54 protein-coding genes and 3 pseudogenes (1 of these 57 running past the window's edge) are annotated in these 54,677 nt (G+C 68.7%); 18 read left to right on the forward strand and 39 right to left on the reverse strand.

The window, feature by feature from the left end:
* From N5D62_RS04550 to N5D62_RS04575, 6 genes are all read right to left on the reverse strand, one after another.
* Window positions 1-1,179, reverse strand: a 1,179-nt coding sequence (locus N5D62_RS04550; protein WP_279756408.1) for a FimV/HubP family polar landmark protein, incomplete at its 3' end; no start/stop codon positions are given.
* Window positions 1,180-1,532: 353 nt separating this feature from the next.
* Window positions 1,533-2,663, reverse strand: coding sequence for an aspartate-semialdehyde dehydrogenase (gene asd, locus N5D62_RS04555; protein WP_279756409.1), 1,131 nt, complete (start codon window positions 2,661-2,663; stop codon window positions 1,533-1,535).
* A gap of 132 nt (window positions 2,664-2,795) precedes the next feature.
* On the reverse strand, window positions 2,796-3,914 hold the full coding sequence (leuB, locus tag N5D62_RS04560; protein WP_279756410.1) for a 3-isopropylmalate dehydrogenase: 1,119 nt from the start codon (window positions 3,912-3,914) through the stop codon (window positions 2,796-2,798).
* Window positions 3,915-3,922: 8 nt separating this feature from the next.
* The gene (gene leuD, locus N5D62_RS04565) at window positions 3,923-4,573 is read right to left on the reverse strand and encodes a 3-isopropylmalate dehydratase small subunit (RefSeq protein WP_279756411.1); all 651 of its coding nucleotides are present in this window, start codon (window positions 4,571-4,573) and stop codon (window positions 3,923-3,925) included.
* A gap of 17 nt (window positions 4,574-4,590) precedes the next feature.
* A complete protein-coding gene (gene leuC, locus N5D62_RS04570; RefSeq protein WP_279756412.1) occupies window positions 4,591-6,027 on the reverse strand; it encodes a 3-isopropylmalate dehydratase large subunit in 1,437 nt (478 codons plus the stop codon).
* 33 nt (window positions 6,028-6,060) lie between these two features.
* Entirely contained in the window at window positions 6,061-6,975 is a 915-nt protein-coding gene (locus tag N5D62_RS04575; protein ID WP_279756413.1) for a LysR family transcriptional regulator, read from the reverse strand.
* 257 nt (window positions 6,976-7,232) lie between these two features.
* Between N5D62_RS04575 and N5D62_RS04580 the strand changes: the two genes are divergently transcribed.
* Both N5D62_RS04580 and N5D62_RS04585 read left to right on the forward strand, forming a co-directional pair.
* On the forward strand, window positions 7,233-8,456 hold the full coding sequence (locus tag N5D62_RS04580) for a lytic polysaccharide monooxygenase (protein ID WP_279756415.1): 1,224 nt from the start codon (window positions 7,233-7,235) through the stop codon (window positions 8,454-8,456).
* A gap of 207 nt (window positions 8,457-8,663) precedes the next feature.
* Window positions 8,664-9,809: a lytic polysaccharide monooxygenase gene (locus N5D62_RS04585; RefSeq protein WP_279756416.1), complete on the forward strand. Its 1,146-nt coding sequence runs from the start codon at window positions 8,664-8,666 to the stop codon at window positions 9,807-9,809.
* A gap of 12 nt (window positions 9,810-9,821) precedes the next feature.
* Here N5D62_RS04585 and N5D62_RS04590 read toward each other — a convergent pair whose 3' ends face one another.
* The 4 genes from N5D62_RS04590 to N5D62_RS04605 form a co-directional block, all read right to left on the reverse strand.
* A complete protein-coding gene (locus N5D62_RS04590) occupies window positions 9,822-11,504 on the reverse strand; it encodes an NAD(P)/FAD-dependent oxidoreductase (RefSeq protein WP_279756417.1) in 1,683 nt (560 codons plus the stop codon).
* Window positions 11,505-11,638: 134 nt separating this feature from the next.
* A complete protein-coding gene (locus N5D62_RS04595; protein WP_279756418.1) occupies window positions 11,639-11,803 on the reverse strand; it encodes a hypothetical protein in 165 nt (54 codons plus the stop codon).
* Window positions 11,804-11,981: 178 nt separating this feature from the next.
* Entirely contained in the window at window positions 11,982-12,641 is a 660-nt protein-coding gene (locus N5D62_RS04600) for a hypothetical protein (protein ID WP_279756420.1), read from the reverse strand.
* Window positions 12,638-13,228, reverse strand: coding sequence for a sigma-70 family RNA polymerase sigma factor (locus tag N5D62_RS04605; RefSeq protein ID WP_279756421.1), 591 nt, complete (start codon window positions 13,226-13,228; stop codon window positions 12,638-12,640). Before N5D62_RS04605 ends, N5D62_RS04600 begins: the two co-directional genes overlap by 4 nt.
* A gap of 324 nt (window positions 13,229-13,552) precedes the next feature.
* Here N5D62_RS04605 and N5D62_RS04610 point away from each other — a divergent pair, with 324 nt between their 5' ends.
* Window positions 13,553-13,993: a hypothetical protein gene (locus N5D62_RS04610; protein ID WP_279756614.1), complete on the forward strand. Its 441-nt coding sequence runs from the start codon at window positions 13,553-13,555 to the stop codon at window positions 13,991-13,993.
* A 203-nt stretch (window positions 13,994-14,196) separates the two neighbouring features.
* Complete coding sequence (locus N5D62_RS04615) at window positions 14,197-14,355, forward strand: hypothetical protein (protein WP_279756422.1); 159 nt, start codon at window positions 14,197-14,199, stop codon at window positions 14,353-14,355.
* A gap of 28 nt (window positions 14,356-14,383) precedes the next feature.
* Here the strand turns inward: N5D62_RS04615 and N5D62_RS04620 are convergent, their stop codons facing one another.
* From N5D62_RS04620 to N5D62_RS04685, 14 genes are all read right to left on the reverse strand, one after another.
* Window positions 14,384-14,842: a GNAT family N-acetyltransferase gene (locus tag N5D62_RS04620; protein ID WP_279756423.1), complete on the reverse strand. Its 459-nt coding sequence runs from the start codon at window positions 14,840-14,842 to the stop codon at window positions 14,384-14,386.
* Window positions 14,843-14,858: 16 nt separating this feature from the next.
* The gene (locus tag N5D62_RS04625) at window positions 14,859-15,401 is read right to left on the reverse strand and encodes a GAF domain-containing protein (RefSeq protein ID WP_279756424.1); all 543 of its coding nucleotides are present in this window, start codon (window positions 15,399-15,401) and stop codon (window positions 14,859-14,861) included.
* Window positions 15,402-15,515: 114 nt separating this feature from the next.
* Window positions 15,516-15,923 (reverse strand): DNA-binding protein, encoded by a 408-nt coding sequence (locus N5D62_RS04630; RefSeq protein WP_279756425.1) that lies wholly within the window; start codon window positions 15,921-15,923, stop codon window positions 15,516-15,518.
* 50 nt (window positions 15,924-15,973) lie between these two features.
* Window positions 15,974-16,357 carry a DUF427 domain-containing protein gene (locus N5D62_RS04635; protein WP_279756426.1) on the reverse strand — a complete coding sequence of 128 codons (384 nt, stop codon included), beginning with the start codon at window positions 16,355-16,357 and terminating at the stop codon, window positions 15,974-15,976.
* Between the two features lie 80 nt (window positions 16,358-16,437).
* Window positions 16,438-16,743 carry a hypothetical protein gene (locus tag N5D62_RS04640; protein WP_279756428.1) on the reverse strand — a complete coding sequence of 102 codons (306 nt, stop codon included), beginning with the start codon at window positions 16,741-16,743 and terminating at the stop codon, window positions 16,438-16,440.
* 13 nt (window positions 16,744-16,756) lie between these two features.
* The gene (locus N5D62_RS04645) at window positions 16,757-17,245 is read right to left on the reverse strand and encodes a DUF6714 family protein (RefSeq protein ID WP_279756430.1); all 489 of its coding nucleotides are present in this window, start codon (window positions 17,243-17,245) and stop codon (window positions 16,757-16,759) included.
* Window positions 17,246-17,262: 17 nt separating this feature from the next.
* Window positions 17,263-17,655 carry a hypothetical protein gene (locus tag N5D62_RS04650; RefSeq protein ID WP_279756432.1) on the reverse strand — a complete coding sequence of 131 codons (393 nt, stop codon included), beginning with the start codon at window positions 17,653-17,655 and terminating at the stop codon, window positions 17,263-17,265.
* A 67-nt stretch (window positions 17,656-17,722) separates the two neighbouring features.
* On the reverse strand, window positions 17,723-18,193 hold the full coding sequence (locus N5D62_RS04655; RefSeq protein ID WP_279756434.1) for a hypothetical protein: 471 nt from the start codon (window positions 18,191-18,193) through the stop codon (window positions 17,723-17,725).
* Window positions 18,177-18,509 (reverse strand): hypothetical protein, encoded by a 333-nt coding sequence (locus N5D62_RS04660; protein ID WP_279756436.1) that lies wholly within the window; start codon window positions 18,507-18,509, stop codon window positions 18,177-18,179. The genes N5D62_RS04655 and N5D62_RS04660 overlap by 17 nt, the downstream gene beginning before the upstream one ends.
* A 1,874-nt stretch (window positions 18,510-20,383) precedes the next feature.
* Entirely contained in the window at window positions 20,384-20,824 is a 441-nt protein-coding gene (locus N5D62_RS04665; protein WP_279756438.1) for a DUF4279 domain-containing protein, read from the reverse strand.
* Entirely contained in the window at window positions 20,808-23,090 is a 2,283-nt protein-coding gene (locus N5D62_RS04670; RefSeq protein ID WP_279756440.1) for an RHS repeat-associated core domain-containing protein, read from the reverse strand. Before N5D62_RS04670 ends, N5D62_RS04665 begins: the two co-directional genes overlap by 17 nt.
* A 3-nt stretch (window positions 23,091-23,093) precedes the next feature.
* Window positions 23,094-25,760, reverse strand: coding sequence for a hypothetical protein (locus N5D62_RS04675; RefSeq protein WP_279756442.1), 2,667 nt, complete (start codon window positions 25,758-25,760; stop codon window positions 23,094-23,096).
* 206 nt (window positions 25,761-25,966) lie between these two features.
* The gene (locus tag N5D62_RS04680; protein WP_279756443.1) at window positions 25,967-26,407 is read right to left on the reverse strand and encodes a hypothetical protein; all 441 of its coding nucleotides are present in this window, start codon (window positions 26,405-26,407) and stop codon (window positions 25,967-25,969) included.
* Complete coding sequence (locus N5D62_RS04685) at window positions 26,407-26,949, reverse strand: hypothetical protein (protein WP_279756444.1); 543 nt, start codon at window positions 26,947-26,949, stop codon at window positions 26,407-26,409. The genes N5D62_RS04680 and N5D62_RS04685 overlap by 1 nt, the downstream gene beginning before the upstream one ends.
* A gap of 20 nt (window positions 26,950-26,969) precedes the next feature.
* Here N5D62_RS04685 and N5D62_RS04690 point away from each other — a divergent pair, with 20 nt between their 5' ends.
* Window positions 26,970-28,172, forward strand: coding sequence for an esterase-like activity of phytase family protein (locus N5D62_RS04690; protein ID WP_279756446.1), 1,203 nt, complete (start codon window positions 26,970-26,972; stop codon window positions 28,170-28,172).
* A 51-nt stretch (window positions 28,173-28,223) separates the two neighbouring features.
* Here N5D62_RS04690 and N5D62_RS04695 read toward each other — a convergent pair whose 3' ends face one another.
* The 3 genes from N5D62_RS04695 to N5D62_RS04705 all read right to left on the reverse strand — a co-directional run bounded on the left by N5D62_RS04695 (window position 28,224) and on the right by N5D62_RS04705 (window position 31,930).
* On the reverse strand, window positions 28,224-29,513 hold the full coding sequence (locus N5D62_RS04695; RefSeq protein WP_279756448.1) for a cyclopropane-fatty-acyl-phospholipid synthase: 1,290 nt from the start codon (window positions 29,511-29,513) through the stop codon (window positions 28,224-28,226).
* 99 nt (window positions 29,514-29,612) lie between these two features.
* Entirely contained in the window at window positions 29,613-30,527 is a 915-nt protein-coding gene (locus tag N5D62_RS04700; protein WP_279756449.1) for a DUF1365 domain-containing protein, read from the reverse strand.
* Entirely contained in the window at window positions 30,524-31,930 is a 1,407-nt protein-coding gene (locus tag N5D62_RS04705) for an FAD-dependent oxidoreductase (protein WP_279756450.1), read from the reverse strand. The genes N5D62_RS04700 and N5D62_RS04705 overlap by 4 nt, the downstream gene beginning before the upstream one ends.
* A 379-nt stretch (window positions 31,931-32,309) precedes the next feature.
* Between N5D62_RS04705 and N5D62_RS04710 the strand changes: the two genes are divergently transcribed.
* Both N5D62_RS04710 and N5D62_RS04715 read left to right on the forward strand, forming a co-directional pair.
* Complete coding sequence (locus tag N5D62_RS04710) at window positions 32,310-32,918, forward strand: sigma-70 family RNA polymerase sigma factor (RefSeq protein ID WP_279756451.1); 609 nt, start codon at window positions 32,310-32,312, stop codon at window positions 32,916-32,918.
* 14 nt (window positions 32,919-32,932) lie between these two features.
* Complete coding sequence (locus N5D62_RS04715) at window positions 32,933-33,640, forward strand: ChrR family anti-sigma-E factor (RefSeq protein WP_279756453.1); 708 nt, start codon at window positions 32,933-32,935, stop codon at window positions 33,638-33,640.
* Here the strand turns inward: N5D62_RS04715 and N5D62_RS04720 are convergent.
* Genes N5D62_RS04720 through N5D62_RS04735 form a run of 4 tightly spaced genes read right to left on the reverse strand, consistent with a single transcriptional unit; the run spans window position 33,603 to window position 36,790 of the window.
* On the reverse strand, window positions 33,603-34,094 hold the full coding sequence (locus N5D62_RS04720) for a DUF2177 family protein (RefSeq protein ID WP_279756454.1): 492 nt from the start codon (window positions 34,092-34,094) through the stop codon (window positions 33,603-33,605). The two genes, N5D62_RS04715 and N5D62_RS04720, sit on opposite strands and share 38 nt — an antisense overlap.
* Before the next feature lie 29 nt (window positions 34,095-34,123).
* Window positions 34,124-34,864 (reverse strand): DUF6134 family protein, encoded by a 741-nt coding sequence (locus N5D62_RS04725; RefSeq protein WP_279756455.1) that lies wholly within the window; start codon window positions 34,862-34,864, stop codon window positions 34,124-34,126.
* Window positions 34,861-35,718 (reverse strand): DUF1295 domain-containing protein, encoded by an 858-nt coding sequence (locus N5D62_RS04730; RefSeq protein ID WP_347881803.1) that lies wholly within the window; start codon window positions 35,716-35,718, stop codon window positions 34,861-34,863. The genes N5D62_RS04725 and N5D62_RS04730 overlap by 4 nt, the downstream gene beginning before the upstream one ends.
* Before the next feature lie 10 nt (window positions 35,719-35,728).
* Window positions 35,729-36,790, reverse strand: a complete 1,062-nt coding sequence (locus N5D62_RS04735) for a cyclopropane-fatty-acyl-phospholipid synthase (protein WP_279756456.1) — start codon at window positions 36,788-36,790, stop codon at window positions 35,729-35,731.
* 289 nt (window positions 36,791-37,079) lie between these two features.
* On the opposite strand from N5D62_RS04735, the gene N5D62_RS04740 reads away from it, so the two are divergent.
* The gene (locus N5D62_RS04740) at window positions 37,080-37,835 is read left to right on the forward strand and encodes an SDR family NAD(P)-dependent oxidoreductase (RefSeq protein ID WP_279756457.1); all 756 of its coding nucleotides are present in this window, start codon (window positions 37,080-37,082) and stop codon (window positions 37,833-37,835) included.
* A 78-nt stretch (window positions 37,836-37,913) separates the two neighbouring features.
* Here N5D62_RS04740 and N5D62_RS04745 read toward each other — a convergent pair whose 3' ends face one another.
* Entirely contained in the window at window positions 37,914-38,696 is a 783-nt protein-coding gene (locus tag N5D62_RS04745) for an NAD-dependent protein deacylase (protein ID WP_279756458.1), read from the reverse strand.
* Between the two features lie 84 nt (window positions 38,697-38,780).
* Here N5D62_RS04745 and N5D62_RS04750 point away from each other — a divergent pair, with 84 nt between their 5' ends.
* On the forward strand, window positions 38,781-39,515 hold the full coding sequence (locus N5D62_RS04750) for a DUF6348 family protein (RefSeq protein WP_279756459.1): 735 nt from the start codon (window positions 38,781-38,783) through the stop codon (window positions 39,513-39,515).
* Between the two features lie 53 nt (window positions 39,516-39,568).
* Here N5D62_RS04750 and N5D62_RS04755 read toward each other — a convergent pair whose 3' ends face one another.
* Window positions 39,569-40,048 carry a VOC family protein gene (locus tag N5D62_RS04755; RefSeq protein WP_279756460.1) on the reverse strand — a complete coding sequence of 160 codons (480 nt, stop codon included), beginning with the start codon at window positions 40,046-40,048 and terminating at the stop codon, window positions 39,569-39,571.
* Window positions 40,049-40,194: 146 nt separating this feature from the next.
* Here N5D62_RS04755 and N5D62_RS04760 point away from each other — a divergent pair, with 146 nt between their 5' ends.
* Window positions 40,195-41,388, forward strand: coding sequence for a GAF domain-containing protein (locus N5D62_RS04760; RefSeq protein ID WP_279756461.1), 1,194 nt, complete (start codon window positions 40,195-40,197; stop codon window positions 41,386-41,388).
* Here the strand turns inward: N5D62_RS04760 and N5D62_RS04765 are convergent.
* Window positions 41,375-41,704, reverse strand: coding sequence for a YdaS family helix-turn-helix protein (locus N5D62_RS04765; RefSeq protein WP_279756462.1), 330 nt, complete (start codon window positions 41,702-41,704; stop codon window positions 41,375-41,377). The two genes, N5D62_RS04760 and N5D62_RS04765, sit on opposite strands and share 14 nt — an antisense overlap.
* A 177-nt stretch (window positions 41,705-41,881) precedes the next feature.
* Window positions 41,882-42,448, reverse strand: coding sequence for a hypothetical protein (locus N5D62_RS04770; protein ID WP_279756464.1), 567 nt, complete (start codon window positions 42,446-42,448; stop codon window positions 41,882-41,884).
* Between the two features lie 112 nt (window positions 42,449-42,560).
* Between N5D62_RS04770 and N5D62_RS04775 the strand changes: the two genes are divergently transcribed.
* Window positions 42,561-43,226 carry a mechanosensitive ion channel family protein gene (locus tag N5D62_RS04775; protein ID WP_279756466.1) on the forward strand — a complete coding sequence of 222 codons (666 nt, stop codon included), beginning with the start codon at window positions 42,561-42,563 and terminating at the stop codon, window positions 43,224-43,226.
* A 15-nt stretch (window positions 43,227-43,241) separates the two neighbouring features.
* Here N5D62_RS04775 and N5D62_RS04780 read toward each other — a convergent pair whose 3' ends face one another.
* Entirely contained in the window at window positions 43,242-43,619 is a 378-nt protein-coding gene (locus N5D62_RS04780) for a VOC family protein (protein ID WP_279756468.1), read from the reverse strand.
* A gap of 168 nt (window positions 43,620-43,787) precedes the next feature.
* Between N5D62_RS04780 and N5D62_RS04785 the strand changes: the two genes are divergently transcribed.
* Window positions 43,788-44,711 (forward strand): M14 family metallocarboxypeptidase, encoded by a 924-nt coding sequence (locus N5D62_RS04785; RefSeq protein ID WP_279756470.1) that lies wholly within the window; start codon window positions 43,788-43,790, stop codon window positions 44,709-44,711.
* A gap of 97 nt (window positions 44,712-44,808) precedes the next feature.
* Entirely contained in the window at window positions 44,809-45,018 is a 210-nt protein-coding gene (locus N5D62_RS04790; protein WP_279756472.1) for a hypothetical protein, read from the forward strand.
* 9 nt (window positions 45,019-45,027) lie between these two features.
* On the opposite strand, the gene N5D62_RS04795 is transcribed toward N5D62_RS04790, so the two are convergent.
* A complete protein-coding gene (locus N5D62_RS04795) occupies window positions 45,028-45,960 on the reverse strand; it encodes a tripartite tricarboxylate transporter substrate binding protein (RefSeq protein ID WP_279756616.1) in 933 nt (310 codons plus the stop codon).
* Window positions 45,961-46,691: 731 nt separating this feature from the next.
* Window positions 46,692-48,074: pseudogene (locus tag N5D62_RS04800) on the reverse strand (acyclic terpene utilization AtuA family protein); the annotation flags it as partial.
* Window positions 48,075-48,144: 70 nt separating this feature from the next.
* Between N5D62_RS04800 and N5D62_RS04805 the strand changes: the two are divergent.
* A complete protein-coding gene (locus tag N5D62_RS04805; RefSeq protein WP_279756474.1) occupies window positions 48,145-49,074 on the forward strand; it encodes a LysR family transcriptional regulator in 930 nt (309 codons plus the stop codon).
* A gap of 46 nt (window positions 49,075-49,120) precedes the next feature.
* Here N5D62_RS04805 and N5D62_RS04810 read toward each other — a convergent pair whose 3' ends face one another.
* Window positions 49,121-50,626, reverse strand: coding sequence for a DASS family sodium-coupled anion symporter (locus N5D62_RS04810; RefSeq protein ID WP_279756476.1), 1,506 nt, complete (start codon window positions 50,624-50,626; stop codon window positions 49,121-49,123).
* Between the two features lie 527 nt (window positions 50,627-51,153).
* Here N5D62_RS04810 and N5D62_RS04815 point away from each other — a divergent pair.
* From N5D62_RS04815 to N5D62_RS04830, 4 genes and pseudogenes are all read left to right on the forward strand, one after another.
* Window positions 51,154-51,948: pseudogene (locus N5D62_RS04815) on the forward strand (glycine betaine/L-proline ABC transporter ATP-binding protein); the annotation flags it as partial.
* 139 nt (window positions 51,949-52,087) lie between these two features.
* Window positions 52,088-53,140 (forward strand): annotated as a pseudogene (gene proW, locus N5D62_RS04820) (glycine betaine/L-proline ABC transporter permease ProW); the annotation flags it as partial.
* 216 nt (window positions 53,141-53,356) lie between these two features.
* A complete protein-coding gene (gene proX / locus N5D62_RS04825) occupies window positions 53,357-54,313 on the forward strand; it encodes a glycine betaine/L-proline ABC transporter substrate-binding protein ProX (protein WP_279756617.1) in 957 nt (318 codons plus the stop codon).
* Window positions 54,314-54,421: 108 nt separating this feature from the next.
* On the forward strand, window positions 54,422-54,677 hold the 5' portion of the coding sequence (locus N5D62_RS04830; protein WP_279756478.1) for a hypothetical protein. The gene runs 155 nt beyond the window's last position; the window shows 256 of its 411 coding nt (coding positions 1-256); its start codon is at window positions 54,422-54,424; its stop codon lies beyond the right edge, outside the window.

Genomic DNA, 54,677 nt, shown 5'->3' on the forward strand with positions numbered 1-54,677 from the left:
CGGCGCGGGAGCCGGGGCCGGCGTCGGCGCGGCGGCGACCGGCGCGGACGGCTTCGCGGCGGCGGAGAGCTTCTTCAGCTCCTCGACGTTGCGGGTCAGCTCGGCGACGCGCGCGGCGGAGTCCTTCTTCTCGGTGTCCTTGGAGGCCTTGGCTTCGCCGCCGGTGGTGCTGGGCTTGCTCAGCGTCAGCTTGTCGGGGGTGTTCGACGTCGCCGGCTTGCGGTCCTCGACGGCGGCCTGCACCGAGCCCTTGGCCTGGCGCGCGTTCTCGTCGGGCTTGAGCGTCGGGGCGGCCTCGGCCAGGCGCTGGCGGTAGCCGCCGAAATCGCTGCTCTGCGCCTGGATGACGCGGCGCGCCTCCTGCGGCGTGATCGACTGGACCGCGTCGCTGCCCGGCACCGACAACACGGCGCCGGACTTGAGCCGGTTCATGTTGCTGTTGATGAAGGCGTCGGGATTGCTGCGGTACAGGCCCACCAGCATCTGGTCGAGCGACACGCCGCTCGGCTGCGTGCGCGAGGCGATGCGCGACAGCGTGTCGCCGGGCTTGACGGTGTATTCGGAACCGGGCGTCGACGGCACCGGGGCCTGGGCGACGGGCGCGGGAGCCGGCGCGGGACGCGACGGACGGGCCGTCACCGCCGGCGCGGGCGGTTGCGCGACCGGCGTGGCGGGGGCGGAGGCCACCGGCGGCTGCGTGCGCGCGACCGGCGCGGGTGCCGTGGTGGCGGGCGACGGCGTCGGCGCGGGCGTCGAGATCACCGGCGAGGTGGTCGGCTCGGCCGCGCGGGCCAGGTTGCCGTTGCTCGGCGGATCGAACAGCAGCGTGAATTCACGCGTGAGGCGGCCGCTGGACCAGTTCAGCTCGAGGATCACATCGACGAACGGTTCCTGGACGGCGCGGTCGCTGGTCAGGCGCAGGTAGGGACGGCCGTCGGCGCGGCGGGCCAGCTGCACTTGCGTGCTGGCCAGCACCGAGTTGTAGTCCAGCCCCGAGGCGCGGTAGGACTCGGGCGGCGCCACGCGCAGCTTGAGCGAGCTGGCTTCCTCGGGATTGAGGCTGCTGACGTCGATCTCGGCGCGCAGCGTTTCGCCGAGCGCCGACTGGACCGTCAGTTTTCCAAGCCCCAGACCCCAGGCGGAGCCCGCCGCCAGTCCCAACGCGGTGACCGCGGCCACCTGGCTCAGCGCAAATCGCGCATATGCGCTCGCATGTTTTTTCAAGGCGTCCCCCAAAGCAACAAAGCGGCCCACCCTGAGGACCGCCCGTCTGACGTATTGTTGTTGTGCGACTGATGTGCCCGGGCAGGCTCCCAGCCGTTCCCGCGGTAGAAAATCACAACGGTGGCAAGCATATACGCATCGTTGCTGAGGTAGCTCATGAATAACAACGATGAGCTAGCTTCGATTCACCGGTCGTTACAGGCTTGTCGCTAGAAGGCAACGACGCCCCCTCCCCTGGCAATCCCTAATCAGCAAGAAAAAAAGCGGTGGCAAGGCCACCGCTTCTCGTTGGGAGCGCCGCTCCGGGATCAGCGATCGAGCAGGATGCGCAGCATGCGGCGCAGCGGCTCGGCCGCGCCCCACAGCAGCTGGTCGCCGACGGTGAAGGCGCCGACGTACTCGGGCCCCATCGCCAGCTTGCGGATGCGGCCGACCGGGATGGTCATCGTGCCGGTGACGGCCACCGGCGTCAGGTCCTTGATCGTGGCCTCGCGGGTGTTGGGCACGACCTTCACCCACTCGTTGTCGGCGGCGATCATGGCCTCGATCTCGTCCAGCGGCACGTCCTTCTTCAGCTTGAAGGTCAGCGCCTGCGAATGGCAGCGCATCGCGCCGATGCGCACGCAGAAGCCGTCGACCGGGATCGCGGCGGTGCCGAAGCCCTCGCCCTGGCCGAGGATCTTGTTGGTCTCGGCCATGCCCTTCCACTCTTCCTTGGACTGGCCGTTGCCCAGGTCCTTGTCGATCCACGGGATCAGCGAGCCGCCCAGCGGCACGCCGAAGTTGGCGACCTCGTCGCCCGACAGCGCGCGCTGCTTGGCGATGACCTGGCGGTCGATCTCGAGGATGGCGCTCTTGGGGTCGTCCAGCAGCGCGCGCACATGGGCGTTCAGCGTGCCGTACTGGGTCAGCAGCTCGCGCATGTGCTGCGCGCCGCCGCCCGAGGCGGCCTGGTAGGTCTGCGTGGACATCCACTCGACCAGGCCGGCCTTGTACAGCGCGCCCACGCCCATCAGCATGCAGCTGACGGTGCAGTTGCCGCCGATCCAGTCCCGGCCGCCCTTGGCCAGCGCCTGCTTGATGACCGGCATGTTGACCGGGTCCAGCACGATCACGGCGTTGTCGGCCATGCGCAGCGAGGACGCGGCGTCGATCCAGTGGCCGTTCCAGCCCGCGGCGCGCAGCTTGGGATAGACCTCGCTGGTGTAGTCGCCGCCCTGGCAGGTGATGACGATCTCGCAGCGCTTGAGCTGGTCGATGTCATAGGCGCTTTGCAGCGCGGTCTCGTTCTTCGCGAACGCCGGGGCGGTGCCGCCCGCGTTCGAGGTGCTGAAGAACAGCGGCTCGATCAGGTCGAAATCGCGCTCCTGCGCCATGCGGTCCATCAGCACCGAGCCGACCATGCCGCGCCATCCCACCAAACCAACCAATGTCGTCATTTGCTTGCCTTCATTCATTGAAAGGCCCGGCACTGCTGGCCGGGCATCGCCCAAACACCGTCACACACCCTGGGAGCCTGCCCGGCTCGCTTCGCCGGGTGTGTGAGGTGGGGCGAGACGAACCGGAGCGGACTAGCTCTTGATGGTTTTGGTCGTGGTAATGGCGGTCGTGCCCATGCTGGACGCAATGGCAGCGACGACGGCATCACCCATCTCGCGCGTGCTCACCTTCTGGGTGCCCTCGCTCCAGATGTCCGCGGTACGCAGACCCTGGGCCAGCACGGCTTGAACCGCCGACTCGATGCGAGCGGCGGCTTCGGGCTGGTTGAGGGAGAACTTGAGCATCATGGCAGCGGAGAGGATTGTAGCCAGCGGATTGGCAATCCCCTTTCCTGCGATATCGGGCGCGCTGCCATGACTCGGTTCGTACAGACCTTTGTTGTTCTTGTCCAACGAGGCACTGGGCAGCATGCCGATCGAGCCGGTCAGCATCGCCGCCTCGTCCGACAGGATGTCGCCGAACATGTTGCCGGTGACGACGACGTCGAACTTCTTGGGCGCCTTGACCAGCTGCATCGCGGCGTTGTCGACGTACATGTGGTCGAGCTCGACGTCGGGGTAGTCCTTGTGCACCTCGGTGACGACGTCCTTCCAGAACTGGAAGGTCTCCAGCACGTTGGCCTTGTCGACGCTGGTCACCTTCTTGTTGCGCTTGCGCGCGGCCTGGAAGGCGACGTGGGCGATGCGCTCGATCTCCGGGCGCGCGTAGCGCATCGTGTCGAAGGCTTCCTCGGCGCCGGGGAAGTGGCCGTCGACGGCGGTGCGGCGGCCGCGCGGCTGGCCGAAGTAGATGTCGCCGGTGAGCTCGCGGATGATCAGGATGTCCAGGCCGGCGACCAGCTCGGGCTTGAGGCTCGACGCATGCGTCAGCTGCTCGTAGCAGATCGCGGGGCGGAAGTTGGCGAACAGGCCCAGCGCCTTGCGCAGGCCCAGGATCGCCTGCTCGGGACGCAGCGCGCGCTCGAGCTTGTCGTACTTCCAGTCGCCGACGGCGCCGAACAGCACCGCGTCCGCGTCCTGCGCGAGCTTCAGCGTCGCCTCGGGCAGCGGATGGCCCGAGGCCTCGTAGGCGGCGCCGCCGGCGGGCGCGGTCTCCATCTCGAGCGGCAGCTCGAGCACGTTCAGGACCTTGGCGGCCTCCGCGACGATTTCGGTGCCGATGCCGTCACCAGGCAGGACTGCGATCTTCATGAGGGTCCTCAGCGAGTAATTCGGTTGTTCAGCCACGGCTTGGTGGCGATGCGTTCGGCTTCATAGGCCTTGATCTTGTCGGCGTGGCGCAGCGTCAGGCCGATGTCGTCGAAGCCGTTGAGCAGGCAGTACTTGCGGAACGGCTGGACGTCGAACGGCAGTTCCTCGCCGTCCGGCTTGACGACGACCTGGCGCGCCAGGTCCACCGTCAGCTGGTAGCCGGGGAAGGCGAAGACCTCGTCGAACAGCCGCGCGACCTGGCTGTCGGGCAGCACGATCGGCAGCACGCCGTTCTTGAAGGTGTTGTTGAAGAAGATGTCGGCGAAGCTCGGCGCGATCAGCGCGCGGAAGCCGTACTGCTGCAGCGCCCAGGGCGCGTGCTCGCGGCTGGAGCCGCAGCCGAAGTTGTTGCGCGCGATCAGGATCGAGGCGCCCTGGTAGCGCGGCTGGTTCAGCACGAAGTCCGGGTTGGGCTTGCGGCTGGCCGGATCCTGCCCCGGCTCGCCGTGATCCAGGTAGCGCCACTCGTCGAAGAGATTCGGGCCGAAGCCGCTGCGCTTGATCGACTTCAGGAATTGCTTGGGGATGATCGCGTCGGTGTCGACGTTCTCGCGATCCATCGGGGCCACGAGGCCCTTGTGCACGGTGAACTTGTCCATGGTCGGTTCCTCGGTCCTCAGGCGATGCGGCGCACGTCGACGAAGTGGCCCTGCATCGCGGCGGCGGCGGCCATCGCGGGACTCACCAGGTGGGTGCGGCCGCCGGCGCCCTGCCGGCCTTCGAAGTTGCGGTTGCTGGTGGAGGCGCAGCGCTCGCCCGGCTCGAGGCGGTCCGCGTTCATCGCCAGGCACATCGAGCAGCCCGGCTCGCGCCATTCGAAACCGGCGGCCTTGAAGATCTGGTCGAGCCCCTCGGCCTCGGCCTGCGCCTTCACCAGGCCCGAGCCCGGCACCACCAGCGCCAGCTTGACGTTGCTGGCCACGCGTCCGCCCAGTCGCCGCACGACGGCCGCGGCCTCGCGCATGTCCTCGATGCGACTGTTCGTGCAGCTGCCGATGAAGACCTTGTCGATGCGGATGTCGTCGATCGCCTTGTTGGGCTCCAGCGCCATGTACTGCAGCGCGCGCTCGATCGCGCCGCGCTTGACAGCGTCCTTCTCCTTGTCGGGATCGGGCACGCGGTCCTCGATGGACAGGACCATCTCGGGCGAGGTGCCCCAGGTCACCTGCGGCAGGATCCGCGCGGCGTCGAGCTCGACGACCGCGTCGAACCTGGCGCCCGCGTCCGAGTGCAGCGTGCGCCAGTACGCGACGGCCTGGTCCCATTCGACGCCGGTCGGCGTGAACGGACGGCCCTTGACGTACTGGACCGTCGTGTCGTCGACCCCGATCAGGCCGGCGCGCGCGCCCGCCTCGATGGCCATGTTGCACACGGTCATGCGGCCTTCCATCGACAGCGCGCGGATCGCGCTGCCGGCGAACTCGATCGTGTAGCCGGTGCCGCCGGCGGTGCCGATGCGGCCGATGATCGCCAGCACGATGTCCTTGGCGCCGACGCCGGGCATGACCTGGCCCTCGACCTTGATCAGCATGTTCTTCGCCTTCTTGGCGAGCAGCGTCTGGGTGGCCAGCACGTGCTCGACCTCGGAGGTGCCGATGCCGTGCGCCAGCGCGCCGAAGGCGCCATGCGTGGAGGTGTGGCTGTCGCCGCAGACGACGGTCATGCCGGGCAGCGTGGCACCCTGCTCCGGTCCGATCACGTGGACGATGCCCTGGCGCTTGTCGCTCATCTTGAACTGCGTGATGCCGAAGCGGTCGCAGTTCTTGTCCAGCGTGTCGACCTGCAGGCGCGACACCGGATCGGCGATGCCCTGGCTGCGGTCGGTGGTGGGCACGTTGTGGTCGCTGACGGCCAGGTTGGCCGACAGGCGCCAGACCTTGCGGCCGGCCAGGTCCAGGCCTTCGAAGGCCTGCGGGCTGGTGACCTCGTGGACCAGGTGGCGGTCGATGTACAGGACGGCGGTGCCGTCCTCCTCGGTGTGCACCACGTGCTCGTCCCAGAGCTTGTCGTAGAGGGTGCGCGCGGCACCGGTGTCGGAGATGTTGGCGGTCATGGGATGGCTCTCCATCGCTTCAGGGTCGGCGGCTCACTTCGAGCCGCCGGTGGGTTCTTGCTTGGCGGCGGGGCACAGCGCCTCGACGAAGCGCTGCACCACGGTGGGCAGGCGCTCCTGGCGCGCCACGCCGAGCACGTAGTCGCGCTGCGCCCAAGGCTCCTCGAGGGTCAGGCGGCGCACGTCGAAGACCTGCGCGAATCGCCGCGCCGGCGCGTCGGGCAGCACCGCGACGCCCATGCCGGCCTCGACCAGCTGCGCGATCGCGTCGAAGCCGCGCACCTGCAGCCGCGCCTTCAGCGTGCGGCCGCGGGTCAGCGCCTCCTGCATCATCAGTTCCTGCGCCGCGGCGCCGCTGTGCAGGCCGACCAGGTCGTGCTCGAGCAGGTCGTCGAAGCTCACCGAATCGCGCCCGGCGAGCTCGTGCGCCGCGGGCACCAGCACCGACAGCCGGCCGGTGCGGTAGGCCCAGGTCTGCAGCCGGTTGTCCAGCAGCGGCGCGGTGAAGACGCCGACATCGGCGCGCCCCTCGGCGACGGCGGCCTGCACCTCGGCGGAGGTCTGGTCCTCCAGGCTGATGCGGATCTGCGGATGCGCCTGCGAGAACGCGGCCAGGTCCGGCGGCAGCGCCTCGGCGATCGCGCCGGCGTTGGCGGCGATGCGCAGGTGGCCCTTGATGCCGCGCGCGAACTCGACGACCTCGCTCTCCAGCGCGTGCAGCGACGCATGCAGCGAGCGGATGTGGCGGACCAGCGCCCGGCAGGCCTCGGTCGGCTCGACGCCGCGCGCGCGGCGCTCGAACAGCTGCACGCCCAGCCGGGTTTCCAGGTCGGAGATCCGCTTGCTGGCGGCGGCCAGGGCCAGGTGTTCGCGCTCGGCCCCGCGAGTGATCGATCGGGTCTGTTCGATGGCGAGCACGAGATTCAGCGTGGTGAGGTCGAGGCGCATGGCGTTGGCGGCGAAGTTGCACTCTAGCCTTCGTCGATATCGCAAGGCTATTGGTCCCAATGATACTTTCTTCGCAGACGGCGAAAGGTCCGATTTTGCGCATCTTGGACAACTGACCTCCATAGGCGGGGTAGACCAATTCATCGAGGTCAGTTCTACGACGGCAACCGCAACGATGGGCGAGTTACGGCTGTCAACCGTTTTCGAAGAATGGCGGCTCTCTACCACCAACGACCAAGGAGCCCTGAGAGATGAGCATGACCGGCAACCAAATGAAGGCAGTCTTCGCGTTCGCGCTGACCGCGGTCGCTTCCGCCTACACCCCGGCCGCCATGGCGCACGGCGCCCCGGAATATCCGATCTCCCGCCAGTACAACTGCTTCAAGAACCCGTCGCAACCGGCATGCCAGGCCGCCGCGGCGGTCCACCCGACGGCCGTCTACGACTGGAACGGCGTCAACCAGGGCGCCGCGGCCGGCAACCACATGGCCGTGGTGCCCGACCGCGCGCTGTGCGCCGGCGGCCAGACGATGTTCCGCGCCTACGACGCGGCCCGCAATGACTGGGTGTCCACCCCCTACTCGCCGGGTGCCGACGGCAAGTACGAGTTCCGCTACAACGCCACCGCGCCGCACCGCACGCTGAACTGGCAGTTCTACCTGACCCGCGACGGCGCGAACGCCTCGTCCAAGGTGCTGACCTGGTCTGACCTGGACCACATCCAGACGCTGACCGAGAAGGACATGGTCGTCACCAACGGCGGCAAGCAATACAACATGAAGCTGAGCCTGCCGCAGCGCACCGGCAAGCATGTGCTGTATTCGATCTGGCAGCGTTCGGACAGCGGCGAAGCGTTCTACGGCTGCTCTGACGTCGACTTCGGCGGCGGCACCGGCGGCACCGCGCCGTCGGTCCCCTCGGACCTGAAGCAGATCGGCCAGGTCTCGGCCAAGCAGGACCTGCCCGCGCAGTCGCAAGTCAAGTTGCGCGTCTTCGGCAAGCAGGGCAACGACCTGGAGACGATCGCCCTGACGCTGAACTCGGCGACCTCGAAGGCGCAGTGGCTGTCGCAACTGGCCACCCGCACCAACCAGCAGTCCGGCTACCTGAAGATCGGCGCGCTGCAAGGCGGCGTGGTCAACGTGCCGAGCGGCGTGTCGGAGATGGACGTCTACCTGCGCGACGCCAACTCGGGCGCGACCTTCGCGCTGGACACCGTCCTGCCGCAGACCCCGCCGGTGGTGACGCCGCCGCCGGTGGTGACCCCGCCCCCGGTCGTCACGCCGCCCCCGGTCGTGACCCCGCCGACCGACGGCGGCAACGCCTCGGCCTGGGTCGAGGGTGGCAGCTACAAGGTGGGCCAGGTGGTCTCCTACGGCGGCAAGCAGTACCGCTGCATCCAGGCGCACACCGCCTGGAAGGGTGCCGGCTGGACGCCGAACGCCGCCGGCGTGCTGAACATCCTGTGGGCCCCGCTGTAACCCCCGGGGATCGACCGAACGACTGATTGACTCCTGACTTTCGCCGCCGCGCCGCAAGGCCCGGCGGCGCTTTTTATTTGTCGCCGGACACAACCCTTACGGTCATTCGCTTGTTTTGGTCCCAATGAGGTTCTATGGTGGTCTGTCTTTGGTGTGGTGTCGGGCCATCCACCGGGACGTTTCATCCACAACTTCCAGGAGACCCGCATGCACTCTCGTGCCCGAACCGCCGGCGCTTACGCGCTGGCCACCCTGTCCACCGCGCTGACCGCCGCACTGGCGCCGAGCGCCGCCTTCGCCCACGGCGCGCCCGAGTTCCCGATCTCGCGCCAGTACAACTGCTTCAAGAACCCGTCGCTGCCGGCCTGCCAGGCCGCGATCGCCTATGGCGGGGAGCAGGCGATCTACGACTGGAACGGCGTCAACCAGGCCAATGCCAACGGCAACCACAAGGCGGTGGTGCCCGACCTGAAGATCTGTGCCGGCGGGCAGGAAAAGTTCAAGGGATTCGACCTGGCGCGCGGCGACTGGCCGGCGACCGCCTATTCGCCGGGCGCGGATGGCAAGTACGAGTACCGCTACAACGCGACCGCGCCGCACCGCTCGCTGAACTGGACCTTCTTCCTGACGCGCGATGGCTGGAATCCGACGGTCTCGCCGCTGCGGTGGTCGGACCTGGAGCAGGTCCAGCAGCTCGGCCCCGACCAGATCGTCACCACCGGCAAGACCTACACGATGAAGCTGGCGCTGCCCAAGCGCTCGGGCCGGCACCTGCTGTTCTCGGCCTGGCAGCGTTCGGACAGCACCGAAGCGTTCTACGCCTGCTCCGATGTGGACTTCGGCGGCGGCACGACGCCTCCGGGCACGCCGTCGGACCTGAAACAGATCGGCCAGGTGTCGGCGGCGCAGGACCTGCCCACCGGCAGCCAGGTCAAGCTGCGGGTGTTCAACGGCGCGGGCAACGACCTCGAGACGATTGCCGTGACCTTGAGCGCGGCGGCGACCAAGCCCGTGTGGCTGGGGCAGATCGCGACCAAGGTCAACCAGACCTCGGCCTACCTGAAGATCGGCACGCTGCAGGGCGGCAGCGTCGTCGTGCCCAGCGGCGCGACGGTGATGGACGTCTACCTGCAGAACGCCAACTCGGGCGCGAGCTACGCGATGGACGTCGTGCTGCCGACGCCGCCGACCAACCCGCCCGGCGGCACCGCCTGGGTCGAAGGCGCGAGCTACACCGTCGGCCAGGTGGTCAGCTACGGCGGCAAGCAGTACCGCTGCCTGCAGGCGCACACGGCGTATGTCGGCGCCGGCTGGACGCCGGCATCGTCGCCGACGCTCTGGCAGGCGCTCTGACGCGCGGGAGGGTCAGTCCTTGACCCCGAGGACGCTGCGGCCCACGGCCTCGGCGACCTCGATCCCGTCGACGCCGGCGGACATGATGCCGCCGGCGTAGCCGGCGCCCTCGCCCGCCGGGAACAGGCCGCGGACGTTCAGGCTCTGGTAGTCCTTGCCCCGCGTGATGCGCAGCGGCGAGGACGTCCGCGTCTCGACGCCGGTGAGCACCGCGTCGTTCATCGAGAAACCGCGGATCTGGCGCTCGAAGGCGGGCAGCGCCTCGCGGATCGCGTCGAGCGCGTATTCCGGCAGGCTGCCGAAGCCCTTCTTCTGGAGGTCGGTCATCGTGACGCCCGGCTTGTAGCTGGGCTCGACGCCGCCCAGCGCGGTGCTGCGCTGGCGGCGGACGAAGTCGCCGACCAGGGCGGCCGGCGCCAGGTAGTTGCCCTCGCCCAGCTCGTAGGCCCGCGATTCCCAGAAGCGCTGGAACGCGAAGCCGTCCAGCGGATTGACCGGGCTGCCGTCGGTCTTGCCGTCCTGGCGGTAGTCCTCGGGCGAGACGCCGACCACGATGCCGGCGTTGGCGTTGCGCTCCTCGCGGGAGTACTGGCTCATCCCGTTGGTGACGACGCGGTTCGGCTCCGAGGTCGCCGCGACGACGGTGCCGCCCGGGCACATGCAGAAGCTGTAGACCGAGCGCCCGTTCTTCGCGTGGTGCACCAGCTTGTAGTCGGCGGCGCCGAGGATCGGATGGCCGGCATTGGGGCCGAAGCGCGCCTTGTCGATGATCGACTGCGGATGCTCGATGCGGTAGCCGATCGAGAACGGCTTGGCCTCCATGTGGACGCCGCGGTCATGCAGCATCGTGAAGGTGTCGCGGGCGCTGTGGCCCAGCGCGACCACCACGTGATCGGCGCGGATCTGCTCGCCGGAGTCCAGCATCACGCCACGCACGTGGCGCTGGCCGTCGGCATCGGGCTCGATCAGCAGGTCGGTGACCTTCTGCTGGAAGCGGATCTCGCCGCCCAGGCGCTCGATCTCGGCCCGGATCTTGATGACCATGCTCACCAGCCGGAAGGTGCCGATGTGGGGCTTGCTGACGTAGAGGATCTCCTCGGGCGCGCCGGCCTTGACGAACTCCGTCAGCACCTTGCGGGTCAGGAAGCGCGGATCGGAGATCTGGCTGTAGAGCTTGCCGTCGGAGAAGGTGCCCGCCCCGCCCTCGCCGAACTGGACGTTGGACTCGGGGTTCAGCACGCTTTCGCGCCACAGGCCCCAGGTGTCCTTGGTGCGCTCGCGCACCTGCTTGCCGCGCTCCAGCACGATCGGCCGCAGGCCCATCTGCGCCAGGATCAGCGCCACGAAGATGCCGCAAGGGCCGAAGCCGATGACGACGGGTCGCGGCCGCTCGGTGGCGAAGAAGTCGGCCGGCGCATGGCCGACGAAGTGGTAGTCGGTGTCGGGCGAGGGCTTGACGTGACCGTCGCCGGCATGGCGCTGGAGCAGTGCGGCTTCGGCGGCGGCATCGCCGACATCGCAGTCGACCGAGTAGATCAGCACCATCGCGGTCTTCTTGCGGGCGTCGTAGCTGCGCTTGAAGACGGTGAAGGACCGGAGCTGCGTGTCGGGGATGCCCAGGCGCTGGACGACGGCGGGGCGCAGGGCCTCCTCGGGATGGTCGAGGGGCAGGCGGAGTTCGTTGATGCGGATCATGGCGATTGATCGAGCAAGGCGACGGCCGCGAAGGGATCGAACAGGGGATCAAACGGCGCCGCGGAAAACAAAACAGGCCCTGCTGGATGGCATGGGCCTGTTGTCGGATCGATGGGGTCTTGCTCCCCGCGATCTCAACCCGAGTGCGGACGCTTGCCCGGGTTCTTCTTCGAGCGGGTGTGGGAGCCGCGCTCGAGGCTGCTCTTCTGGCCGCGGTGCGACGTGACGGTCACGCCCTTCGGCGCGACGGGACGGGGGGACGCCTTGCGATCGGCTTCGGTGATGATCTTGTTGCCCATGTTGGCTCCGGTAATGAACTGAGAGACACCTGCCCGAAGTCACAGACTCGCCGGCTTCGGGCCCGAGTGGGCGACCGGTTGCCTGGAGCAGCGTCGGAAATACGGTGAAGGGCGGGAGTTTACTGCACAACCGCCCCGATCCGGCCGGCCGGGACCGCCCGGGACCGGCCAGTCGCCCTCAGCGGGCCTCCTGGTCCAGCCGATCGATGTCCTGCTGCAGGCGCCAGGCCGCGCGACGGTTGATCAGGATGATCGCCAGGAACACCGCGCCGATCAGCAGGTCGACCCCCAAGCCACGCGCGAAGGGCGCGTCGACGGTGAGCTCGGTGTCCACGCCCCAGCGGAAGAAGACGACGCCGGGCAGGAACGGGCCCACGTACCAGACAGGCACCGAGCGCAGCGCGTCGCGCTGACGTTCGAACTGGCGGCGCTGGTAGTCGAGCCAGGACCGCTCGCCGCGATCCGACGGCGCCGCCTGCGTCGACGCTCTCACCCGCAACTGCCAGGCGACGACGAAGGTGGCCAGGATCGTCAGCACGCTGCCGGTGCGCATCAGCGGATACGGGAAGGAGAAGAAATAGATCGAGAACACGACGACGACGGCGACGCAGCACAGGTACTCGAGCGTGTTGCGGAACGCGATGCGCCGCTGGAAGCCGGTGGCGGCGCCGCGCAGCGCGTCGAGGTCGAAGTCCGGGGCCGTCGTGGGCTGGGCGCGCCATTGGCGCTTGAGTTCGTCGTCGGCGTTCGCGGGGAACGGTTCGCGGCGGCCGGAGGGATCGCCGCCGCCGTTGGCGTCGGAATGGGCGTCGGAATGAGCATCGGAGGGGCGGTTCATCGTTGGGGCTCCCTGAAACGGAGTTGCTGCGCCAGCACCGCCTTGATGCGGTGCACCTTGGTTGCGACGTTGCGCGCGGACAGGCCGGTGATCTCGCCGATGGCGGCGGCGTCGAGGTCCTCGAGGTAGAGCAGCATCACCTCGCGGTCGGTCGGCTTGAGCCGGTGGATCAGCGCGAACAGCCGTTGCAGGTCGATGCGGCGTTCGGCGGACTCGATGCCGGCATCCGGGCTGACGATGGCCTCGACCTCGGCGTCGTCCAGGTCCAGGTAGCCGCGCTCGGCGACCTTGCGGCTGCGCTCGACGTGGGACGCGCCGACGTTGTGGGCGACGCGATAGGCCCAGGTGCGCAGCGAACACTGCCCGCGAAAGCCCGCCAGGCTCTGCCACAGCGCGACATGCACGTCCTGCAGCAGTTCCTGGCGCCGGGCCGGCTCGCGCTCGTAGCCGGCGACGAAGCGGGCGATGTCGGGGCCGTGCCGTTGCGCCGCCTCGCGGTACAGCGCGTCCTGGCGCGCGGGATCCACGGCCTCGGAGGCGGGCGTGGCGCCGGCGGTGGGATCGTGGGTCGATGAGGTGTCGGGCATGGGCGTCCTGTCGGGCGGGATGAACTTCCTTTCCCAGGTAGTCCCCGGCGCGCGGAGTTTCTTACACCGGCCGGCCGCCCCGCTGCCGAAGGTCCGTCATCGACACGGCGGCCCTTCCTACAGACGCCGGCGCGGCGCGCGCCTACCTTGAAGGGCATGAAGCCCGTCCCGCCCGTCCCCCCGGAGGCGCCTGAAGCCTCCAAGGCGCCCCATGCGCCCTCCTCGACCGACGACCGCCCCGCGCCGAAGGACGAGGACGGCGTCCCGCTGCTGCTGCGCGGGTTCTCGGTGGTGCACGCGGCGCTGGCGCTGCTGTTCACGGCGATGGCGCTGCTGCTGCTGGTGATCGCGGCGCGGGAGACGTGGATGGCCTTGAGCCTGGAGCTCAACGACGAGGCGGCGCAGTTGGTGATCGAGGCGATGGGCGTGCTCGCGGCGGCGGTGGTGGCGCTGCAGATCGCGCAGACGATCACTGAGGAAGAAGTGATCCGCAGCGCCCACATCAGCGCGCCGACGCGGGTGCGGCGCTTCCTGTCGCGGTTCATGGTGGTGATCGTGGTCGCGCTGGCGATCGAGGCGCTGGTGGCGACCTTCCGCGCGGCGCATTCGGACTCGACGCTGCTGCTGCACGCGGCGGCGATGGTGCTCGCGGTAGGCGCGCTGCTGACCGGCTGGGGCCTGTTCATCCGGCTGAACCGGGCGGCGGAGGAACTCGAGCCCGAGGCCATGCAGGAGGCCAAGCGCGAGGATCACAAGTTGAAGTAGCGCCCCTGGCCACGGAGGGCTGGGCCTCCCGATCCGAGTCTCCTCCCCTACCGGACCAAGGCAGCGCGCCTGCGATCCCTACTGGATCCGGTCATGGCGCGACTCCCGGTCGGTCGCGACGATAGGCACCAGATGTTCAAAGCGCTCTGAACCTCTCGCCCGCCCGATCGCGCGCTCAACCCCCAAGAGACTTCGCCGACCCGATGAATGCCACCGACGCCGCCATCCGCAAAGAGAACGATCGCACCCGCCTGCTCCGCCTGCTCGACGAACTGGAGGCCTTGCTGCGCATCGCCAGGCTCGTGCTGCGAGAGGATCCACACGCCCGCTTGATGCCGCCGAAGGCGGACCTCGAGTCGTGACCGCGCAAGCACTGACCGCGCAAGCGGCTCAAGCCGGCAGATCGCCCTTCCCCATGAACACACTGTTCGGGTCCTCGGCATAAGCGCCGAACGGCCCGCGGCTGCGATAGCCCAGGCGCTCGTACAGGCCGATGGCTTCGGGCTGGAGGTAGCCGGTCTCCAACAGGAAGACGGTGCAGCCCTTCGCGGCGGCCTCCGCCTCGAGCAGGTTCAGCAACGCCCGCGCGACCCCGCGGCCGCGCTGGTTGGGCTTGGTGAACATGCGCTTGATCTCGCCGAAGCCGGTTTCGAGCACGAGCGCGCCGCAGCCCACGGCGATGCCATCGGCGTCGCGCGCGACAGCGAAGAGCACGTTCGGGCGCGACAGCGCGTCGATGTCGATGCCGTGGTGGCTTTCCGCCGGATAAAGCGGCCGCTGGTACGCGTCGAGTTCCTCGATCAGCGCGAGGACATCGGGTTGATCAGCGGGTTCGAGGGCGATCTGCATGCGAAGGGACGGCGGCTCAATCGTTCAGGAACGGCAGCGTGTCCTGGAAGTTCTGGGCTTCGACCTTGCGGGCGACGAGCCGCGCGCAGCCCTTCAGGCGCGAGAGATCCGCCATTTGCAGGGCGGGATTCGGATGGGTGCTGAAGCAGCAGACGGTGCCGAAGATGCGGCCATCCGAGAGCACGACCGGCGCGCTGAGGTGGGCGCCGATGGGCACGGCGGTCGGCGGGAGTTGGAGTTCCTCGGCGACCGCGGAGGCGTTGGTCATCAACTCCGGGGCGCGGCCCTCGACGATGCGTTGGCAGTAGCTCTGCTCCAGCGGCCCGGAGTCGCCGACGTTGACGCCGATCGCGGAGGCGCCGTCGACGAAGCGGAACACGCGCATGCCGTCCTGGAATTCGGAGACGAAGACGACGTCCATGTCGAGCTGCAGGCGCAGGCCGCGCAGCACGTCGGAGATCCGCGCGTCCAGGTCCGGATCGAATCCGTCGGAAGTGGCGGCGAGCAGTTCGGAGATGGCGACGTCGAGGGAATGGGCGGTGAACGGGCGATCGAACATCAGCGGCGGCGATCAGAAGTTGCGGCAGGGAGAGCCGGCCATGCTACCGAGACGAGGCAGGGTCGCGGCGGTCGAAAAGCGGGTGGAGGTTACCGGCTGTAGCGATTCGTGCGCCTAACGCCCGGTGGTGGGATTCACGCGGGCGACGAGCTCCTTGAAGCCGGTCGCGGCGTCGGTCTCGCGGGACAGTGACCAGTCCGGCAGCCAAAGGACGAGGACCTCGGCGGTCGTCCGCACGATGTTGCCGTTCAGCAGATGCCCGCCGGTCACGCGGCCCTGCGCGTCGGCGACGCTCGCATGGAGATGCGCGCCATCCGCGGAGAGCGAGCCGGAGAGCGTGAGCAGCTCGCTCGGCCCGGGGATGAGGTGCTCATCGCTCGCCGCGGCGAGGCGCAGACGCGCGTCGGTCAGGCTGCCGATGGCGGCGATGACGAAGCCTGATTGGCCGCAGCTCACGCAAGCGGCCTCGAGGGCTCGCCGCAGGTCGTCGCCGGGGTTCAGGCGGAGGGGGTGCGGATGCATCGGGCCAGTGTAGGCGGCCCTCCCCTGGCGGCTTCGGCGCCGGACCGGCGTCAGGCGAGGCTGCGGATCACGATGTCGCCGGACTTCGATTCGTCGAACGCCATCCGGCCCTTTAGCCCCTGGTGTTCGTCATAGGGCGATTCGTACGACCACACCGCGTCGTTGGCGACGTGGTCGCTGGTGCGGATGTCGAAGTAGCTGGCCTCGCCCTTGAACGGACAGGTGGTCGAGGTGGCGGTGCGCTTGAGGCGGTCGGTCTGCACGTCGGTGCGCGGGAAGTAGAAGCGTGGCGGGTGGCCGGTTTCCTCGACGCGAACGACGTCGCGGGAATCGGCCAGCGTCTGGCCGGCGAACTCGACCGTCATGCGGCCCTCGACTGGGATCTCGTTGACGTGGTGCTCGGGGTGGTCGCGGTGACCAGGGGACTTGCTCATGAGGGGTCCTTCACGGTGGGCGGGGGAAGCCTCCGTGGCGAGCAAGGGGCGTGCCTCGGGACGCGCCACATCGAGTCGACTCAGCCGAAAACTTCGGAGTACCAGGAAGCGTTTGGATTCTGAAACCAATCGACGAATTCGGCACGATCAAATTGAGCCAATTGGCGTTTATCCACTCCGTACCGATGGAAGAGCGCCAGCAACTCTCTCAAGGCGTTTTCATCAATCAGGTTCGACTGAACTGTGATGAACAAGACTCTCCCGCGGCCTTCAAACCTCTCCACGCACGGAAGATCGCGCAGCCATTTGAAGAAGACCGATTCGTCGTATTGCGAATAGAACCGCACGCTGGCGGCCTCAAGTTGAATGCTGCTTACTTCAGTCATTGGCGCGCTTGGATCACCCGAGCCTCCCGGCCTGTCCGGCGTCTTGCTTGAGCAATTCCAAATTTTCGAGTGCTCGAATCAGACTAGTCTCATCCAAGGCGAAGTCTCCAGAGCCTCCCAACCAAACGATCCAGTCGGCGACAACTGACAACTCTTTTACGTTCAGTTGAGGCCAACGCGCAAGGAAATGGCTGTCCCACAAATCCGGGTTGGGCGTTCGGTCCAGCATCGATGCCACTGTCACTGCCGTGATCGCATTCCTGGTGTCTTCCTTGAGAGTGGCCAACATGACACCCGGCAAGTAGTAAATGAACGCTTCTAGAGCCATCAAATTGATGGCATCAAAGTTTTCTTCCAGAGTATCGAGCGTCAATTCGTGCCAGTCGCGTTCACCAATGGCGAGAACGCCTGCGACCTCATCCTCCGTCAGTTCTGTGGAGGAAATAAGCACACCAGGCTTTGCCCGATGCGAAAACGCCTCATGCAGTGAGTCAAAAGACATCTTCAGAAATCGCTTGCTTACCCTTGCTGGGCCTCGTCCACCGCCAAGTGATAGACGCTGGGAAATCGAATTTCCATCTCTTCCTCGCAAGTCTCAAAGCCTTCGACGACGAACACCTCGTCTGAACCCAAGCGCTGCACGACATCCCAGTCCTCGCTGTGGCCGATAGACACGAAGCCGTCAACATACTCCGACGCCTGGATGCTCGACGAGGACAGTTCGAATCCACCGAGTCGAGTCTTCAGCGTGCTGTAGCGCGAGAAAAACTCTCTGGTAATCGGGCCTAGCTGCACGAGCTGGGACACGGCCTCTTCCGCTGGTTCGACGAACAGCTTCTCCCCCTCTGCAATAAGACCTTCGACCGCGGCTCGGGCCTGATCGACTGACATTGCACCAACTTCATTGTTCATATGATGGAACGGAGTATCCAAATGCTCGAAATCGATTTGAGGTGCGCAATGGGATCGCCGTCGAACCTCAATCGCTTGGAGGGGTCGTTGGCATCGACTCGTCACGCAGTCGACCTTTCTCATCGAACAGCAGCGAGAGGCGTTGAGCTTCTGAAAGAAGCATGCTCCAGAAATCTGGCCATTCGTTGAGGACTGGCGCTGCCTTGCGTTGCGGCAGACGAATAACCTTCAATGTCTCGCAATCAAGGGCAAGCCTTGAACCGTCATCAAAATATCCGCCAATGAAAAAGTACGAGTCTTTTGCACCGCGCGGTCTTTCTTGAACGTTGGGCGCCTCTAAGGCGAACGGCTGCCATGCGGCATCGCCGGTTCGATCGTATGTAGCCCTGAGCCCATAGATCGCAAGATGACCTGAGAACAGATTAACTTCATTTGTATGGGCCAAAAATTCACGAAAACCAGTGGTGGCCGGCGTATCCCGGTGCCGCAGCAATCTCAGCCACGCCCCCTTGCATGCTAAATCAACCCTGTCCGGCAACCATAAAGTCGCAGTAGATCTGCTCCAACAGCACAAGACGTCCGTCTACGGTCTGCGCCTTTACGTAGCCAAAGTCAACGTGACCGTACGGGTTCCAATCAAAGAATTCGACATAGCGATAATGTGCAATCTCGGCCACGTCAATAGAGCTGGGCAACTCCCATTGAATATTTTGACTTTGGTCGACGTTGCCATATTGCACAGGAACATCAGTGAAGCCACTCTTGGCACGCAAATTGATCGGCAATGGTATGCGCCGATAGTCATCTGCTACGTCTAGCATGCCGGCAGGCAATAGCACCAAGACACGAAGCAATTCCCGTTCGATCTTATAAAATGACTCCTAAACCTCAGGAGATACTGGCGAAATAGTGTGCAACAGGTATGTATTCCACACATGCCGCGCCGCCTCCTTGAACCGCAGCATGTCTGTGGTGATGTCTGCCATTATCATTTCCCTTCTAGTCCTCGGCTCGATCGACCCGGATAAAACATGCGGGTTTTCGGATCTTGGTTTTACCGACTCTCGGGTCAGCAGCTATTGTCATAGGCTTGGCCGAGCGTTGCGAGGAACCAAGTCGCTTTAGGTGGACAGGGTTTGCACTTGCCATCGCGGCCTCCGCCCGGATTGCCCGAAGGCAGGAACACCGAGCCCTATCGCCGATACCTCAAAATTATCCTCCCGTTTACGACTTCATACTCCATGCGGGCCTTGTTGGAAATTGCATATACATGAGCGTGAAATAGATAATAAAGGGCGAAGCTTGAGAAACCTGACAACCAATGAGATTGAATTAATGGGTCTACATTGAGCGCCGGCGGCCATGTGGGGACTACCTTTTTAGATAGCCAATTTTTTGCACCACCAAGAACTTGCACTTCCACATCAGCGCGAGACAATCCATCTCGAAAACTCTTTGAAAAATCTGAAGACGGATAAGTCATTACAACTTTAGTCATGCTTAAACATTCCTGCAAACAGCACAGGAAAATATGCGAGATAGCTTCATGAAGTTTCCTGAGAATTCGCGCACAACACTCATGCAGACCTTTAACTGCAAGTATCAGTCGTTCTTGGGTGGCTGTATCGGCATTTGCCCTTCCTCCTCAGCGCCACGACATCCACGGGTGTTCACCAAGCGTTCGCCTGCAGATTCGACGGTCATACGGGCATGGACGGGATCTCGATGAGGTGGTGGTCGCGATAACCAGCGGGCCTGCTCATTAAGGGTCTTTCGCGGGAGGTAGGGAAAGCCTCCGCGGCGAGCAAGGGATGTCCCTCGGCGGCCACCTCATCGCGTCAATTCAACCGAAGACTTCGGAATACCAGAAAGCGTTTGGATTCCAGAATCAATCGGCGAATTCGGCACGATCAAATTGAGCCGGCCCGCGGGCGGCGATCACGCTGGGGGGCCAACAAGGAGTACCACGCTAGGGCGTTCGTGCGGGCATACGCTTATTGGGTCCTCTTAGCCCGATAAGTCGGTCGACACATGTGCGATTGACGTTGAGGCGAAAGTTGGAACTCAACTGTTCCTCGATCTGAATCGTATGCGCGCAACTCTTCCTTCAAGCTGCTGGAAAGCACGAATCGCTGAACTTTCGAGCGAGTGTTGACTGTGGGGTTCATGCTGCCGGCGCCAATGGTCATGCAGACATCCTCAGGACGAGACGCAAGGTTGTACGACCCGCCTTTGGCGTCCTTGTAGGCGATTAGCGCCGTGTAAGAGTTCCCGCCACTTGCCAAGAGATACGGCCATGCATTCACAGTGGTGTGCGTCTCGCAAGTCTCCACGGCGTACCAAAGCTCTGCATCGCGGTCACTTGCGAGACTTGCAAGGTCAACGTCCGCGACCAACGTCAGCTTCAGGTAACCAATGGCAGAAACCGCGTTGCCCGCATCGTCTGACACTGCTGTTTTTGTTGTTAGCAAACTGACGGTTGAGACACGTATTTCAGGGCCGGAGAGACATGCAGTCAGGGTCGACAAGAGCGCCGGGAGGAGCAGCGCACCAAGTATCTTCATTGGCTTTTCTGGCAGGTGTACGAAGAAGAGTTCGAGTCAAGCAACAACTGTAGCGTGCTCTTCCTACCCAACGGCACGAATTCAAATATATGGCGCTTGACGCGGATTTTTCTTTCGCGCTTCCGCACGCCGGGGCAACCGCTCAGTCGATGAAGCCAAACTATCTATTGGTCATCGGAAAAGTAGTTATCGATACAAAGCGGAACCCCAAATTCGCCAAGCTTTCGTAGGAGTCGCGACGATAATATAGGGCCGCCATCAAATGAATTTTGAAAGTGTCCGCACCACCAAATGGCATCAAATTGCTGGGACAGTTCAACGATCTCGCTACTTTTCTTATCCAGAATATTCAGAAGAAAGCTCAGCCCCTCTTCCAAGGAAAACCATTCCGATTTAAAACCAACGGCATCTTGGCCGTTGTACGCCCAGAAAGACTTCCGCGGCCTTTTTCCTGACGAACCTTCGCCTTTAGAAAATGAATTACTCGATTGCAAATTCAGTCGAGATGATATTTCGGTTGGATCCAGATTCTCGCCAGAGAATCTAAGCTCCACTGTATAGATATGCGATGAGATCATTTGTTGACGGTCACGGTATTGCCACATTTGCGGGAATCGTAGGCCAGAGCGGTGGAAACAATGACGGCACCATCCGTATGCAACGATAGACCACATATGCCGTGCCGGCAACGACCACCACTTTTGCGGTCTTCTGACATTCTTCTCCGCAAGCGGATGCAGATGCAGACGCAGACGCAGGCGCGGAAGCGGGTGCTGGCGGTGGGGGCGGTCCTCCGCAGCCATTCTTTCCGTCTGGTTTACCGTACGAAATCCATTCTGCGTGCGCATCCGCGAGTTCTTCTCTGGTGGCATCTTGATCGCCGGGTTGCTTTATGCACTGATGAAACCAACGTTGGAAATTTCTATCGTTGAATTCCCACCATTTTCCGGTCTTGCCACCTTGTCTAACGTCCCCTTGGGGATCAATAAAACTCAAGGGATCGCCCTGAACATATGCGTACGAATTTATACCTCCATGCAATCCAATGGGATCAGATTGCACATACCTCCCCGTCGTCCCGTCATAGTCCCGGAAGTAGTTGTAGTTCAGCCCCGATTCCTTGTCAGCGAATTGTCCGGGGAAGCGCAGGTTGAAGGCGATGGCGCCGAGGCCGCTGGGGTTCTCTTCCGCTGCCGTCGATCCGAACGGCTCGCTGATCCAGCGCCAGCGCAGCGCGCTGTTCTTGTCCACCAGCATGCGCGGCGCGCCGAGGTGGTCGGCGTAGACGTGCAGCACCTGCGGGTCCGCCGCGGCGCCGTTGAGCACCGCGACCGGCAAGCCACCCAGCCACACGAACTCCTGGTTCGGCGCGGTCGCGCCGTACTCGCCGAGCAGTTGCCCGCCCTGGTCATAGACGAAATGCGTCGTCTGCGATCCGTTCTTCCGGATCCGCTGGCCACCCGCGTCGTAGCTGTAGTACCAGGTCACCGCGCCCTTGGTGAGCGAGCCCATGCGGTTGTCGAGCCGGTAGGTCGTCGTGTACGCCAAGCCGGTATCGCTCAGCGTGTTGCCCGTCGCGTCATAGCCGAAGCTGCGCGTCGGGTTGCTGATGCTGTCCAGCCGGTTGCTCGTCGCGGAGGTCGAGTAGCTCCTCGCCGTGCCGTTGAGCGTCACGCCCGCCCGATTGCCGTTGGCGTCGTACCCGATCGTCCAGCTCGCTGACGGCGCGACGATGCCGATCAGGCGGCCCATCTCGTCGTAGCTGAAGCTCTGGTTCATCGCCTGCGCCGCGGCCGTGGATTGACCCGTCGCCGCATCCAGGTGCGTGTAACTGACGATCCGGTCCGCGGCGTCATAGGTGATGTCGCGCACCACGCCCAGCAGCGGATAGCGCACCAGGCGGCCGTATTGGTCGTAGACCCGCTCTTGCAGCTTCGTCCCGCTGGCCATGTGCATCAGCCAGCTGCGCACACCACCGAAGGGCTCCCACTGGATCCCGCTGATCAGCGGTTGAGCGGGGCTCGCGGCGTCCTTGGCGATGCTCATCGCCGTCGGGTAACCCTCGGCGTAGGTGATCGTCAGCACGCGGCCCGACGGGTAGGTGATGCTGGTGATGTGATCCGCCCGGTCGTAGCCGTAGCGGGTCGTGAACGTCGCCGTGCCCACGGTCTGGATCACCGCGACCACCCGGCCGTTGCCGTCGTAGCCGTACTTCGTGTTGCCCGCCGAGCCCGTGGCCGTCGTGAGCCGGCCGATGCCGTAGCCGAAGTCACCGCCGGTCTGGTCGTAGGTCCAGGTGTATGGCAACGACTGCCCGCCGAGCGTGTACGTCGCCGACGTCATCCGGTTGAGGTCGTCGTAGACGTAGGTGCCGAGCACGCCCCGGCTGTCCGTGCGGGTGAGCAGGTTGCCGTTGGGGTCGAAGGTGCTGTTGGCGGTGCCGGTATCCGGGCTGACCAGTTGCGTGAGGTCACCCAGCCCGTTGCGCTGGTACGAGGTCACCAGGCTCCGGGGATCGGTGACCTGCTTCAGCTGGTCGAGACCGTCGTAGCCCAGCGCCGTCACGCCGTTGCGGGCGTCGGTGTTGGTCTTCACCCGGTCCAGCGCGTCGTACGCGTTGGTCGTCGAGAAGCCGAATCCCGAGACTCCCTTCGCCTTGATGACCTTGGTCGGATTGCCCTTGGCGTCGTACTCGTAGTCGGTGACGGGCGCCGGTGAGACCGGCGGAGGCGGCAGCGCTGCGTGCGCCGTCATCGCCGCCAGCAAGGCGGAGACGCCCACTGCCGTGACGGCCGTGATCGAAATGATCGAGTCCTTCGCGGACGCGACCCCGCCCCGGCGCTGCTCGCGCCTGTCGATGCTGTGCTTCATGGCTTACTCCCTGCCCGTCGTCTGTTGCGCGCGACCCAGTGCATCGAACACGCGGTTCATCGACCGCTTGAGCGTTCCTTGCGGATCCTTGGCTTTCTCGTCCGTCCGGTTGCCGCTGGCATCGAGCGTGTACTCGACGCGGTTGCCCAGCGAATCGAACACCGCCGCCAGCCGCTGCGCGTCGTCGTACTCGTAGTTCACCGCGCCGCCGTCCGTCTGGGTCACCTGCTTGACCTGGCCGGTGGGCCAGTACGTGTAGCCGGTGGTCTTGCCCAGCGTCGTCGCCGACGACAGCCGCTGACGCGCGTCATACGCGTAGACCGTCGAGATCCCGTTCGCGTCGACCGACTCCAGCGGCTTGCCGAAGGCGGCATAGCGCGGGAACTGCACGACATGCTCACGGGCATTGGTCGTCGATTGCAGGTCGCCCTTCGTGTGGTCCGCGGTCGTGTCCGTGTAGTACACGTTGGTCGCGACCACCTTGCCGCGTGCATCGGTCTCGGTGAGCACCTGGCCGGTTGCGTTGTAGGTCCAGCTCGTCGCGCGGGTCGCCACGCCCGCCTGCAGCGTCGCGCTGAAGCCCTGGGCGCCCGTGTCGTCGGTCGTCGCCTGCTCCACGCGCTTGCACAGCACGACGATCGGCGTGCCGTCGGGCAGCTTCGCGTCGGCCGGCGCGCAGCTCGCCGTCGTCCCGCCGTTCAGCGGATCGGGCTGGCCGTTGTAGACCAGCGTCGTGATGCGCCGCGGCTCGGCGGTCCGCGTGGCCAGGCGCCAGGTCGGATGCCATTGCGAACTGACCTTCCGCGCACCCGCCGGCACCGCGCCCGCCAGCACGCTGGCGCAATCGGCCGTCGTGGCCAGGCCCTCGACGCGCGCCGTCTCCAGGTTGCGCGTCAGGTCGAAGCTCGCGCAGCGCCGATTGCCGTTGGCATCGTCGTAGCGCGTGACGTTGAGGTTCTGGTCGAGCACGCGTCGCTCCGTCGCCACCGTGCCGCCGCTGCTGCCGCGCGACCGTTCGGTCCACTTCACGCTGCCGTACTGGCCGCTGGCCGACAGCGTCTCGACGTCGCTATTCGGGTAGCTCACCCGCACGCCTTGCGGCACCTGCAGCACATGGTCGCGCCGCAGCGTCTGGTTGGCCGAGTCGTAGGACTCGACCACGCCCCACTTGGGCGCCGTCGTCCAGCTCACCGCATACGCATCCAGCCCGTTGGCCCGCGACGTCGACGTCGCGCGGCCCTCGGCGTCATAGGCATAAGTGCCGGCCCGGACCTGGCGCTCATCCAGATAGCCGGTCAGCGCCCACGGGTTGCGGGTGTCTTCGTAGAGGAAGGTCTTGGTCGCGCCGTCGGCGTAGGTCAGGCCGGCGAGCCGCGCCTGCGTGTCGTAGTTGAACTGCACGTCCACACCCGCGCCCTCGATGCGCGAGAGCCTGTAGACGCCATCCGCGCCCTTGGCATAGCGCAGCTGGCGCACCCGTCCCGTCTCGTCCGTCAGCGCCACCGGCAACGCGTCGGCATCCGGTTGGTCCGGCGCGACCAGCGCGCCGCCGCTGCGCGTCACGTCGAGCGTGCCGCCGTTCAGGCGGGTCAACCGCGTGAGCACGCCATCCTTGTTGAACTCCTCGATCGTCATCGCGTTGGCGTCGACGTACAGGTAGCCGGTGGCCGTCACCACCAACCGATCGTTGAGCGACGCCGATGCCGGCACATAGCTCGTGCCCGAGCGCACGAAGCTCGTCCAGTTGCCATCGCCGCGCAGCACGTTGATGAGCTTGGCGGGCTTGCTCAGGGCCTTGTCCACGTCGGTCAGCACGCGGCGCTCGAAGCTGGGCTTCCAGTCCGCGCCGAGGAACTGCGCGTCCGAGCGGATGAACGGCTGTTGCGCCGCGTCCGCGTAAGGCACCCGGCGCACCGAGTTGAAGGTCACCGTCAGCGGCATGCCGCCGATGTCGCCGACTTCGACGGGCTGCAGCCTCGCGCCGGTCAGCGCGACCAGCGAGCTGCCGTGGCAGGTGTCGCAGGGCGTGGAGATGACACGGTCCACCACCGGCACGCACGAGTTCTTGGCGGGGTCGTAGACGCCCTCATCGCAGACGCACTCGCCGCTCCCGGTGTCGTAATGGATGTTCGGGACCTTGTTGCAGGTCTTGAGGAACTGCGAGGTGTGGGTCCGCTTGTCCAGCACTGGCGTGCCTTCGCAGACCGGCTGGTTGTCGGGGCCGGTGGAGATACGAGGCGAGACCATGCGCGTCGACTGGAACCGGCACACGGCATCGCCGTTGCTCCATGAGCCCGAGACCTCGCAGGCCCCGCCGGAGAAGGTCACCGGTGTGCTGCAGGCCCCTGCATCGGAGCAACTGCCATTGGCGAAGGCCAGGACACGCGCCTGGATCTTGTCCGGCTCCGACGGCCGGCCGCCATGGCCGACGACCAGCCAGTACCCGAACAAGGTCGGATGCTTGGTGATGCCGTCCGCTCCGTCGCCAGTGCATTGGCGCGGCAGGAACCCCGTCGAGCCGGGGTTGTCGGCCGGTGACCAGTCCCGCGGGACGATGCGGTCATAGGCCTGCGCGAATGGCGCCACGAGCAACAACCAGACCAGCGCCAGGACGGTTTGGCTTGCCCAGGTCGCGGACGCGGACCCCGGGCGCTTGGATGAGAACAGCATGCGGATGGACTCCCTGATGGATCGAACCTCAGGAAGACGCGCGCATCCCACGATCGCTGCGTCGCTGCCGCCGAGCCGGCCTGCGTCTGTCGCGCTTGAGCCGGTCCGTTCTCTCTCCCTGATTGAACGGCGGCGATTCTGCCGAAGCCCCCCACCCGCTGCCAATGCCCCCCGAACGGGGATGGGCGAGGGTCAAACCGCTGTCATCAAGGCGCCGTGCGCTTGAGCGGCCCGCGCAGCTTCCAGCGCAGTTCCGACATCCGGCAGTCGTCCATGAACCCGCGCATGCGCTGCGGGCGCTCCTGCTCCGGCGCGTCGTTGACCGAGACCATGAACGCGTCGAAGTCCTGCTGCGCGAGCGCGCTGTACTTCTTGGTCATCTCCAGGTTCCGCGGATCCGGATCCGGATCCAGGTCGACCACGTCCTTCGTCGCCTCGACCACGTAGCGCACGCCCTGCTCCTGGGCGCTCTTGCGCTTGTCGCCTTCGACGGACTTGCTCAGGCCCAGGTAGAACTTCGAGCAGGCATACAGCTGCCGCGCCAGGACCAGCCGTTCATCCATCTCCTGCGCCGGCGACAGCGTCGGCAATGCCAGCAAGCACACAGTGAGCGCCATTCCCAGGCGCCACTCGCGCGTTACTTTCATCACACCCCCTCCATCGCGCGATCGCGCATCTTTTCCTTCAGCGTCTCGTCCGGCTTCAGCAGGTCGCGCGCGTTCGGGATGCCCGAGCTCGCCGACCCCGGCGCGGCCGGCGCCTTGTAGCCCGGCATCACCGTCATCGTCCCGCCCTTGACCTTGTGCTCCGCGCTGCCCGCGGGGCAGGCATCGTTGGTGTACAGCACGCTGCCGTTGACGACGCAACGGCGCACGCCCGTGGGCGCCGGCGGTATCGCGCCATCGTTCCTGTCGATGCTCGGCCCGTCGTCGCCCAGGCGGACCTTGGGCACCTCGACCTTCTCCACCTGCCGCGCCGCGTCGCGCAGGAACGGAATTTCCTCGCGCTTCTTCCAGCCCACGACGCCCAGCACGGCGACGACGATGAGCAACAACACCACTCGCATGACTTCCCGACTCCCTGGTTCACGCCGGCCAGTTGTTTCGAATTGATGCGGCACGGCGGTGCGCATGATAGCGACGGCCTCTGTCACCGCGCCGCAACCTCCGGCGACGAACATGGCACGCATCACACCCATCGATCGCTGTCATGTTCCTGAAACCGAGCCCTGCCCGTTCCCGCTTCTCCACCTACGGCCGCCTGGCCCTCGCGGTGGTCGCCGCCGCCGCACTCGCCGCCTGCAACGACGATGACGACGACAAGAACACCGGCACCGACGTCACCGTGTCCAGCCTGCGCCTGATCGGCCAGCAGGTGCTGCCGCGCCGCATGGACTACGCCGGAACCGTCGTCGGCGGCCTGTCGGGCATCGACTACGACGCCAAGACCGACAGCTACGTGCTGATTAGCGACGACCGCACGACCACGGACTCGCCGGGCGCGCCCCGCATGTACACGGCCAAGCTGAGCTTCGACGCGACCACCTTCAGCGCGGTGACCTTCACCGGCGTCGTGACGATGAAGCAGCCCGACGGCAGCGTCTATCCCAAGGTGCCGGACGCCAAGGTCGCCGATCCGGAATCGGTGCGCATCGACCCGGTCACCGGCAACTACGTCTGGCTCAGCGAGGGCGACCGCACCCTGACCAGCACCCCGCCGCGCGTGATCAACCCGTTCATCCGCGAGATCACCCCGCAGGGCGCCGCCGTGCGCGAGTACACCCTGCCGGCGATGTTCCAGATGAGCGCGCAGGAGACCGGCCCGCGCGGCAACCTGACCTTCGAGGGCCTGACCTTCTCCGCCGACGGCCAGTCGGCCTGGGTGCTGATGGAAGGCGCGCTGATCCAGGACGGCGCCGCGCCGACGGTCGCCGCCGGCAGCGCCTCGCGGCTGACCCGCTTCGACCGCGCCACCGGCGTGGCCAACGCGCAGTACGTCTATCCGATCGAGAAGGTGCAAGCCACGCCGGTGCCGGCCGACCAGTTCACCGTCAACGGCCCGACCGAGATCCTGGCGCTGTCCGCGACCCGCTTCCTGGTGCTGGAGCGCAGCTTCTCCGTCGGCGTGATCGGCAACCAGGTCCGCCTCTACGAGATCGACACCGCCGCGGCGACCAACGTGCTCAGCGCCGCCTCGCTCACCGGCGCGACGCCGGTGACCAAGAAGCTGGTGCTGGACTTCGAGACGCTGAAGACGCAGCTCGGCGGCATCGCCAACCTCGAGGGCCTGACCTTCGGGCCGAAGCTGGCCAACGGCAAGCGCAGCCTGGTCGTCATCGCCGACGACAACTTCCCGACCGCCGACTCGCCGACCGACCGCAACCAGATGCTGGTCTTCGAGATCCAGCCCTGAGGACGCGCGGCAGGACGACGCCCGGGCGATGCCTGCCCGGGCCCTGGACGCTCATGCGTCCGGCGTCAGCCGGTACAGCCCGACGTCCACGCGACCCGCGCGGAAACCGGCCTCGCAATAGCAGAGGTAGTAGGTCCACAGCCGCTTGAACGGCAGGTCGAAGCCCTGGGCCTCGATGGCCGGCCACTCGGCGAGGAACCGCCGCCGCCACTCCGCCAGGGTGGCGGCGTAGCCGAGTCCGAAACGCGCCGACGTCTGCATCGCCAGGCCCGCCCGCTCCGCCTCGCGGGCCATCCGCTCGGGCGTCGGCAGCATGCCGCCGGGAAAGATGCAGCGCTGGATGAAGTCGGGACTCGCGCGATAGCGCTCGAAGTGCGCCTCGTCGATGGTGATGGCCTGCAGCACCGCGACGCCGCCCGGCTTCAGCCGCGCTCGCAGCGTCGAGAAGTAGGTCGGCCAGTAGGCCTCGCCGACCGCCTCGATCATCTCGATCGAGACGATGCGGTCGAACTGCCCGTCGACATCGCGATAGTCCTGCAGCCGCAGGTCCACCCGGTCGGCCACGCCCCACGCCGCGGCGCGATCGCGGGCGAAGGCGAGCTGTTCCTTCGACAACGTGACGCCGACGACCTCGACCCCGCAGCGCCTTGCCATCGTCGCGGCCAGCGTGCCCCAGCCGCAGCCGATCTCCAGCACGCGCTGGCCCGGCTGAAGGTCCAGCAGCGCCACGATGCGGTCCAGGCGCCGGGTCTGCTCGGTCTCCAGTGACGCGTCGGCCTCGTCGCGCTCGTTGGGCTCGCCGCCCTCGTACATCGCGCTCGAATACAACATGCTGTCGTCGAGCCAGCGCGCGTAGAAGCGGTTGCCGAGGTCGTAATGCGCGGCGATGTTGAGGCGGCTGCCCCGGCGCGTGTTGGCATGCGCCCGATGCAGCGCCCGCGCGATCCAGCGCGCCGGGCCGCGCGCCACGGTGACGTCGCCGAGCGCGGACTCGTTGGCCAACCCGAAGGACAGCAAGGCCGTCAGGTCGGGGGAATCCCAGTCGCCATCGCGGTAGGACAGCGCCAGCCCCAGGTCGCCCTGCATCAGCATCCGCCAGGCCGGACGCCAGCGATGCAGGCGAAGCGTCGCCGATGGGCCGGGCCGCGGGCCTTCCACCGTCAAGCTGCCGCCGTCGGGGAGGACCAGTTCCAGGGCGCCGCATCGCACGCGAGCCAGCAGGCGGCGAAGCGGCACATGGCGCGCGCCCAGGCCGTGCGCGACGAGCACCGCGGGCTCATCCCGCGCGTCGGGGCGCGCGATCGCCCCGGCGGTCAGCGTGGAACTCGAGTCGTCATGCATGGAAAGGCCTCGTGGAAATGGGTCTCGCGGTGAATGCCGCGCCGGGTCTCGCCAGGAGTCGCGCCATGGGAATCGGCATGAGGAAGGTCCGCGCCGGCTTCATCCTGAATCGCCGGTCCGGACCACCGTCGTCGGCTGGTCCGGCGCGCGGGGCCGACGATGCAGGCGCGCGCCCTTGATCCAAAGCCGCAGCGCCTCCCAGTGGATGCCGGCGATGACCTTCAGCGTCAGCAGCGGGTACAGGAACACCAGTCGTAGCAGCTGCCCATCGGTGATCGGCACGCGCTCGGCATCGAACCGCGCGTTCAACACCGCCTCGCCGGCCGCGTCGTGCACGCCGATGCCGATGGACAGCCGCTCGCGCGGCGGCACGACGCGAAAGCGGTACTGCAGGTCCATGCCCAGGAACGGCGACACGAACAACCGCTTGTCGCTGCGCTGCTCGACGAGCGCGGCCTCGCGCTGCGCCGGGTCGACCTCGATCAGGTAGCTGTGGCGCTCGCCGAAGGTGTTGTTGACCTCGTACACGATGGCCTGCAGGCGGCCGGCGGGATCGCCGGGCGCGTCACAGAACCAGACGCTCAGCGGGTTGAAGGCGTAGCCGAACAGGCGCGGCATCGTCAGCAACCGGATCGCGCCGCCGCCGGGCAGGCCCGCCTGCGCCAGGCGCGACTCGATCTGCGCCCGTAGCCTGGCGCCGTCTCGGGCCGTCCCGTCGCCGTGGTCCGACGGCTGGAAGCTCAGGACATTGAAGCGCCCCACCGAGAACCAACGCAGCCGCGCGTCGAGCGCCGGCAATTCGTCGAGGTCCAGCAGCAGCGAGAACAGCCGGTAGGCCAGCCGGTGCCGCAAGGGACGGAGCCGCTGATGCATCACCCGGCCGCGATAGACCGCCGACCGCCAGTGCGCCGAAGGCGGGTTCGTCGAGGTCGCGTTCGTCGAGCTCGCGCGGGTCGAGCTCGAGTCCTTCGAGCACCCGTCAGCGGAGCACTCCTGCGTCGACCCGGCGTTCATGCGGCCACCTTCGCGGGCAGGACGATGCGGTCCGATTCGCCGGGCACGTTCCACGGACGCCGCACGCCGCCCAGCGCCTCCGCCACGGCGAGCCCGGCCTGCAAGCCGTCCTCGTGGAAGCCGGACCCAAAGTAGGCGCCGCAGAACCAGGTGCGATGCGCGCCTTGCAACGACCACAGCTGACGCTGCGCCGCGATGGCCGCGGCGTCGAAGCGCGGATGCTCGTAGACCTCGGTCCGGATCAGGTGCTCCGGCCGCGGGGGCACCGACGGATTGAGCGTGACGAACAGCGGCGGCGCGTTCTGCCCCTGCGGCAGGTGCGGCTGCAGGCGGTTCATCCAGTAGGTGATCGTCGGCGGCGTGTCGATCAGGCTGGCGGCTGGCGCGCGCGTGCCCAGGTAGTTCCAGCTGGACCACACCGCGCGCCGCCGCGGCATCAACGCCGGGTCGGCATGCAGCACCGCCAGGTTGCGGGTGTAGGCGAAGGCGCCCAGCACCTGCCGTTCCGCCGCCGTCGGTGCCATCAGCATGCGCAGCGTCTGGTCGGCATGAGTGGCGAGCACGACATGGTCGAAGGCCGGCGTCCACGCGCCGCGCCGCGTGCGCAGCCGCACGCCGTTGATGTCGCGGGCGATGGCCATCACCGGCTCGTCGCGATGGAGGCGGTCCGCGAAGGGCTGCACCAGGCGGCGCACGTACTGCCGGCTGCCGCCGTCGACGGTGCGCCACACCGGCCGCCCGGACAGCTTCAGCAGCCCGTGGTTCTGGCAGAACCGGACGAAGGCCCCCATCGGATACCGCCCGATGTCGGTCGCCGTCGCCGACCAGATCGCCGCGCCCATCGGATACAGGTGATCGTCGCGAAAGGCGCGGCCGTAGTCCCTCAGCTGGAGGTAGTCGTCCAGCGCCATGTCGCCGGCCCACGCGGCGTCCCCCGGCGCCTGGCGGTAGAAGCGCACCAGCTCCGCCAGCATCCGCCAGAAGCGCGGCCGCGCGAGGTTGCGGCGCTGCGCGAAGAGCCCGTTCAGGTCGGTGCCGGCGTACTCCAGCGCGCCCTGGTCCAGGCTCACCGCGAAGGACATGTCCGACGCCCGCGTGGGGACCTCCAGGTGCTCGAACAGCGCGGTGAGGTTGGGATAGGCCGGCTCGTTGTAGACGATGAAGCCGGTGTCGACCGGCCACTTGCGCAGGCCGCAGGGGGCGTCGACGGTGTGGCTGTGGCCGCCGACCCGGCCCTCGGCCTCGAACACCGTGACCTCGTGGCGCCGGGACAGCAGCCACGCGCAGGACAGGCCGGAGATCCCGGCCCCTACCACGGCGATCCGCAACGGCCGGCCGCCGTCGTCGGGAAACAGCGGGGCCGATGGCGTCGGCGGGCTGGAGCGGGCGTCGTGTCGGTCCATGGGCGCATCCTGGTCGTTGGCGCTTCTACGGCGGCCGGGTGGATTTGGATCGCTGTACGGCATCGAGCGCCCGCGCGGCCTCCCAGCCGGAGGCTGTCTCCGGATGCGACGGGGCGGAGCCGAAAGCTGGACGCGGACGCTGACGCTGACGCTGACGCTGATGCGGATGCGGATGCGGATGCGGATGCGGATGCGGGGCGAGGGTCGCGCCGCATGGCGTTGCGCCCCACCCCGGGCGATGATCCAGCGAGCCCGTCGATGCGTAAGAGCGTCCATGGGCAGCCCGCGACCTCACGCAAGGACCTCGGCCTCCGGACTGGAGACCGGGCCGTCGTGTCCGCCGGCCTCGTTGTCGCCCTCCTCGCCGAGCCCCCGCCACTTGAAGATCGTTCCCCTCGATCCCGACCGCGCGTCCCTGCCGCCGAGCCCGTCCGAGGAGGACTGGCCGGCGTTGATGCGCCTGGTCGCCGATCAGCGGGACCGCGCCGCCTTCGGCCGGCTGTTCGCGCATTTCGCGCCGCGGCTCAAGAGCTACCTGATCCGGACCGGCAGCACCGACGACGCGGCCGAGGACCTGGCGCAGGAGGCGCTGGTCACCGTCTGGCGCAAGGCGGCGTTGTTCGACCCCGCGCAGGCGGCCGTGTCGACCTGGGTCTTCACGATCGCCCGGCGGCTGCGGATCGACGCGACCCGCCGTCATCGGCCCGATGGCGCCGCCGCCGTCGACCACCTCGACGACCTCGTCCTCGACGCGATGGCCGCCGACCAGCCCGGCGTCGACGAGCACGCGGACGCCGCCCGGCAAGCCCGGCGCGTGCGCGACGCGCTCGGCCGGTTGCCGCCGGAGCAAGCCCTCGTGCTGCGTCTGTCCTTCTATGACGACGAGCCGCATGCCCGCATCGCCGCCGAACTCGGCCTGCCGCTGGGGACGGTGAAGTCCCGCATCCGGCTGGCCGTCGCCCACCTGCGCAAGCTCATCGACCCCTGAAGCCCGTGTCCGCCATGCCGTCCCCCGACATCCGCCACCACCCCGCCGACGAGCTGCTGTTGTCGCTCGCGGCCGAGGCCTTGCCGACCGCGTTGCGGCTGGTGGTGGAGACCCATCTGGAACTCTGCCCGGCCTGCCGCGAGCGCGTGGCGATGCTGCGCGCGGTCGGCGGCACGGTGCTCGAGGAGGAGCCGGCCGCGCCGATGCGCGACGACGCGCTGGACCGCGCCTTTGCCCGCATCGACGCGCTGGAGCGCGAGGACGCGGCCCTGGCCCGTGAGCGGGCGGATGGCGGCTCCCCGCCATCGCGGCCGGTGCCGGTCCCGGCGCCCCCGCCCCTGCCCGCCGGCGCGGTCTGGCCGCGGGCCCTCGCCCACTGCGCCGCGACGCGCTGGCGGCGGATCGGACCCGGCATGCGCTGGAGCCGCGTGACGGTGCCCGGCGCGCCCGAGGCCAATCTCTTCCTGTTGCGGATCGAGGCCGGCAAGTACCTGCCGCCGCACACGCACCGCGGCATCGAGCTGACGCAGGTGATCCACGGTCGTTTCCACGACGGCCGCGCGCTGTTCGGCCCGGGCGACTTCGACCTGGCCGACGGCGAGGTCCACCATCAACCGGTGGTGCAGGAAGGCAGCGAATGCATCTGCATCGCGGCCGTCGAAGGCCGGTTGCGCTTCGACGGGCTCATCGCGCGCTGGTTCGGCGCGCTCGTCGGCATGTAGCGGCGGTGGCCGCGGCGCCCACGGCCGAAGCGATGCCGCTGACCGTCGCGCCCCAGGCGAGGTCGATCAGCGTGATCGTCCAGGGCCAGTCGCGCAGCGTGGCCTGGTTGGTGAAGTCATAGGTCGCATAGGCGAGCAGGCCGAAGAACGCGCCGCGCCAGAGCGCTGGCCAGACGGTCGCGCGGGAGTTCCGCCCGCCTTGCTCGCTGCTCAGGGCTGGCGCCACGGCAAAGACGACGAGGCCGGCGATGTACAGCGGATAGAAGGCGGCGACGGCGCGCCAGTCGACCGTCGCCGCCATCAGGTGGCCGATCGCCGGCTGATAGAGCGAGGCGGATGTCGCGCTCAACCATCCCGCGTCCATCGTCAGGAACACCGCGGCGGTGGCCAGGTAGGCCAGCGGCCAGCGCCAGGCCGGCGCGCGTGTCGGGATCGTCGAATCGGTGGCGGTCATGCGGGGTCTCCGTTGGCGCCGTGGCGCCGTCAGGGCAATCGATAGGTGAGGATCCGGTCGCCCTTGACCCGGGCGTCGAGGCCGATCCAGCGGCCATCGGCGCGATCGCGCCAGAGCGTGAGGTCCTGCGGCACGCCCGCCGAGGTGGCGGCGATCCGCCAGCGCGAGGCCTCCACCGTCGCGCCGCCGACGCGGATCGGCGCGTCAGGCAGGCGCTCGATGCGCACCTCGTCGAGCGCGCCGGTCTGCGGATTCAGCAGCCGGCGCTGGCGCGTCAGCTCGGGATGCCAGTAGGCGTAGCTCATCAGGCACGGCGCCGGGGCGCCCTCCTCCAGGCGCTGGTCGACCTGAGCGGCCTTGCCGTCGTCATCGGTGCGGCTGTGGATCTCCGCCAGGCAATCGCCGCGCCACCGTTCGGTGGCCTCGTGCCGGTAGCGATAGACGGTCAGGCCCAGCAGCTTGACGTCGAAGCGCGCGGTGCTCGCGACACGGCGCGCGTCCTCCGGCCCGTCGACGACGAAGCGGTGCGTGCCGATCGGCTTGCCGCCCAGCCGGACGTCGAAGGACCAAGTCCCCGCCGTCCGTGGCCCGCCCGGCGTGGCTGGCGCGGGGGGCACGGTCGCCTCGACGGGCGCGCTGGCGACAGCGGGTGCCGCCGGGGCGGCGGGCGTTGCCGCCTCCCCGCTCGCGTCCGTCGCGCACAGGGCGGTGGACGCGCCGGCCAGGATCAGCGGAGCGAGCGCCACGACGTCGATGCACGAGGAGATCACTGGGACGATCGCTTCGGCGGCCAGGGGATGAACGCGCTGGTGCGGGCGATGTAGTCGCGATACGCGGGCCGTCGCTCGCCGATGTCCTGCTCCAGCAGCGCGACGCCGGACACGCGCAGCAGCAGGACCGTCATCAGCAGCGGCGAAGCGAGGCTCCACGCCGCGCCGGCCCCGCCCGCCGCCAGCGCCAGCAAGCCGAGTCCCCACCACAGGCAGCATTCGCCGAAGTAGTTCGGGTGGCGCGAGTAGCGCCAGAGGCCGCGGTCCATCACCTGGCCGCGGTTGGCGGGATCGCGCCGGAAGCGCGCCAGCTGCGCGTCGGCGACGGTCTCGACCACGAGGCCGCCGACGGCGATCGCAAGGCCGATCGCGTCCCACGCGGTCCAGTCCGCGCGCCCCGGCCCCGCCGCGGCGAGCAGCGGCCAACCGACGATCCATCCCAGCACGGCCTGCAGCCCGAAGACCAGCCACAGGCTCTTGAGCGGAAAGCCAGGCTGGTTGCGCTCGCGGATGGCGCGATAGCGGCGGTCCTCGCCGTGGCCCCAGTTCCGGGCGCTGACGAAGACGCCGAGCCGCACCGCCCAGGCGACCAGGACCGCCAGCATCGCCATCGCGCGCGGGTCGCCGCCCAGGCGCCACACGTAGAACGCCGCTGGCGCCGCGATGAACGCGGACCACACCCGGTCGGCGAGGCTCGCGTCGCGCAACGGCAGGCTCGCCAGCCAGGTCGGCAGCGCGATGGCGAGCGCGATCAGCAACCCGATGGCCGAGGTGGCGGCCATCGTGCCGGTTCCGGGCGCGGCGCCGGCCATGGCGCCGATGCCGAACGCTGTGCTGGCGGCGGCGATGTCCATGCCCGTCCGCTCAGCGCCGCGGCGCGAACAGGTAGTGGCTGACCCACCACTGCTGCCCGTGGTCGTAGCCGAACAGCTCCTCGACGGACAGCAGGAACAGCCGCCAGCGCTGCCACCACATCGGCGCGTCCTTGGCGCCGTAGACGGCCTCCAGGATCGGCCACACCGTCGCGCGCCGCGCGTCGAAGCGCTCGCGCCAGGCGGCGGCGGTCCGCGCGTAATGGCGGCCGTCCCAACGCCAGCGCCGCAACAGCGCGAGGTCGTCCTGGCACAGCAGCGCGAGGTCGTCGCTGGGCATCATTCCGCCCGAGAAGAAGTACTGCCCCATCCAGTCGGTGGCGTCGCGGACCTCGAAGGCGTACGGCGCTTCCCGATGCGCGAAGACATGCAGGAAGAAGCGCCCGTCATCGCGCAGCCAGCCGGCGACCTTGCGGAAGGCCCGCGGCCAGTTGCGCAGGTGCTCGAACATCTCGACCGACACGATGCGGTCGAAGCGGCGATCGAACGCGCCGTCGTCGCCGAAGCGATTGAAGTCGCAGGTCACCACGCGCAGGTTGCGCAGGCCGCGGGCGGCGGCCTCGCCTTCGATGAAGGCGCGTTGCGACGCCGAGTTCGACACCGCCAGGATCTCGGCCTTCGGGAACCGTGCCGCCATCCACAGGCTCAGCGAGCCCCATCCGCAGCCGAGCTCGAGGATGGCCTGCCCGTCGGCCAGCCCGGCGCGCCCGGCGGTCTCGGCGAGCGCGGCCTCCTCGGCCGCCTCCAGCGTCGACACGCCCTCGGGCCACCAGCAGCAGCTGTACTTGCGCTGCGGGCCCAGCATCGCGGTGAACAGCGCGGCCGGCAGCTCGTAGTGCTGCGCGTTGGCCTGGTCCACCTGGACCGCCAGCGGCGCGCCGCGCAGCGCGTCCAGGAAGTCCTGCGTCAGCGCGGCGGCGGACTCCTGGTCGCGATGACGGGACTCGTCCAGCCGGACACGCAGCAGCCGCCGGATGCCCATCCGGACGGCGGGCTCGGGCAGCAGGCCGCGTTCGGCGAGCCGCACCGCGATCGACGAGACGTCGAGATCCATGTCGTTTCCCCACGAGGATGACCTGGCGCTTCTACGCGGCAGGCGGGGGTTTGGATCTCCGGAGGCGGTCGCGTACACTCCGCGCCGCAGTCGCTTCCGGCGGCTGCCGTAGGCGTTACCGTCATCCAACGCGTCCCTTGTCGAGAGGAGCCCAGCGGGGCAGTTCTCGGCGATCCAGACGCCGTTCGATGACCGACAGTTCCGCCTCCCCGGGCCTTCCTGGCCCGGGAGTCCTTGCGCCGGTCAGGTGTGCGGCATCACGCAACCCATCGACCTTCAAGGACTTCCCATGAAACTCTCCGGCAACACCGTCCTCGTGACCGGCGGCAGCAGCGGCATCGGCCGCGCGCTGGCCGAGGCGCTGCACGACCGCGGCAACCGCGTCGTCATCACCGGCCGCCGCCAGGCGCTCCTGGACGAAGCCGTCGCCGCCCGCCCCGGGCTCGTCGGCCTCGAGCTCGACGTCGACGACCCGGCCTCGCTCGCGCGGCTGGCGGCGACGCTGCGCGAGCGCTTTCCCGCGCTCAACGTGGTCATCGCCAACGCCGGCATCTCCCGCGCCGAGGACATGACCGCCGACGCCTGGACCGCCGGCGACGCCGAGGCCATCGTCCAGACCAACATCCTGGGCGTGCTGCGGATCGCGGCGGCGACGCTGCCGCTGCTCAAGGGCCGGGCCGGCGCGACCTTCCTCGCGACCAGCTCGGCGCTGGCCTTCGTGCCGCGCGCGGACTTCCCGACCTACTGCGCCAGCAAGGCCTTCCTGCACTCGTGGCTGCAATCGCTGCGTCACCAGATGCGCCGCGTGCCGATCGAGGTGCTGGAGCTGTCGCCACCGTATGTGCGGACGACCTTGACCGGCGCGCAGCAGGCGAGCGACCCGCGCGCGATGCCGCTGGCGGAGTACGTCGAGCAGGTGCTGCGGCTGATCGAGGCCGGCGAGGCCCCGCGCGGCGAGTTGCTGCTCGACCGCGACCTGCCCCGCCGCTGGGCCGAGCGCGACGGGCGCTACGACGAGCTGTTCGCGGCGATGAATCCGGGTTGATTCGGCAGGGCCAGCGCCTGGCTCCCGCCAGGCCGCTGGCCGGATCGCACCGGCGCTCCGTGTGGTCCGGGGTGAGCGCTACGCGCCAACCCCGTCGACCAGCGCCGCCGCCACGGCCGGCAGCCCGATCGCGGCCGTCGTCTGCCATCGGTGGTCGACCTCGGCGGCCACGTCGCCGGGCTGGGGATTGATCTCGACGATCACCGCATCCTTCGGCGCGAGCCGGACCATGCCCGCCGCCGGGTACACGACGCCCGACGTGCCGACGATCAGCAGCAGGTCGCAGGCGGCGATCAGGGCCGCCGCGGCGTTGACCACGCCGTCGTCGAGTCCCTCGCCGAACCACACCACGCCGGGCCGGATCGCGCCGCCGGCGCAATGACCGCAGGCCGGGGGCGTCAAGCGGCGTTGCGCCTCGGGCGGCGGATCGGCCAGCTCATGCGGCGCGCCGCAACGGTCGCATCGCGCCGCGAAGAGGCTGCCATGCAGGTGCAGCGCGCCTTCGACGCCTGCCCGCTCGTGCAGGTCGTCGACGTTCTGCGTCACCACCTGGGCGCCGAACTCGCGCTGCAGCCGCGCCACCGCGACGTGCCCCGGATTGGGCGTGGCGGCCATCACCTGGCCGCGGCGCCATTCGTACCAGCCCCAGACGGTGGCCTTGTCGCGGTGCCAGGCCTGCGGCGTCGCCAGCTGCTGCGGGTCGAATTCGCCCCACAGGCCGTTGCTGCCCGAGCGGAAGGTCGGGATGCCGCTGTCGGCCGACATCCCCGCCCCGCTGAACACCACGATGCGCTCGAAGCGCCGCGCCAGCAGCGCCGCCAGCGGCGCCGGGAGCGTCCGGCTTTCCATTTCGTTGTGCATGTCACGCCCTCCCGAACGGCAAAGCGCGGATGCTCTCACCTTTGGGCTACAACCGCGGGCTTCGTTGTCCCGCTGCATCGCCCCATGCCGTCCTTCCTGCTCCGTTCCCTCGCCGTCCTGCTGCTCGGCACCGCCGCCGCGGCGAGCCACGCGGCCGCCCAGGGCGCCGACTACATCAACGCCTACATCGACCTCTGGCTCAAGGCCCACCACTTCGAGGCCTACCGCCAGACGCCCACGGGCATCGCCTTCAACGCCAACGGCGCGGTGCTCGACGGCGACATCCAGCAGGTGAAGGAACTCAAGCCCGGCAGCTTCTACTCGGCCGAGACGCGGCTCACCCTGACCTTCAAGGACGGCCGAAAGCTGGAGGACTTCGTCGCCGGCGCCGGCGCCAACCCGCGCGACGCGGTGATGGACGCGCTGCAGAACTTCTGCCTGACCACGCTCCATCCGGTGCACGCGGCGATGTTCGATCCGCTCGACGTGCACGTCCGCAAGGCGCGCTGGACCATCGGCGGCAAGCCGCGCCCGCTGTTCCTCTCGGAGTGGGGGATGCGCCTGGCCAAGATCGAGCCCGCGACGCAGCAGGCCATCGAGTCGGCCATCGCGGCGGCGCTGAAGGAGCGCCGCCTGTCGGACGACACGCATTGGGTCAAGCTGGTCGTCGCCGGCGAACAAGGCCGGATGACGCAGGTCGTCCTGACGATCGACGGCGTGGCCGACGACGCCACGTCGAACGCCCTGCGCGCGAAGACCTGGGCGCTGCCCAAGGACTTCTTCATGGGCAAGCTGTTCTTCGTCGTCGGCAAGCCCTGAGGCCCGGAGGCCCGCCGGCGGCACCGGCAAGGCCGCCGAGCGGCCGGTGCCGCTCAGCCGCGGCGCGCGGCCTCGATCTTCGCGATGTCGATCTTGCCCATCTCCATCATCGCGGCGAAGGCGCGCTTGGACGCGGCGCGGTCGGGGTCGTGCAGCGCGTCGGTCAGCGCGCGCGGCGTGATCTGCCACGACAGGCCCCACTTGTCCTTGCACCAACCGCAGGCGCTCTCCTGGCCGCCGTTGCCGACGATCGCGTTCCAGAGGCGGTCGGTCTCGGCCTGGTCGTCGGTGGCGACCTGGAACGAGAACGCGTCGGTGTGCTGCGGCCCCTTGCCGCCGTTCAGGCCGATGCAGGGAATGCCCATCAGCGTGAACTCGACGACCAGCACGTCGCCCTCCTGGCCCGACGGGTAATCGCCCGGCGCCCGCACGACGCGGCCGACCCGGCTGTCCGGGAAGGTCTTCTCGTAGAAGCGCGCGGCGTCTTCCGCGTCGCGGTCATACCAGAGGCAGATGGTGTTCTTGGCGAGCATGGGGGGTCTCCTTCGGCAATGGGTTGAGCTACTGTGACGGGGGACCGGACGGCCCGGCAACCGGTATTCCCCGGTGGCCGTGTCCCTCACCTCCTGACGACGGCCGGGCCTCGCGGTTTTCGACAAGCTCCCCGAGAATTTCCTCCATGACTGCAACGACGCTCGTCGCGCTCCTGATGGCCTGCGGCATCGCGGCCCTGCTGGCCCAGCTGATCCGGGAACGCCGCGCCCACCGGGCCGCGCTGGCGCACGCCCAGCGGCTGGGCCAGGTGCTGCTGACGCTGTCGCGGGCCAACCGCATGGTGCTGCGCATCGACGACGACCGCGCGCTGTTCCAGGAGGCCTGCCAGATCTGCGTCGACGCGGGCAACGCGGCGCTCGCCGCGGTGTATGTCCGCGACGGCGACCTGGCCCACCGGGTCGCCGCGGCCGGGCCGGCGGCCGACACGCTGCGCAACGTGCCCGACCCGCTGGACCTGCGCCTGCCCGAGGTCCAGGGCACCTACACCGCGCGCGTGCTACGCGACGGCCTGAGCGTCGTCAGCAACGACTACGTGCTCGACGCCCAGGCCGGCCGCTGGCGCACCGAGGCGGTGGCGCAGGGCATCCGCGCGATCGCCTGGATCCCGATCCGACGCGCCGGCGAGGTCGCGGGCACGCTGATGCTGTGCGCGCGCCAGCCCGACTTCTTCGACGACGCGCTGATGGCGCTGCTCGAGGAACTCGGCGCCGACCTCTCCTTCGCGCTGGACAGCGTCGACGGCCGCCAGGCGCGCGAGGCGGCGGCCCGCGAGATCGAGGCCGGCCGCGACCGCTTCCAGCGCCTGTTCGAGGCCGCGCCGGTGCCCATGGCGATCGTGTCGGTCGCGGACCGCCGCATCGTCGAGGCCAACCCCGCGCTGTGCCGCCGCTACGGCCGCTCCCGCGACGAGGTCATCGGGACGACGACGGCCTCGCACGCCTACGGCGTGATCGCGGAGGACCGCGACCTCTTCTATCGCGTGCTGGTCGCCGAGGGTCATGTCAACGACATGGCCGTGCGCATGCGCGACGCCGCCGGCCAGGTCCGCCCCGCGGTGCTGAACGCCGAGCCGCTCGAGTACCTCGGGCAGCCCTGCTGCCTGATCATCAGCCTGGAGCTGCAGCGGCCGCCGGGACCGGCGGCACCGCCGGCGCCCTCCTCGTCGACAACGTCACCCAAGGCGTTCCCCACGGGGTCGCCATCGGCTTCACCCACGGCTTCACCAACGGCGTCACCCTCGGCGTCACCCTGGGCGTCACCCACGGCGTCACCCTCGGCGTCACCGACGTCGACCTCCGCGGCGTCTACGAAGCGCTGAGATCCGCGGCGGGCTCCGGTTCCCGCAGGAACGGGTTGCGCCGCGGGATGTTGGCGATCTCCTGCAACTCCCAGAGCCGGGCTGGCTCGACGTCGATCAGCTGGGCCAGCGCCGGCAGCCGGTCCGTCGGGATCGTGCGCCCGCCCGAGCGCGCCTCGCTGACATGCTGGCGCGGCACGCGCAGGTGGCGGGCCAGCGCCGCCTGGCTGCCGCAGATGCCCACGGCCCGGTCGACGGCGCCGCGCCAGGTCGTGGCGCGCGCCTCGCCGTCCAGGACGCCGATGGCGCCCCCGCGTTGAACTCCAAGTGATTCCATGACGAAGGTTCCCGCTGCCGCCTCGCGGGCCGGCAGACGCTGTCGCCGCGGCGGTTCCTTCGACAGGAACGGCGGCGTGACCGCCTCGCGCCCGCGGGCGCGATCAGGCGCGCCGGGACGGACGAGGCGACGGAGCGGCCGGCAATGCACTCATCGCGGCCGCGCGCAGGACCCGCGTCAGCGCCGGGGCGGTCTTTCCAGCCGGGTGCGGCAGGTGCTGCGCCACGCGGGCGACGGCGCCGGGAGCCAGCGCCCGTTGGCGCAACTCGGGATGCGCAGCGGCGTCAGGCCGGGCAGCACCGCCGGCAGCACGTGGCTGCCCAGGGCCGCGGCGTCGCCCATCGCCTGGAGGTCGTGCCCGTCCAGCACGACGCTGGCGTCGCCCGGCGCATGGAAGTGCCGTTCGAACAGGCCGTGTGCATGGACATGCGCGGTCGGCGCCTGGCGCTGCAGCTGGCGCGTGCGCGCCGTCTCCAGGATCTGCGAGGACGCCTGCCCCGCCAGCCGCTGCAGCCCCTGGTGCACGAGGTCGCGCCAGGCCTCGGCGACGGACCGGTGGTCGTGTTCGGCCAGCGCCGGCACGCGGTGCTCGTGCATCGGGCCGAGCGTGCTCAGCCGCGCCCCCGCCGCGCCGTACAGGGGCACGGCGGCGCACAGCAGCACCAGCAGCGCGCGGCTGGCATGGCGCAGCAAGCGGGCGACTACCCGGGCGACAGGGGTGAAGAGGCCGGACACGGAACGCATCGCGCCTCAGCGTCGCCCAGCAACGTGTCAACCGCGTGACCGTCGGCGGCCGGTGCGATCGGAAGCACATGCGAACGGATCCGCCGGCGGTCATCGCCGACACTCCCGGACCATGAACAAGCTGATCAATTCCCTGCACGCGCGCCTGCCGCCCTGGGCGGCCGAATGGCTGGACGTCCTGGTGCCCTTGATCCAGGTCGCGTTGATCGCCTTCGCCGCCTGGCTGGTGATGCGCGTGGCGCGCCACCTGACCCGCCGGCTGACCACCGCCTACTCGCTGCCGCTCAAGGTCACGACGGTGTTCCTGCGCTCGGTCGGGGTGCTGATCTACGGCGGCGCCATCTTCTGGGCGCTGGAGCGGCTGGGCGTGTCGGGCTCGGTGCTGTGGACGGCGTTCACCGGCTTCGCGACGGTCGGCGCGGTCGCGTTCTTCGCGGCCTGGAGCGTGTTGTCCAACCTGTTCTGCGCGCTGCTGATCTACGTCACGCGGGCGTTCCGGATCGGGGACGTCGTCGAATTGCTGGAAGCCGGCGACAAACCCGGCGTCAAGGGCCGGGTCGTCGACATCAACCTGGTCTACACCACGCTGCTGGAAAGCGGCAGCGCCGACAACGGCACCTGCCTCCAGCTGCCCAACAGCCTGTTCTTCCAGCGCGCGCTGCGGCGCTGGCACGGCCCGGCGGCGGAGGAAGCCATCCATCCCATCCAGGCCACCCTGCCCGCTCAGACCGCCCACTCGACCCACCCGGTCCCGCCGGCCCAGCCGGTCCGGGCCTGACCGGGACCGCCCCGTTCAGGCGCCGGGCGCGTGGCAGACCGCCTCGATGTTGTGGCCCTCGGGATCGATGACGAAGGCGGCGTAGTAGTTCGCGTGGTACTTCGGGCGCAGGCCCGGCGGGCCGTTGTCCTTCGCGCCTGCCGCCAGCGCCGCGCGGTAGAAGGCGTCGACCTGCTCGCGGGTCTGGGCGGCGAACGCGATGTGCAGGTGGGCGGGTTGCTCGTCGGTCTGGAACAGGCACAGGGACACCGTCCCGCCCTTCGTGCAGAGCTCGATGCCGTAGGTCGGCACGCCCTCGCCCACCAGTTCCACGCCCAGCGGCGCCAGCGCCTGGAGATAGAACGCCTTGCTCGCCGCGAAATCGCGGACGCCGAATTTCACATGGTCAAACATGAGGTCTCCTGCTGATCGCGGCGAACCTACCATGCGGCATCCCCGGCGACCGTCGGACATGCCGTCCCGCCGTCCCATGACTGTCGTGTGAAGGCGACCCTTCTTCCGGGGTCCCGGCCCGACCTGTCGTAAGGTGGACATCCTGGACATTTCAAATCGGAACCACGCATGAGCACCACGCGCTTTTACCCAATCGGCACACCGGGCGTTCCCTGGGGAGATGCGGAACGGATCGCCTGGCGCGAGCGCCAGGTGCGCTCGCGGCGGTATGCCGAGGACGTGATCCCGCGCGTGCAGGCGCTGGCGGATCGCTTCGAGATCGTGCAGTACGGCATCCTGAACTACGGCGGCGACGAGTACCCGCTGCTCGCGCTGAAAAGCCGCGACTGGCATCCGGCGCTGCCGGTGGCGCTGGTGACCGGCGGCGTGCACGGGTATGAAACCAGCGGCGTGCTGGGCGCGCTGGAATTCGCCGAAGGCCCCGCGGCGGCGTATGCCGGCAAGGCGAATGTCCTGGTGGTGCCCTGCGTCAGCCCGTGGGCCTATGAACGCGTGTGCCGCTGGAATTACCACGCGGTCGATCCCAACCGCCAATTCGGCGCCAGCCGCGACGCGCAGGAATCCTCGGCGCTGATCGCGATGCTGGAGCCCTACGCCGGCCAGTTCGTCCTGCACATCGACCTGCACGAGACCACCGACACCGACGCCAGCGAATTCACCCCCGCGAAGGCGGCCCGCGACGGCAAGCCGTTCGAACCGGAACTGATTCCCGACGGCTTCTACCTGGTCGGCAACAGCGAGACCTCGCGGCTGGATTTCCAGGAAGCGGTGGTGCAAGCGGTCGAGCAGGTGACGCACATCGCGCCGGGCGACGAGAAGGGCCAGATCATCGGATTCCCGGTGATCGCCAAGGGCGTGATCGAGTTTCCGGTCCGCGAGGCGGGGCTGTGCGCCGGCGTCACCCGCGCGCGTTTCTCGACGACCACCGAGGTCTATCCCGACAGCCCGAGAACAAATCCCGAAGAATGCGTTGCCGCGCAGGTCACGGCGGTCCGCGCGGCGCTCGATTTCGCCCTGGCGCACGCACACTGACGGCAGGCGCGTCGACCTTGAATCCCACGCCGACCGCCCCACGTGCCAGTTGCCGGACGGTCGGCCCCGTCCGCCTGAAACAAGAAGGGAAGTCCCGATGAAAACGATCGACGAGATGCTCAACCTCGACCTGCTGACGCGCGACCAGCACCAGCAGATCGGCGACTGGATCGCACGGTCGCGCACGCCGGAGCAGATCCTCGACATGCCGCCCGCGCTCTGGCAGGCGGTCGAAAGCGCCAGCGAGCGCATGGGCGTCGACGCCGACCTGCTGCGCCCGCCGGCGATGGATGCCGGCGGCGCCTGAAGGCTCAGGTCACTCCGGCTCGATCCCCGCCGCCTTGATCACCTGACCCCACTTGCGGGTCTCCGCCTCCTGGAAGGCCCGCAATTCCTCCGGCGTACTCGACCACGCGTCGACGCCGGCTCCTTCGAAGAAGGTCCTGGCCTGCGGGCTCTTCAGCGCCGCGCCGAACAGCTCCCGCAGGCGCTGCACCACCGGCGCCGGCGTGCCCGCCGGCACGTAGGCGGCGAACCAGTAGCTCATGTCGTAGCCCTTCACGCCGGCCTCGTCGATCGTGGGCACGTCGGGCAACAGCGGCGAGCGCTTCGTCATCGAGTACCCCAGCGCCCGCACCTTCCCCGCCTTGATCTGCGGCAGGCCGGTCGCCGTGTCGGTGATCATGAAATCCACCTGCCCGCCGATCAGGTCGGTCAGCGCCGGCGGGTTGCTCTTGTAGGGCACATGCAGCAGCTGCGTGTGCGACAGCTGCTGGAACTGCTCGCCCGCGACGCGGCTCGACGCGCTGCCGCTGCCGAAACTCACCTTGCCCGGCTCCCGCTTCGCGCGGGCGATCACGTCGGCGACGGACTTGTACGGGCCGTCCGCCTTGACCACCATCACCTGGCCGCCCTTGCCCAGGCCGGTCACCGGCGCGAAGTCCTTCACCGGGTCGTAGGGCAGCTTCTTGTACAGATGCGGATTGGCCGCCTGCGTCGTGTTGGTCGTGATCAGCACCGTGTAGCCGTCGGGCGCGGCGCGCGCCGCCTGCTGCGCGGCCAGCATGCCGCTGGCGCCGGCCTTGTTGTCGATGACCACGGCGACCTTCGTCTGCTCCGAGATCGCCTGCCCCAGCGCGCGCGCCAGCTGGTCGGTCGCGCTGGCCGCGGCGAACGGCACCAGGAAGGTGACGGGCTTGGCCGGATAGGCCGCCGTCCCCTGCGCCCACGCCGGCAGGGTCATCGCCATCGCGGCGGCGCCGGCCAGGCCCCACACGGCCCGGCGCCGCGCCATCACTCGATTCACTCGCATCACGTCGTCTCCATCAGGTCGTCGTTGTAGTTTCTCAGCCCGGGCAGCAGGCCCTCGGGCACCTTGATCGGCATCGCCAGCACGACGAAGGACAAGGCCTTGCCGTGACTGTCCAGGTTCAGCGCGTCGTTCACGCCGCCGTCGAGCACCCCGTCCAGCACGAAGTTCATCGCACGTAGGTGCGGCAGCAGATGGCGCGTCACGCGCTGCGGGCGACGCGCCTTGAAGTGCCCGGCGACCGCGGGTTCGGTGAGCTGCTCGACCAGCAACGGATACAGCGCCGGGTCCCAGGCGATCACGCTGATGTTGGACCGGTCGCCCTTGTCGCCGGTGCGGCCATGGGCAGCGAAGCGCAACTCAACAACGCGGTCGGACGAAGCAGGCGACGCCCCCAGTGCCGCGGACAACGTCGGCGGCAGTGCCGGAGGCGCTGTCGGAGTCGATGTCGGAGGCAGTACCGGAGGCGCTGTCGGAGCTGATGTCGGAGGCAGTAGCGGGGGCAGCGAGTGCGAGTGGGGCCGGAATGGGGCTTGGGGGTCCAGGAGGGATCCCCCATGCCCCGTGAAGAGCCCGCGCTTGGCGGTTCGCGCGCTGGCGGTCTCACTGGTGCCACCTGCGTGGCCATCGTGGTCATCGCCGCTCAGCGTCACCGTGAACGGCGACTGAGCTCGGGGCATCAGCACCGAGCGCAAGCCGAGCCGCGGCCGCACGTTCGTGCGTACGCCGCCGCCGCCCGCGGGCCCGCAGGTGTACAGCGCGATGACCTCGCGGGTCAGTCGGTCCGCGCCTGCGCGCTCGGCGTGGTTCGCCGCCACGCGGAGCCGCACGTCGCGGGCGTCGCCCTCGGGCTTTGCGGCCAGCGCACGGCCAGCGTCATCGCCAAGGACGCTCGTCACGCCGATCAGGTCGACACGCAGCGGCCCCTGGCGATCGCGCTCGGGCAAGCGCGCGCGGAGGACCTCCGCGGCCAATCGCGCCCGCGCCTCGGCGCCAGGCCCTGCGTACGAGATTTCGCCCTCGGCCAGCCAGCCGTTGGCGAAGAACACATTCGCCTTGAGCGCCTCCGGCCGCGGATGTCCTCGCACGCCGCTCAGCCGCACCGAATCGGGCCCAAGCTCGAGCACCTGCGCCTCGGTGATGTCCGCGACGACATCCGGCGTCAGGTAGGCCGCGGGATCGTGGAGCTCATACAGCAGCTGTTCCTTCACCGTGTGCGCGTCGATGAGCCCGCCGGTGCCGTCGGCCTTGAAGACCGTGCAACTGCCGTCCGCCTCGATCCGCGCGATCGGGAAGCCGACCTTCGCCAGGTCCGGCACGTCCTTGAAGCCAGGATCCGCGTAGTAGCCCCCGCAGACCTGCGCGCCGCATTCCAGCAGGTGTCCTGCCATGGTCGCGCCGGCGAGCCGGTCCCAGTCGTCGAGGGCCCATCCGAAGTGCGCCAGCGCCGGACCGACCGTCAGCGACGGGTCCGCGACCCGGCCCGTGACGACGACATCGGCCCCGCGTCGCAGCGCCTCGGCGATGCCTTCGGCGCCGAGGTAGACGTTCGCGCTGGCGATGTCCGCGTCCTTGAGCGGCGTTCCGGCCTGGACCAATGCTTGGGAGAGTGACTCGCGTTGCACCCCAGTGGTCAACGCATCGCCACCCACGACGGCCACCACCGCAGCGCGAAGCCCCAGTTCGACCGCGAGCGCCGCGACGCGTCGCGCGGCGGCCGGTGGATTCGCCGCGCCGAAGTTGCCGACGATCGGGATGCGATGGTTCAGGCAGTCCGCGAGCACCGGCCGCAGCATCTCGTCGAGCAGCGGTTCATACCCACCCTCCGGATCGCGCTGCCGGGCGAGCTGCGCCAGCGCCAGCGTGCGCTCGGCCAGCGTCTCGAAGATCAGCACCGCCGGCTCGCCGAGCTGCATCAGCGTGTCGACGACTGGACGTGCCGCATCGGTGCGGTCGCCGGAGAAGCCGGCCGCGCATCCGACCAGCAAGGGAGTCGCCACGGACGCAGCGGCGGACGCGCCGCGAGCGGAATTCGTATCGATGCCGGAGCTCATGCCGGCGACTCTAGGTCGATCCGGCTTATCGGAGAATTCGATTGTTCGGATCAGTTGATTGGCAATCCCGATGAATGACCATTTGTCCGCGCGCCAACTGGCCGCCTTCGTCGCGCTGGCGGAGCTGCGCAGCTTCACCCGCGCCGCCGCCCAGTGTCATCTCTCGCAGCCGGCCTTCAGCGCGCTGATCCGGACGCTGGAGGACGGCCTCGGCGCGCGCCTGTTCGATCGGACCACGCGCACCGTCGAGCCGACGGCGGAAGGCGCGCTGTTCCTGGAGCCCGCGCGGCGTCTGCTGCAGGACATGCGGCTCGCCACCGACGACCTGCGCGATCACGTCGCGCGGCGGCGCGGCCGGGTGGCCCTGGCCGCCCTGCCCGCGCTGGCCGCCGGCTGGCTGCCGCCGCTGCTCGCGCGTTTCCGCGCCGAGTACCCGGGCATCGAGCTCGACCTGGCCGACGTGCTGTCGGAGAGCTGCGTGGAGCGGGTCCGTTCCGGACGCGCGGACCTGGCGCTCGCCGCGGTCCGCGCCACGGCGCCGGAGCTCGCCGCCGAGCCTTTCCTGTCCGATGTCTTCTACCTCGTGTGCCGGCGCGACCACCCCTTGGCGCGCCGCCGCCGGCCGGCGCTTGCGGACCTCGACGGTCAGCCGCTGATCGCGCTGGCGCGGCACAGCAGCGTGCGCCAGGCGCTGGACGCCGCCCTGCAGCCGCATCCGCTGCGGCCGCTGCTGGAGCTCGAGCAGCTCAGCTCCGTGGCCGGCATGGTCGTCGCGGGACTGGGCGTGACGCTGGTGCCGGCGCTGACGCTGTTCCACTTCTCGCATCCCGAGCTGGTCGCGCGACCGATCGTCGAGGACCACGTGCGCCGCCACATCTACCTGATCCGCCGCCGCGACCGGGCGCTGTCCTCGGCGGCGCAGGCGATGTCGGATGCGCTGTGGCGCTGGGCGTCTGAGGGCTTCAAGCGGCCGGGCGTCACCTGGCATCCGCCGCGTTGACGCGGGGACATCGACGCGGACGCGCCCCTCGGCCGCGCCGGGGGCCTCACCACATCCCCAGCACCCGCCACCAGCCGATGCCGACGGTGGCGAAGATCAGCAGCTCCAGCACGCACATCACCGCGCCCACGCGCCACCACTGGCCCAGCGTCACGTAGCCGCTGCCGAAGATGATCGGCGAGGTGCCGGTCGCGTAGTGGGTGAGCGTCATCATGATCGCGGAGCCCGCGGCCATCATCAGCATGAAGGGCACATGGAACTCGCCCGGGATCAGGTGCGCGCCCACCGTCAGGAAGGCCAGCAGCATCGCGCTGATGTGGGCGGTGGTGCTCGCGAACAGGTAGTGGGAGAACACGAACACCGCCACCAGCACCGCCGCCGTCGCCTGCCAGCCCATGCCGCTGGACGCGATCGCGTCGCGCAGGTCGGCCGAGAACCACGTGATGACGCCCAGCTTGTTGAGCTGCTCCGCCAGCATCACCAGCGCGCCGAACCAGATCAGCGTGTCCCAGGCGCTCTTCTCGGACAGCACGTCGTCCCAGTCGATCGTGCCGGTGATGATCAGCGCGAACAGGCCGAGGAAGGCGACCGCCGTGGGGTCCAGCGTCGTCGAAGGCCCCAGCAGCATCGCCGGCACGTTCGCCCACAGCAGCAACATGCCGCCGAACACGCCCAGCATCACCCGCTCCTTGCCCGACAACGGCCCCATGCGCGCCAGCTCGCCGCGCGAGTACGCGACCGCGTCCGGCGTGGCCTTGAGCTCGGGCGGCGCCAGCAGGTACACCACCAGCGGCATCAGCAGCAGCGCCACCAGCCCCGGCAGCAACATGCACAGCGCCCAGGTGGTCCAGCTCAGGTGCAGCGACTGGCCGGTGGCGCGGGCGACGTAGTCCACCACCAGCGGGTTGGGCGCCGTCGCGGTCAGGAACATCGCGGACGTGATCGGGTTGGCGTGGTAGTTCACCAGCGCCAGGTAGGTGCCAACCTTGCCTTGCGTGCCCTGCGCCGGATCGGAGTCGAAGGCGTTGGCGATCGACTTCATGATCGGATGCACGATGCCGCCGCCCCGGGCGGTGTTGCTCGGCGTGAACGGCGCCAGCACCAGCTCGCAGATCGCCAGCCCGTAGCCGATGCCCAGCGTGCGCTTGCCCATCAGCGCGATGAACATCAGCCCAATGCGGTTGCCCAGCCCGGTCTTCTTGAGCCCCCGCGAGATCAGCACCGCCACGACGATCAGCCAGATCAGCGGGTTGGAGAAGCTGCTCAGCGCGTCCACCACGGCGCCCTTGGACGTCGGCGAGGTCACCTGCGACAAGGACACGATGACCACCGCCATCAGCGCCATCACGCCGATCGGCATCACCTTCAGGATGATGGCCACGATCGTGGTCAGGAAGATCGCCACCAGCCGCCAGGCCTCGGGCGTGAGCCCCGCCGGCACCGGCGTCAGCAGCAGGCCGGCCAGCACCAGCGTCGCGATGAGCGCCGGCAGCAGCCGGAACGGCACGGCCTGGCGGAAATACCGGTAGATCGCAGTCAATCGGGCTGTCATGGCGCAGCTTCCTCCCTGAAGTGAACAGATGATGCCCCCGGACCGAGGCCCGGGCGACCGTCGCAGTGTCGCAGCCGGGCGGTCGGCTTGACTTGGTTCATATCAAAAAGTTATACTTAATCGCTAAATGTCGGCCAACTTCATCTGTTGACCGCCCTCGCACTACTCGCGGAGCTTCGACTTCCGTCGCGGTGCAGGTTCGCCGCCGGGCCTTGTTCCCGGCACCTCCGGCCGGCTTGTCCGGCCCCATTGCCACGCCAGGCTCGACCGGGCGGCGCCCCTCGACCAGGCCCGCCGTCCGCGACCCGAGTCCCCAGCGGGCACTGGCCTCGCCTTCCGCTCATCGCCGTGCCCGCTGGCAGCCCGAGAGGCCCGCCGGGGCCGCCGCGTGCCCGTCCGGCAGACCCCTCGCTCCAGGCTGATGGCGTGACCGCCGCCGTGCCCGCGCGCCCCGCAGCGCGCCCGTGTCCCTCGGACCCGACCGGCTGGCGCCCCGTTCCGCTTCGCAAGCAAAGGAGTCACGGCACATGGCCAAGGGAATCCACATCGACCACGTCTTCAAGGTTTTCGGCGACCGCCCCGCGCAAGCGCTGGCGCTGGCGCGCCAGGGGCTCGACAAGCAGGAGGTCCTCGCCCGCACGGGCCAGTCGATCGGCGTGTTCGACGCCAGCTTCGAGATCCAGGCCGGCGAGATCTTCGTCGTCATGGGCCTGTCGGGCTCGGGCAAGTCGACGCTGGTGCGGCTGCTCAACCGGCTGATCGAGCCGACCGCCGGCCGCATCGTGATCGACGGCGACGACATCAACGCCTACTCCGACGCGCAGCTGCGCGCGCTGCGCCGCAAGGACTTCGGCATGGTGTTCCAGTCCTTCGCGCTGATGCCGCACATGACGGTGCGCGAGAACGTCGGCTTCGGGCTCGAGCTCGCCGGCGTCGGCCGCCGCGAGCGCCAGGCCCAGTCGGAGCAGGCGCTGGCGCAGGTCGGCCTGGCGGGCTGGGGCGACAAGTACCCCGACGAGCTCTCCGGCGGCATGCAGCAGCGCGTCGGGCTGGCGCGGGCGCTGGCCTCGGACCCGTCGATCCTGCTGATGGACGAGGCCTTCTCGGCGCTCGATCCGATCATCCGCGCGGAGATGCAGGCCGAGCTGCTGCGGCTGCAGCAGGTGCGCCGCCGCACGATCGTGTTCATCTCGCACGACCTGGACGAGGCGATGCGCATCGGCGACCGGATCGCGATCATGAAGGACGGCCACGTGGTGCAGGTCGGCACGCCCGACGAGATCCGCCGCGACCCCGCCGACGACTTCGTCCGCAGCTTCCTGAGCGCCGGACGGCACGAGGAAGCGACCGCGCCGGCGGCGCTGCTGAACTGAGGGAGACCCGATGACCGACACGATCCTGAGCCCGCTCGAGCGGGCCGCCTCCGACGCCGCGGGCATGGCCGCGGCCCCGGCGATGCCGATGACCACGACGACACCCACGGCGATCCCGGCGCCCTCCCCCGATCCCTGGCAGGCGATGGCCAACGCGCCGGACGCCTCCGCCGCCAGCGCCTGGCTCGACGCGCCCGCGCAGGCGGCCGCGCACGGCGCGGCCCATGCCGGCGCATCGGCCGGCTTCCACCTTCAGCAGCTGTGGGACGGCTCGTTGCCGATCGCGGCCTGGATCAACCAGGGCCTGGGCTGGGCGGTGGAACAGGCGCGGCCGTTCTTCCAGACGGTGCGGCTGCCCATCGACGCGACGCTGCATTCGGTGCAATCGCTGCTGACCGGACTGCCGGCGCTGCCGGCGATCGGCGTGCTGGGCCTGCTGGCCTGGCAGTTCGCCGGGGCGCGCGTGGCGATCTGCACGGTGCTGTCGATGGCGGTGGTGGCGATGCTCGGGATCTGGCCGGAGGCGATGGTGACGTTGTCGCTGGTGCTGACCTCGCTGGTGTTCTGCGTGCTGGTCGGCCTGCCGCTGGGCGTGCTGCTGGCCAGCAGCGACCGCGCGCAACGCTGGATGCGGCCGCTGCTGGACGCGATGCAGACGACGCCGGCCTTCGTCTACCTGGTGCCGGTGGTGATGCTGTTCGGCATCGGCGACGTGCCGGGCGTGATCGTGACCATCGTCTTCGCGGTGGCGCCGCTGGCGCGGCTCACCAGCCTGGGCCTGCGCCAGGTGCGGCCCGACCTGATCGAGGCCGCGCGCTCCTACGGCGCGTCGCCGTGGCAGATGCTGGTCAAGGTCAAGCTGCCGTTGGCGATGCCCTCGATCCTCGCGGGCGTGAACCAGGCGCTGATGCTGTCGCTGTCGATGGTGGTGATCGCGTCGATGATCGCGGTCGGCGGGCTGGGACAGATGGTGCTGCGCGGCATCGGCCGGCTGGACATGGGCCTGGCGACGATCGGCGGCGTGGGCATCGTGCTGCTGGCCATCACGCTGGACCGCCTGACGCAAGCCGTCGCGCGGCCGCGCCGCGGCCATGCACGCTGGTGGCGCACCGGGCCGGTCGGCCTGCTGCTGCGGCCGCTGGGCGGCCTCCCGGCCCACGCGCCGCGCGCCGCGACGGCGCTGCTGGTCGCGCTGGGACTGGCGCCGCAGGTGCGCGCGCAAATGCCGGAACCGGCACCGGCACCGATTGCTGCCTCCCCCGCATCGGTGGCATCGGCATCGGCATCGGCATCGGCATCGGCATCGGCAGCGGCAGCGGCAGCGGCAGCGGCGTCGGTGGCGGCGTCACCGGCCTCGCTGCCGGCGCCGTCCACCGCGCCCGCGGTCGACGCGCCCTTGCCCGGCCGCGGCATCACGGTGCAGCCGCTGAAGAGTTCGCTCGCCGAGGAGGCGTTTCAGACGCTGCTGGTGTCGCGCGCGCTGGAACGGCTGGGCTACACGGTGCGGCCGATGAAGGATCTGGAGCCCGCGACCGAGCACCTGGCCATCGCCAACGGCGATGCGACCTTCATGGCCAACCACTGGCGGCAACTGCACGAGGACTTCTATCGCAACAGCGGCGGCGACGCGAAGCTCGCGCGCGCCGGCACCTACGCGCAGGGCGCCGTGCAGGGTTATCTGATCGACCGCAAGACGGCGGAGCAGTACGGCATCACGCGGCTGGACCAGCTGAAGGATCCGGCGATCGCGGCGCTGTTCGATGCCGACGGCGACGGCAAGGCCGACCTGACCGGCTGCAATCCCGGCTGGGGCTGCGAGCTGGCGATCGAACGCCACCTGCAGGCCTACGGGCTGCGCGCCAGCGTGACGCACCGCCAGGGCAGCTACGCGGCGCTGATGGCGGACACGATCGCGCGCTTCAAGGAAGGCAAGCCGGTGCTGTACTACACCTGGACGCCGTACTGGGTCAGCGCCGTGCTGCGCCCGGGACGCGACGTGGTGTGGCTGCAGGTGCCGTTCTCGGCCTCGGTCGACGGCGCCGACACGCGGCAGGCCAACGGCAACAACTACGGCTTCGAGGCCGACGAGGAACAGATCGTCGCCAATCGCGCGTTCGTCGAGCAGAACCCGGCGGCGGGTCGGCTGTTCTCGGCGATGCGGCTGCCGATCGCCGACATCAACGCGCAGAACCTGCGCATGAGCGAGGGCGCGAACTCGGCGCAGGACGTCGAGCGCCACGTCGACGGCTGGATCCGCGCGCACCAGGCGATCTTCGACGGCTGGATCGAGACGGCGCTGCGCGCGCCGGAGTGACCGCGGCGCCGTTTGGCCGTTTCGCGCGATCGATTGGCGCGATCGGGAGCGCGCCGTCGCGGCGGTCCTGAGATCCTTCCCGGCAGTTCTTTGCTGTCAGGAAACCTCATGTGGATCGATGATTCCCGCGCCCCGTTCGTGTTCCTCCGCGCCGATGTCCCCGCCGACACCGGCATCGAGGCGCAGTTCGAGCAACTGCTCGCCCGCGAGCGCCGCTTCGTGCTGCTCACCGACCACTCGCCCGGCGACCACCACGACGAATCCGCCGAGGAACGCCGCGCGAAAGCGCTCTTCATCAAGCGGGTGAAGGACCGGCTGCGGCAATGGTGCGTCGGGATGATCGTCATCGAGCGCGGCGATCCGC

This window comes from Mitsuaria sp. GD03876 (assembly GCF_029840635.1).
Lineage (GTDB): Bacteria > Pseudomonadota > Gammaproteobacteria > Burkholderiales > Burkholderiaceae_C > Roseateles.

What these genes read in the sequence shown, in the direction of transcription:
- asd (WP_279756409.1), bottom strand. Translation starts at nt 2,663, where the DNA reads ATGACGACATTGGTTGGTTTGGTGGGATGGCGCGGCATGGTCGGCTCG.
- leuB (WP_279756410.1), bottom strand. Translation starts at nt 3,914, where the DNA reads ATGAAGATCGCAGTCCTGCCTGGTGACGGCATCGGCACCGAAATCGTC.
- leuD (WP_279756411.1), bottom strand. Translation starts at nt 4,573, where the DNA reads ATGGACAAGTTCACCGTGCACAAGGGCCTCGTGGCCCCGATGGATCGC.
- leuC (WP_279756412.1), bottom strand. Translation starts at nt 6,027, where the DNA reads ATGACCGCCAACATCTCCGACACCGGTGCCGCGCGCACCCTCTACGAC.
- N5D62_RS04575 (WP_279756413.1), bottom strand. Translation starts at nt 6,975, where the DNA reads ATGCGCCTCGACCTCACCACGCTGAATCTCGTGCTCGCCATCGAACAG.
- N5D62_RS04580 (WP_279756415.1), top strand. Translation starts at nt 7,233, where the DNA reads ATGACCGGCAACCAAATGAAGGCAGTCTTCGCGTTCGCGCTGACCGCG.
- N5D62_RS04585 (WP_279756416.1), top strand. Translation starts at nt 8,664, where the DNA reads ATGCACTCTCGTGCCCGAACCGCCGGCGCTTACGCGCTGGCCACCCTG.
- N5D62_RS04590 (WP_279756417.1), bottom strand. Translation starts at nt 11,504, where the DNA reads ATGATCCGCATCAACGAACTCCGCCTGCCCCTCGACCATCCCGAGGAG.
- N5D62_RS04595 (WP_279756418.1), bottom strand. Translation starts at nt 11,803, where the DNA reads ATGGGCAACAAGATCATCACCGAAGCCGATCGCAAGGCGTCCCCCCGT.
- N5D62_RS04600 (WP_279756420.1), bottom strand. Translation starts at nt 12,641, where the DNA reads ATGAACCGCCCCTCCGATGCTCATTCCGACGCCCATTCCGACGCCAAC.
- N5D62_RS04605 (WP_279756421.1), bottom strand. Translation starts at nt 13,228, where the DNA reads ATGCCCGACACCTCATCGACCCACGATCCCACCGCCGGCGCCACGCCC.
- N5D62_RS04610 (WP_279756614.1), top strand. Translation starts at nt 13,553, where the DNA reads ATGGCGCTGCTGCTGCTGGTGATCGCGGCGCGGGAGACGTGGATGGCC.
- N5D62_RS04615 (WP_279756422.1), top strand. Translation starts at nt 14,197, where the DNA reads ATGAATGCCACCGACGCCGCCATCCGCAAAGAGAACGATCGCACCCGC.
- N5D62_RS04620 (WP_279756423.1), bottom strand. Translation starts at nt 14,842, where the DNA reads ATGCAGATCGCCCTCGAACCCGCTGATCAACCCGATGTCCTCGCGCTG.
- N5D62_RS04625 (WP_279756424.1), bottom strand. Translation starts at nt 15,401, where the DNA reads ATGTTCGATCGCCCGTTCACCGCCCATTCCCTCGACGTCGCCATCTCC.
- N5D62_RS04630 (WP_279756425.1), bottom strand. Translation starts at nt 15,923, where the DNA reads ATGCATCCGCACCCCCTCCGCCTGAACCCCGGCGACGACCTGCGGCGA.
- N5D62_RS04635 (WP_279756426.1), bottom strand. Translation starts at nt 16,357, where the DNA reads ATGAGCAAGTCCCCTGGTCACCGCGACCACCCCGAGCACCACGTCAAC.
- N5D62_RS04640 (WP_279756428.1), bottom strand. Translation starts at nt 16,743, where the DNA reads ATGACTGAAGTAAGCAGCATTCAACTTGAGGCCGCCAGCGTGCGGTTC.
- N5D62_RS04645 (WP_279756430.1), bottom strand. Translation starts at nt 17,245, where the DNA reads ATGTCTTTTGACTCACTGCATGAGGCGTTTTCGCATCGGGCAAAGCCT.
- N5D62_RS04650 (WP_279756432.1), bottom strand. Translation starts at nt 17,655, where the DNA reads ATGAACAATGAAGTTGGTGCAATGTCAGTCGATCAGGCCCGAGCCGCG.
- N5D62_RS04665 (WP_279756438.1), bottom strand. Translation starts at nt 20,824, where the DNA reads ATGTGGCAATACCGTGACCGTCAACAAATGATCTCATCGCATATCTAT.
- N5D62_RS04670 (WP_279756440.1), bottom strand. Translation starts at nt 23,090, where the DNA reads ATGAAGCACAGCATCGACAGGCGCGAGCAGCGCCGGGGCGGGGTCGCG.
- N5D62_RS04675 (WP_279756442.1), bottom strand. Translation starts at nt 25,760, where the DNA reads ATGCTGTTCTCATCCAAGCGCCCGGGGTCCGCGTCCGCGACCTGGGCA.
- N5D62_RS04680 (WP_279756443.1), bottom strand. Translation starts at nt 26,407, where the DNA reads ATGAAAGTAACGCGCGAGTGGCGCCTGGGAATGGCGCTCACTGTGTGC.
- N5D62_RS04685 (WP_279756444.1), bottom strand. Translation starts at nt 26,949, where the DNA reads ATGCGTGCCATGTTCGTCGCCGGAGGTTGCGGCGCGGTGACAGAGGCC.
- N5D62_RS04690 (WP_279756446.1), top strand. Translation starts at nt 26,970, where the DNA reads ATGTTCCTGAAACCGAGCCCTGCCCGTTCCCGCTTCTCCACCTACGGC.
- N5D62_RS04695 (WP_279756448.1), bottom strand. Translation starts at nt 29,513, where the DNA reads ATGCATGACGACTCGAGTTCCACGCTGACCGCCGGGGCGATCGCGCGC.
- N5D62_RS04700 (WP_279756449.1), bottom strand. Translation starts at nt 30,527, where the DNA reads ATGAACGCCGGGTCGACGCAGGAGTGCTCCGCTGACGGGTGCTCGAAG.
- N5D62_RS04705 (WP_279756450.1), bottom strand. Translation starts at nt 31,930, where the DNA reads ATGGACCGACACGACGCCCGCTCCAGCCCGCCGACGCCATCGGCCCCG.
- N5D62_RS04715 (WP_279756453.1), top strand. Translation starts at nt 32,933, where the DNA reads ATGCCGTCCCCCGACATCCGCCACCACCCCGCCGACGAGCTGCTGTTG.
- N5D62_RS04720 (WP_279756454.1), bottom strand. Translation starts at nt 34,094, where the DNA reads ATGACCGCCACCGATTCGACGATCCCGACACGCGCGCCGGCCTGGCGC.
- N5D62_RS04730 (WP_347881803.1), bottom strand. Translation starts at nt 35,718, where the DNA reads ATGGACATCGCCGCCGCCAGCACAGCGTTCGGCATCGGCGCCATGGCC.
- N5D62_RS04735 (WP_279756456.1), bottom strand. Translation starts at nt 36,790, where the DNA reads ATGGATCTCGACGTCTCGTCGATCGCGGTGCGGCTCGCCGAACGCGGC.
- N5D62_RS04740 (WP_279756457.1), top strand. Translation starts at nt 37,080, where the DNA reads ATGAAACTCTCCGGCAACACCGTCCTCGTGACCGGCGGCAGCAGCGGC.
- N5D62_RS04745 (WP_279756458.1), bottom strand. Translation starts at nt 38,696, where the DNA reads ATGCACAACGAAATGGAAAGCCGGACGCTCCCGGCGCCGCTGGCGGCG.
- N5D62_RS04750 (WP_279756459.1), top strand. Translation starts at nt 38,781, where the DNA reads ATGCCGTCCTTCCTGCTCCGTTCCCTCGCCGTCCTGCTGCTCGGCACC.
- N5D62_RS04755 (WP_279756460.1), bottom strand. Translation starts at nt 40,048, where the DNA reads ATGCTCGCCAAGAACACCATCTGCCTCTGGTATGACCGCGACGCGGAA.
- N5D62_RS04760 (WP_279756461.1), top strand. Translation starts at nt 40,195, where the DNA reads ATGACTGCAACGACGCTCGTCGCGCTCCTGATGGCCTGCGGCATCGCG.
- N5D62_RS04765 (WP_279756462.1), bottom strand. Translation starts at nt 41,704, where the DNA reads ATGGAATCACTTGGAGTTCAACGCGGGGGCGCCATCGGCGTCCTGGAC.
- N5D62_RS04770 (WP_279756464.1), bottom strand. Translation starts at nt 42,448, where the DNA reads ATGCGTTCCGTGTCCGGCCTCTTCACCCCTGTCGCCCGGGTAGTCGCC.
- N5D62_RS04775 (WP_279756466.1), top strand. Translation starts at nt 42,561, where the DNA reads ATGAACAAGCTGATCAATTCCCTGCACGCGCGCCTGCCGCCCTGGGCG.
- N5D62_RS04780 (WP_279756468.1), bottom strand. Translation starts at nt 43,619, where the DNA reads ATGTTTGACCATGTGAAATTCGGCGTCCGCGATTTCGCGGCGAGCAAG.
- N5D62_RS04785 (WP_279756470.1), top strand. Translation starts at nt 43,788, where the DNA reads ATGAGCACCACGCGCTTTTACCCAATCGGCACACCGGGCGTTCCCTGG.
- N5D62_RS04790 (WP_279756472.1), top strand. Translation starts at nt 44,809, where the DNA reads ATGAAAACGATCGACGAGATGCTCAACCTCGACCTGCTGACGCGCGAC.
- N5D62_RS04795 (WP_279756616.1), bottom strand. Translation starts at nt 45,960, where the DNA reads ATGGCGATGACCCTGCCGGCGTGGGCGCAGGGGACGGCGGCCTATCCG.
- N5D62_RS04805 (WP_279756474.1), top strand. Translation starts at nt 48,145, where the DNA reads ATGAATGACCATTTGTCCGCGCGCCAACTGGCCGCCTTCGTCGCGCTG.
- N5D62_RS04810 (WP_279756476.1), bottom strand. Translation starts at nt 50,626, where the DNA reads ATGACAGCCCGATTGACTGCGATCTACCGGTATTTCCGCCAGGCCGTG.